Genomic DNA, 57,671 nt, shown 5'->3' with positions numbered 1-57,671 from the left:
CGGTGCACGACGCCGTCGGCGTGGCTGGCGGCGAGCGCGTCGGCCACCTGGGCGGTGAGGAGGGCGGCGGCGACCGGCGAGAAGGGCCCGTTCTCGCGGAGGTAGCGGTGCAGGTCGGGGCCGTCGACGAGGTCCATGACCAGCGCCAGCAGTTCGCCCTCGACGACCAGGTCGCGGACCCGGACGATGTTCGGGTGGGTGAGGCGGAGCAGGACGGAGCGCTCCCGCAGGAACCGCATCACGATGTCCGCGTCGCCGGCGAGCTCCTCTTTGAGGACCTTGATCGCGACGGTCTCGCCGGGCTGCCCGGCGACCGCCGCCTCCGCACCCGCGGTCTCCCTCTGGCGGGCGCGCCAGACGGTGCCTGTGGCGCCGCGTCCCAGCGGCTCCTCAAGGAGGTACTTGCTCCCTACCGGCCGCACGTCATGCGCTCCCTGCTGCTTGCTTGACTGGTCCGTCCACCGTCGACCACCGTGCTCGGGGTGTTCCGGCCCACTGTAGTGCCGTGGAACGTGGGACCGGGCTGTCGTCCTGCTGTGCTTTCCGTCCCGCGCGGACGCCGTTCCGGGCGTGGGGCGGGCACTCCTGTACGTGTCCGGAGGGAAGACGCTCACTTCGGACCGTTGGTTGCCGCCCGCTGGACGTGACCGATCTCAAGCGGGTTCCGGTCGGGCACTGGCCAGGAACTTTTGCGGGCAGAGCCGACCAATCAAGATCACTTGTTCGTGGGTGCCGGGCGTGTTGTCGGTGGCAAGTGCGAGGATGCCTCCAGTACTGGCCGACGTGCCCGTGCGCGGTGGGGGAGTCTGCGGTGGGGGACCGCAGCGCAGTCTCGTCCTCCTCGTCGCGGGTGCCCGCGCGGAAGGGACCCCGGACGGCGATGCAGATCCGGCTGACCGTCGTAGACCCGCTGGGCCCGCCCTCGGAGCCGCGGGGGCGAGCCGTCACCTGCGATGTGCTGGTCACCGCGCCCGCCGGGACGGCGCTGGCCGCGGTGCAGTCCGGACTGGCCTCGGCGGTCGCGGGAGGGGACGCTCCGCTCGTCCTGTACGCCGGTTCCGAGCGGCTCGACGCGCAGCGCTGCACGCTGGGCGAGCCGCCGCTGACCGACGGTGCCGTGCTGTCGCTGGGCGCTCCCGCCGAGCCCGGGCCCGACGAGACCGACGTCACGGCCCAGCTGCACGTGGTCGCGGGTCCCGACGCGGGCGGTGTCCACCTGCTGCACGACGGCCGGATCCACATCGGCCGTTCGGCCGACGCGGACGTCCCGCTGGACGACCCGGACGTCTCCCGCCTCCACTGCGCGGTGACGGTCTCGCCGGACGGCCGCGTCGCGGTCGCCGACCTCGGCTCCACGAACGGCACGACGCTGGACGGCACCCGTGTGGGCGAGCGTCCGGTGCGGTTCGGGGCCGGGGCGCTGCTGCGGGTCGGCGAGTCGGCGCTGCGGCTGGCCCCGTCCGCCGCGGCGGGTGCCGTCCCGACGGCTCCCGACGGCGAGGGGCACGTGCGGGTCAGCGCCGCCGGGGCGAGCGGCCTGCCCGGTGCCGCGGACCGGACGGAGGGGCCGGGGCGGACTGCCGCCGTGCCCCACGCGGGCGTGGGCGGCGGCGCCGAGACCCCCGCCACGGGCACCCGCACGGACGCGGGTACCGGCCGGTTCGCCCCCGCGGGAGACACCCACCACGGCTACGGCTCCGCGGAATGGGGATCGGCCGGCGGCCTCCCGGGCGCGCAGCAGCACGCGTCCGCCGCACCGCCCGTCGTCCCGGGTCAGGGGCGGGCACCCCGGACGGAGAGCAGGCGTCCGGACTCCCCCGGCGGGCCGGTGCCCGACTGGGACGGCGACACCCGCGGACGCGGCGAGGCGGCCCCGGGAGAGGCGACGGCCGCCGGTGCGGGCGGTCACGAGGACGGCGCACCGGACCCGGGCACGCGCAAGGGCACGCCCACGCGCGGCACCGACGTACCGCCCGGCATCCGCAGGCGCGGTCTCTCCGCCTGGGCACGCCGGCTGACCGGCGGCCGTGACGAGCCGCCGGAGGCCGGCCAGGAGGCGTACGGCGCCCAGGACGCCGAGCCGGCCGGCCCCCTCCCGGCCCCCGCGCAGCTGCCGGACACGTGGCCGGATCCCGCGACGCTGCTGCTCACGGCGCTCGGCCCGGGGCCGCGGCTGTGGGAGCGCGAGCCGGGACACCCGGAGATGCTCACGGTCCGGCTGGGGACGGCCGACCGCGCCGCACCGGGCGGCTCGGGCCTGCTGCCCGCGGTGCCCGTGACGGCCGGGCTGCGCGAGGTCGGCTCGCTGGGCCTGGCCGGCCCACGGGCGCGGCTGGCGGGGCTGGCCCGCGCGGTCGTCGCCCAGCTCGCCGCGCTGCACTCCCCCGACACTCTGGAGATAGTCCTGCTCAGTACGGACCGTGCGCGGACCGTGGAGGAACGTACCTCCGAGTGGTCCTGGCTCGGCTGGCTGCCGCATGTCCGCCCCACCCACGGCCAGGACTGCCGTCTCCTCCTCGCCTACGACCGCGACCAGGCGATCGCGCGCGCGGACGAACTGCTGCGCCGCCTGGAGGACCACCTGGCGGAGGCCGGGAGCGCGGCCCCGGGCGACGGCCGCGTCCGGGGCGCGGCGGCACCCGGCCCCGTCCGCGGAGGGGCCCGGCGTCCCTCCTGGGCCCAGGAGGACCCGGAAGAGGGCTTCCCGGGGCCGTACACGGTCCTCGTGGTGGACGGCGACCCGGGAGCCGCGGGGGTGCGGGACGCCGTGGTGCGGCTGGCGCGGGAGGGCGCGCAGGCCGGGATCCACGTGGTGTGCCTCGCCGAGACCGCGGCGGCGTCGCCGGCCTCACCGGTGACCAGGACGTACGAGGCGGCCTGCGGGGCGGCGCCCGGTTTCCGGGAGTGCGGTGCCGTCGCCCTGCTCAGCGGTGACGTGGCCACGGCCCTGCGGCTGATGCGGGTGGCCCCGGCCGGCCCGCCCGCGGAACTCCGCGCGGGCGCGCCCGACGGGTCCAGGACGGCACCCGCCCGGGACGGCCGCCCCGCCGACGGCGGGCACGAGCGCCCGTCCGCATCCGGCGGCAGCCGGTCCCGCCCGCAGGGCGCTCCGGGCCCGGACTTCGTCGGACACGGGACAGTGGCCGCGGTGGACGCGGTGTCGGCGGCGTGGGCCGAGCGGTTCGCACGGGCGCTGGCGCCGTTGCGCACGGACGGCACCGGGGACCGGCACGCGCGCGTGTCCGCTCCGCTGCCCCAGGCGGCCCGTCTGCTGGACGAGTTGGGGCTCGCGCGGGCCACGCCCGCCTCCCTGCTGGCGCGTTGGGCGGACGCGGCGGACGACACACAGGCGCTCGGCGGCCGCGCGCGTGCGGTGCTCGGAGCGGGACCGCGCGGACCGGTCTGCGTCGACCTCGCCGCCGAGGGCCCGCACCTGCTGATCGAGGGCCCCCCGGGCAGTGGCCGTACGGAACTGCTGCGGTCGATCGCCGCGTCGCTCGCCGCGGCGGAGCGGCCCGACCGGCTCGGCATCGTCCTGATGGACGGGCGGGACCACACGGGCGGCAAGAGCGGCGGGGGGCCCGCCGAAGGACTCGCCGCCTGTACGGACCTTCCGCACGTCTCCACCCACCTGACCGCCAACGACCCGGTGCGGATGCGGGAGTTCGCCCAGTCACTGGGCGCCGAGCTGAAGCGGCGGGCGGAGCTGCTCGGCCGGCAGGACTTCACCGAGTGGCACACGAACCGCGAGGTGTCCGGCCGCCTGGTCGCCCAGCGCTCGGCGGACGGCTCGTCCGGCACCGGGGATCTCGACAGTCCCACCACGTCGACGATCCGGCTGCGCCCGGCGGCGGCGCGCAGGCGTACGGAGCCGGGGCCGCCGCTGGCCCGGCTCGTGGTGGTGGTCGACGACCTGGACTCCCTGCTGTCGCCGGCGCTGGGTTCGCCGGGCAGGCCCTCGGCGGGGTCCGTCGTACGGGCGTTGGAGGCCGTGGCCCGGGAGGGCGAGCGGCTCGGGGTGCACCTCGTGGCGGCGACCGGGATGTGCGGGCGGGTGACGGACACGGAGCTGGCGCGTACGGCGGCGCTGCGCGTCACGCTGGACGTGCCCACGCCGGGGCCGGACGAACCGGCGCCGGGGCGGGGGCGGGTGTCCGGAGCGGACGGGAGGGTCACGCCCTTCCAGGGCGGGCGGGTGACGGGGCGGATTCCCCGTACGGCGACACTTCGGCCGACGGTGGTGCCGCTGGAGTGGCAGCGGATGGGGGATCCGCCGGCGCGGCGGCCCGTGCGGGAGCTGGGCAACGGTCCCACCGACCTCGCGCTGCTCGCCAGTGCGCTGGAGCGGGCGGCGCGCTCGGTCTCCGCGACGGAGGTCCCCTCGCTCCTGTGACGGGGTCCCCGGGACCACGCGCCCGGGGACGGGCGTTTCCTCCCCCTGCCCGTCCCTGGGGCTCCGTGTCGGCCCGCGTCCTCGTCCGCCCGTGTGACGGGGTTTCACGCCCGGTCGGCGTAGGGCGGATGTACCGGCGCGGCCCCGGCCCACCCGGGCACAGGGCGCCCCGGCAAGGCGCCCCGTCGGCCCCCGCACGTCACGACGCGGTCACGATCACTCGTCGGACACCGCAGGCGCTCTTGCCGCCCTCGAGCACCCGGGCGTACACCAGACCGCACGGGACAGGTTCCAGATGGACAGCGCTCAGACGTTCGACGAGGAACGAAGAACGGGGCACAGATGCACAGCACTGCTCAGTCACGCCAGGCACGCCGACCGGGCTCGGCCGCCGCACGCGCCGCGGCCGCGGCGCTCACGGCCGGCGCCCTCGCCCTCACGCTCACCGCGTGCGGTGGCGACGACGACGGCGACAGCGACGGCGGCAAGAAGAAGGAAAGCAGCGGAGCGACCGTCACGCTCCCCAAGCTGGACGGCGAGAGTCTGGAGGTCGCCGCCGTCTGGACCGGCCCCGAACAGGCCAACTTCAAGAAGGTGCTCGCCGAGTTCGAGAAGCGGACCGGCGCCAAGGTCACCTTCGTACCCGCGCAGGACCCGATCATCAACTTCCTGGGATCGAAGATCGCGGGCGGCGAGCCGCCGGACATCGCGATGCTCCCCCAGGTCGGCGCCATCAAGCAGGCCGTCGAGAAGAACTGGGCCAAGCCCGTCGGCAAGGAGGCCCAGGAGCAGCTGCGGAAGAACTACTCGCAGGGCTGGCAGGACCTCGGCAAGGTCGACGGCAAGCAGTACGGCGTCTACTACAAGGCGGCCAACAAGTCCCTGATCTGGTACAACGCGAAGGTCTTCGAGAACGCGGGCGCGAAGGAGCCCAAGACCTGGGACGAGCTCCTCAGCACCGCCCAGACCGTCTACGACTCGGGCGTCACGCCCGTGTCCGTCGGCGGCGCGGACGGCTGGACCCTCACGGACTGGTTCGAGAACATCTACCTCTCCCAGGCAGGCCCGGAGAAGTACGACCAGCTGGCCCAGCACAAGATCAAGTGGACGGACCCGTCCGTGAAGGACGCGCTCACCACGCTCGCCCAGCTGTGGGGCAAGAAGGACTACCTCGCGGGCGGTGCGAGCGGCGCGCTGCAGACGGAGTTCCCGGCGTCCGTGACACAGACGTTCACCGGCGGGGACCAGCCGAAGGCGGGCATGGTCTTCGAGGGCGACTTCGTCCAGGTCAACATCACGGAGACCAAGGCGAAGGTGGGCACGGACGCGAAGGTGTTCCCGTTCCCGGCGGTCGGTGACGACGCGCCGGTCGTCAGCGGCGGCGACGCGGCCGTCATCCTGAAGGACTCCAAGGCCGCCCAGGCACTCGCCACGTTCCTCGCCTCGCCCGACGCGGCGAGCATCCAGGCGAAGCTCGGCGGCTACCTGTCGCCGAACAAGAACGTCGACGCGTCCAAGTATCCGAACGCGGTGCAGCGCAAGATGGCGCAGGCCCTGGTCTCGGCCGGCGACGACTTCCGGTTCGACATGTCGGACCAGGCCCCGCAGGCCTTCGGCGGCACGCCCGGCAAGGGCGAGTGGAAGGAGCTCCAGGACTTCCTGAAGAACCCCAAGGACGTCGCGGGGACGCAGCAAAAGCTGGAGTCGGACGCCGCCAAGGCGTACAAGGACTGATCCGGGGATGACGTCGGTATCGGCGGGAGGGGCCGCTCCGGCCCCTCCCGCGGCTCACACCCGCAAGAGCGTGACCGGCACCCGCAAGGCCGTGGCAGCGCTGTTCCTGCTGCCCGCCCTGGTGCTGCTCGGCGCGCTCGTGGTCTACCCGATCGGGTACTCGCTGGTCCGGAGTTTCTTCGACCAGTCCGGCGACGGCTTCGCCGGCGTCGACAACTACCAGGCGCTGTTCACCGACGACGGCATCCGCACGGCCCTGAAGAACAACGTGCTGTGGGTGGTGTTCGCGCCGACGATCTCGACCGCCCTCGGTCTGGTCTTCGCGGTGCTCACCGAACGGGTGCGCTTCGGGACCGCGTTCAAGCTGGTCGTCTTCATGCCGATGGCGATCTCGATGCTCGCGGCGGGCATCATCTTCCGTCTTGTGTACGACCAGGACCCGGAGAAGGGTGTCGCCAACGCGGTCTGGGTGGGGGTGCACGACACCTTCGCGGAGTCGTCCGCGTTCCCGAAGGCCCACCCGGGCCGTGAATCGCCGCTCAAGCCGGACGGCGGCGGCTTCGTCACCCGCACGACGGTCAGCGCCGGGCAGCCCGTCACGCTGCCCCTGGTGGGGGTCGCCCCCGACCAGATGCCCGGCAGCGCGGAGAAGGCCGCACCGGCGAAGGCCGAGCCCGGCAAGGTCACCGGCACGGCCTGGCAGGACTTCACCCGCGGCAAGGGCGTCGGCGAGCTGGGCCGCGTCGACAGCTCGGAGCTCGGCTACGCGGGCATGCGGATCGAGGCCGTGAAGGACGGCGAGGTCGTCGACTCCACGAAGGTTGCGGGCGACGGCACGTTCACCCTGTCCGGCAAGGCGGACGGGGCGGTGCTGCGGCTCCCGGCGAGCAACTTCCGCGAGGCGTACAACGGCGTGGACTGGCTCGGTCCTTCGCTGGTCACCCCGGCCGTCATCGGCTCGTACGTATGGATGTGGGCGGGCTTCGCGATGGTGCTCATCGCGGCGGGGCTCGCGAGCGTGCCGCGCGAGCTGCTGGAGGCCGCGCGGGTGGACGGCGCGAGTGAGTGGCAGGTGTTCCGCAGGGTCACGGTGCCGCTGCTCGCCCCGGTCCTCGCGGTCGTCACGGTCACCCTGATGATCAACGTGCTGAAGGTGTTCGACCTGGTCTTCATCATTCCGCCGGGCTCGTCCCAGGACGACGCGAACGTGCTGGCCCTGGAGCTGTACCGCAAGGGCTTCTCGGAGGACCAGCCGGGCATCGCGAGCGCGATCGCCGTGTTCCTGCTGCTGCTGGTCATCCCGGTGATGCTGTTCAACGTCCGCAGGCTGCGGCGGGAGGTACGACGATGACCACGCAGGCCGACAGTCCTGTGAAGACGGCGCCCGTCGAGGCCGTCAGGCCGAAGCCCTCGCTCGGCTCCCGCCTCGCGAGCGGCGTCAGCGGGGGCGTGCTGCGGCTCTTCCTCATCCTGGTCGGCCTGTTCTGGCTGGTGCCGACCATCGGGCTGCTGCTGTCGTCGCTGCGCAGGCCCGAGGACATGAGCGCGAGCGGCTGGTGGAAGGTCTTCAGCGAACCCTCGCAGCTGACCGTGGACAGCTATCAGAAGCTGCTGGAGAACAGCGACATCACCAGTTCCCTGGTGAACACGGTGCTGATCACCGTCCCGGCGACGGTGCTGGTCGTGGTGATCGGCTCGCTCGCCGGATACGCCTTCGCCTGGATGGAGTTCCCGGGCCGCGACTGGTGGTTCCTGGGCGTGGTCAGCCTGCTGGTCGTGCCCGTGCAGGTGGCGCTCATCCCGATCGCCGAACTCTTCGGCAAGCTCGGTCTCTTCGGGACGATCCTCGGGGTGATCCTGTTCCACGTCGGCTTCGGGCTGCCCTTCGCGGTGTTCCTGCTGCGGAACTTCTTCGCGGAGATCCCGAGGGAACTCCTGGAGGCGGCCCGTCTCGACGGCGCGGGTGAACTGCGCCTGTTCCTGCGCGTCGTGATGCCGCTGGGCGGGCCCGCGATCGCCTCGCTGGGCATCTTCCAGTTCCTGTGGGTGTGGAACGACATGCTGGTCGCGCTGGTGTTCACCAAGTCCGGCACCCAGCCGATCACGGTGGCGCTGCAGACGCAGGTACGCCAGTTCGGCAACAACATCGACGTGCTGGCGCCGGGTGCCTTCATCTCGATGGTGGTCCCGATGGCCGTGTTCTTCGCGTTCCAGCGGCAGTTCGTGTCCGGTGTGATGGCGGGCGCCGTGAAGTAGGCGCACACGGTACGGCGGGCGCGTGCGGCAGGCGCCGCGCGGTAGGCAGTCGAGGGGCGGGCCCGACCGGTCCGCCCCTCGGCGTGTGCGCACCCCTCCCGCGGGAGCGCGCACCCGGCGTCCCGGGGGCGTGGACGCCCGCGCGTCCTCGCTCCCGCGTCCCCCGGATGCCGCATGTGGCGTAACCAGGTCACCCCTTCGGCCGTTCCCGGGCAGTATGCCCGCGCCGACCCATGGATGTCCCTTGCCCAGGTTCAGTGTCATCGTCCCCGCGTACAAGGTTCAGGCATACCTGCACGAGTGCCTCGAATCCGTGCTTGAGCAGTCCTACCCGGATCTCGAACTCATCGCGGTCGACGACTGCTCACCCGACGCCTGCGGCGCGATCATCGACGAGTTCGCGGCCCGCGACGCCCGCGTACGCCCGCTGCACCTGCCCGAGAACGTGGGCCTGGGCCGTGCCCGCAACGCGGGCCTCCAGTGCGCCACCGGGGACTACCTGATCTTCCTGGACAGCGACGACACCCTCACCCCCGGCGCCCTGCGGTCGATCGCGGACCGGCTGAAGGAGACCTCGGAGCCGGACGTCCTGGTCTACGACTACGCGCGCACGTACTGGTCGGGCGAGATCGTCCGCAACCAGCTGGCGGGCCAGCTCACCGAGGAGGGGCCCGCGCCCTTCCGGCTGGCGGACCGGCCGGGGCTGCTGAAGGTCCTGATGGTGGTCTGGAACAAGGCGTACCGGCGGGAGTTCGCCGAGCGCGAGGGCCTCACGTTCCCGCCGGGGCTCTACGAGGACACCCCCTGGACCTACCCGGCGCTGATGTCCGCGGCGACGATCGCCACCCTGGACCGGGTCTGCGTGCACTACCGGCAGCGGCGCCGGGGCAGCATCCTCGGCACGACCTGCCGGGGGCACTTCGACATCTTCGACCAGTACGACCGGGTCTTCGCGTATCTCGACGCCCGCCCGGAGCTGGCGCACTGGCGTCCGGTCCTGTTCCACCGGATGGTCGACCACATCGCGACGGTGTTCACCCGGCGCGGACGGCTGCCGCGCGGGTCCCGCGCCGAGTTCCTGCGCCGGGCCCGCGCCCATTACGCGCGGTACCGCACACCGGGGGCCGCGGTGTGCGGGCGCGTCCGGCTGCGGCACACGATGATCCGCCTCGGCAGCCACCGCATCTATCGGCTGCTGTCGCTGGCGTCCCGCCTCCGGCGACGGGCACGGCGGCTGGCCGCGCGGGTGGGGCACCGGACGCGGGAGGCGGCGCTCCAGGTCCACTACCGCGTCCAGCGCCGGCTGCCGCTGCGTGCCGACCGCGCCGTGTTCGCCAGTCACGGGGGCCGCGGGTACGGCTGCAACCCGGGCGCCCTGGAGTCCGCGTTCCGCACGCTCGCCCCGCAGATCCGCACCACGTGGATCGCGCACGCCGAGCACCACCACACCGTGCCGGCCGCGACCCGCCGGGTGCGGCCCGGCTCGGCCGCGTACTGGACGGCACTCGCCCGCTCCGCCTACCTGGTCGACAACGTCGGCTTCGACCGCCGTCTGGTCAGACGCCGCGGCCAGGTCGTGATCCAGACGCAACACGGCACCCCGCTCAAACGGATGGGACTCGACCTCCAGGACCGGCCGGCGGCCGCCCGCGGCACGGACTTCACCGCGCTGCTGCGCACGGCCGACACCTGGGACTACTGCCTCTCCGCCAACCGCCACTCCACCCTGGTCTGGGAGCGCGTCTTTCCCTGCGCCTACACGACGCTGGAGTACGGCCAGCCCCGCAACGACGTGTTCCAGCGGGCGACTTCCGCGGACGTGGCCCGGGTGCGGGAGTCCCTCGGCATTCCGGAGACGTCCGTCGCCGTGCTGTACGCGCCGACGTACCGCGACTACCGCCGCGGCCCGCTCCACACCCTCGATCTGGAACGCGTGCTGCGCCTGCTCGGCCCGCGCTTCGTGCTGCTGACCCGCGCGCACCCCTCCTACGGCGGCCCGCTCGCCCACGGTTCGGGGGGCCGCCTCATCGACGTCAGCGACCACCCGAGCGTCGAGTCCCTGTGTCTGGCCGCGGACGCGCTGGTCACCGACTACTCGTCCCTGATGTTCGACTACGCCAACCTGGACCGGCCGATCGTCGTGTACGCCGACGACTGGGAGGCGTACGAGGCGGCCCGCGGCACCTACTTCGACGTGCGGTCGTATCCGCCGGGCGCGGTCGCGCGCAGCGAGGACGAGCTGGTCGACATCTTCGCGAGCGGCCACTGGCGCGGTGCGTGCTCGGCCCGGCTGCGGGCCGCGTTCCGCGAGCGGTTCTGCCCGCACGACGACGGACGTGCCGCCGAGCGGGTGGTACGCCGGATCGTGCTGGGTGAGCGGGCCGGGCTGCCCGCGGTGGTGCCGCTCGCCGAGCGGCGCCCGGTGCCGTCGGCCGCGGCGGTACGTTCCGCCGCCGCGCTCACGACGGCACCGTCCGGACCGGCCGGTGCCACGCAGGTCCCGTCCTTGCCGTCCGTGCCGACGCCCGGGGCGGGGGTCGCCGCTCCCGTCGCCCCCGACAGCCTCTGAACCGGAGTACGCATGCCCCGCAGTTCGTCGCGGCCCACGCCGACCCGGCCCGCCACCTGGCGCCCCGCCGGCCGGCCGGGGCGATGACCCACCGGCTCCGCGTCCCTCGAGAGAAAGAGCAGCATGCCCCGCTTCAGCATCGTCGTCCCCACGCACGAAGTCGCCGGGCGCCTGTCCCAGGCGCTGGATTCGGTCCTCGCCCAGTCCTTCGGCGACTTCGAGCTGATCCCCGTCTGCGACGCGCCCCACTCCCCCGCTTACGCCGTCGCCACCGCGTACGCCGGGCGGGACCCCCGGGTCACCCCGGTCCACTCCCCGCCGTCCGCGGGGCTGGGTGCGGCCCGCAACACCGGGGCGGCGGCGGCCACCGGCACGTATCTGCTCTTCCTCGACGGCGACGACGAGCTGGCACCGGGCGCGCTGGCCGCCCTGGACGCGGGGCTGCGGGACGAGGAGGTGGACGTCCTCCGCTTCGAGCACGAGCGGGTCCACTGGTGGGACGTGGAGACGGCGACGCCCCCGCTGCCCCGGACGCCCGCGGGTGCCTTCGACCCCGACCGGGCGCCGGGACTCACCGGCGTCACGCTGCCCGCCTGGAGCGCGGCCTACCGCCGCGCCTTCCTTGCCGAGCACGGCCTCGCCTTCCCGGGTGGGCACTTCACGGACCTCGGCTGGGGCGGCCTGGTGACCCTCGCCGCCCGCCGGGTCGCGGTGCTGCGCACGGTCGTCGTACGGCATCTGCTGCGCCGGCAGGGCAGCCGGCTGAACGCGCCGGGCGAGCATCAGCTGGACCTCCTCGACCAGGTGGAGCTGGTACTCACCCGGGCCGCCGGGCAGGGGCTTTCGGCCGACCGGGCGAAGCCGCTGTTCGAGCAGCTCTTCACCGTGGTGCTGAAGACGGCCGCCCACCCCGAGCGGCTGCCCGCGCACCGGCGCCGGGCCTTCTTCCGCCGGGCGGGCCGGCTCTACCGACGCCACCGCCCGGCGGGATTCCGGCCGCCGACGGGCAGTCTCGGCGTGCAGCACCGGCTGCTGGCGGCCGGCGCGTACAGCGCGTTCCGGGCGCTGCGCGGCGCCAACCGGCTGGCAGCCGCGGCGAGCCGGGGGCTGCCCCGGCCGCGGATGCTGCGCACCCGTGCGCTGTACGCGCTGAACCTGCGGCGCTCCCTCGACGAGAACCTGGCCGTGTACTGCGCGTACTGGGGCCGCGGCTACGCCTGCAACCCGGCGGCGATCCACGCCAAGGCCGGCGAACTCGCCCCGCACATCCGCTCGGTGTTCCTGGTCGAGGCGGACGCGGTGGACGCGGTGCCGGAGGGGCTGGACCACGCGGTGATCGGCAGCCACCGCGCCTGGGAGGTGCTGGCCCGCGCCAAGTACCTGATCAACAACGCCAACTTCGCGGACGGCGTCGTCAAGCGTCCCGGCAGCGTGCATCTGCAGACCCAGCACGGCACCCCGCTGAAGAAGATGGGCGTCGACCAGTCGACGTATCCGGTGGTGGCCGCGGCGACCGGCAGCTTCGCCAAGCTGCTGGCCCGGGTGGACCGCTGGGACTACAACCTGTCCGCCAACCCGCACTCCACCCAGATGTGGGAGCGGGCCTTCCCCGGCTCGTACGAGACCCTCGAGTACGGCTATCCGCGCAACGACGTCTACTACACGGCGACCGCCGAGCACGTCGCCCGGGTCCGGCGCGCGCTCGGCGTCCCGGAGGGGAAGACGGCCCTGCTGTACGCGCCCACGCACCGCGACCACAGCACCGGCTTCGACGCCCGGCTGGACCTGGAGGCGTTCTGCGAGGCGGCCGGGGACGACTTCGTCGTGCTGCTGCGCGCCCACTACTTCTACGACGAGGGCCGTCCTCGAAGGAGCGGCGGGCGGATCATCGACGTGACCCGGCACCGCTCCTCCGAGGACGTCTGCCTGGCCGCGGACGCGCTGATCACGGACTACTCGTCGATCATGTTCGACTACGCCAACCTCGACCGCCCGATCGTCGTGTACGCCGACGACTGGGAGGTCTACCAGGAGACGCGGGGCAGCTACTTCGACCTGATGAAGAGCCCGCCGGGCCAGGTGGCCCGAAACCCGGGCGAGTTGACGCGCCTGTTCCTGGACGGCTCCTACGCGGACGCCGAGTCGGCCGCGCGGCGGGCCGCGTTCCGGGAGCGCTTCTGCCGGTTCGACGACGGGCGGGCCGCCGAGCGTGTCGTGCGGCGGGTGCTCCTCGGCGAACCGCCGGAGGCGATCCCGCCCGTGGTCCCGCTCACCCGGCGCACCCCGGCCCCCACCCTCGTAAGGAGCTGACGTGCCCCGCTTCAGCGTCATCGTCCCGGTCTTCAAGGTGCAGGGCTTTCTGCGCGAGTGCCTCGACTCGGTCCTGGAGCAGTCGTACCCGGACCTGGAGGTGATCGCCGTCGACGACTGCTCCCCGGACGGCTGCGGCGCGATCCTCGACGAGTACGCCGACCGTGATCCGCGGGTGACGGTGCTGCACCTGCCGCAGAACGTGGGGCTCGGCCGGGCCCGGAACGCCGGGATGCCGCACGCCACCGGGGACTTCCTGTTCTTCCTCGACAGCGACGACACGCTCACGCCGGGCGCGCTGCGCGCCATGGCCGACCGGCTCGACGAGACCGCCGACCCGGACGTGCTGGTCTTCGACTACGCGCGCACCTACTGGTGGGGCGGCACCCGCCGCAACGTGCTCGCGCGGGTGCTCGCCGAGGGCGGCGACGGCACCTTCACCGCCGCCGGACACCCGGAGATCCTCGAACTGCTGATGGTGGTGTGGAACAAGGTCTACCGCCGCGACTTCGTGGAGCGGCACGGCTTCCGGTTCCCGCCCGGCTACTACGAGGACACGCCGTGGACGTTCCCGGCGCTGCTCAGCGCGGAGCGGATCGCCACGCTGGACCGGATCTGCCTCGCCTACCGGCAGCGCCGCCAGGGCAACATCCTGTCCACGACCAGCCGCAAGCACTTCGACATCCACGAGCAGTACGAGCGGGTGTTCGCGTATGTCGACTCCCGCCCCGAACTGTCCGGCTGGCGCCCGTATCTGCACCGCAAGATGGGTGAGCACTGCCTGGACATCCTGGCCAAGCCGGACCGGCTGCCCGAGGCGGACAAGGGCGAGTTCTTCCGGCGTACGGCCGCCCTGTTCCGCACGTACGGCGGCGGCCCGGTGCCCCCCGAACTGCGCGTCCTGGAGCGCGGTTACACCCGCTACCGGGTCCGCCGGCAGGCCGCGCGCGCCGCGAAGGCGCTCGACGAGCGCGGGCAGCGGGTGCGCGCGGCGGCCGTCGGACGGATCCGGCACGGCTGGTCCGCCGTGCAGGAACTCCGGCCGCTGGACCCGGACCTGGCCGTCTACTCGGCGTTCTCGCACCGCGGGGTCCTCGGCGATCCGGCCGCCGTGCACCGCGCCGCCCGTGAACTCGCGCCGCACATCAGGGCGGTGTGGGTGGTGCGCGAGGACCAGGTGCCGCTGCTGCCGCCCGGCATCGACCACGTCACGCCCGACTCCCTGCGCTACCACCAGGTCACCGCACGGGCCACGTACTTCGTCAACAACGTCAACTGGCCCGGCACGCTGGCCAAGCGGCCCGGAAGCGTCCACCTCCACACCCATCAGGGCACCCCGCTGAAGTACATGGCGGCCGACCTGCTCGGCAAGCCGGGCGCCCGGCACGGCTTCGACGTGCCGCAGATGCTGCGCCGCGCCGACCGCTGGGACTACAGCCTGGTCGCCAACCGGCACTCGGAGCTGATCTGGGACCGCGCCTACCCGTGCCACTTCACCTCGCTGCGCACCGGCAGTCCCCGCAACGACGTCCTCGTCCGGGCACGGCCCGAGGAGGGCGCCGCCGTCCGCGCCCGGCTCGGCATCCCGGCCTGCCACACGGTGGTGCTGTACGCGCCGACGCGCCGCGACTACGTCCGGGGCGGGCACGTCGACCGCGTCGACCTGGCCCGGTTCGCGGACGACCTCGGCGCGGACCACACCCTGGTCGTACGGCTGCACCCGTCGCTCGCGGACGGGCCCGCGCGCGGTCTCGGCCTCGCCGAGCTGCACCGGCGCGGGGTGCTGGTCGACGGGACGGACGAGCCGCACGTCGAGGAGCTGATGCTCGCCTCCGACGTGCTGGTCACGGACTACTCGGCCCTGCTGTTCGACTACGCCAACCTGGACCGGCCGATCGTGGTCCACGCGGACGACTGGGGCGCCTACCGGGCGAGCCGGGGCACCTACTTCGACATCACGGCCGACCCGCCCGGCCATGTGTCGTCCTGCTACCGGGAGCTGGCGTGGCTGTTCGCGTCCGGGGCGTGGCGGGACGAGGAGTCGGCGCGGCTGCGGGCCGGGTTCCGGTCGCGGTTCTGCGAGTTCGACGACGGCCGGGCGGCCGAGCGGGTGGTCCGGACGCTGATGCTGGGCGAGCGGGACGCCCCGGCGCCGGTCCGGGTGCCCGCGCCCGCGGGGCACGACGTCCGGGTGTCCTCGTGACGTCCGACGCCCCGGCGGGCCCCGGCGGGCCGGCGCGTCCGCGGCTTGGCGACGGGCGGGCCCTTCGCGCCCGGCTCCGGGACCGGGCGGGGCCGCGGCACTGGGTGGTCCTGGTCGCGGTGGTCTTCGCGGTGCTCCAGCTCGCCAACACCACCGGCCGGGACACCCCCGACACCAAGAACTACCTCTCGTACGCCCTGGGCCTGCGCGGCGAGGACAGGCGCGAGGCGGCGGCGACGACCATCGACTACGTGTGCGCGGGGAAGGCGTCCATCGCGCGCCGCAACCAGAGCGTCGACGTGATCCGCTTCCACCTGCCGAGCCCCACCCGGCGGGTCACCGAGGAGTGCCGGCGCGAGCAGTGGCGGCAGGTCGACGGGCGGCTGCGGGCCGGACAGACGGCCGGCCACACGGTGCCGTTCATGCCCTCCCGGTTCATGCGGATCTTCGAGGCGCGCCCCGGATATCCGGTGCTGCTGGTGCCCTTCGTCACGGTGCTCGGCGTGACGTGGGGGCTGTGGGCGGCGGGCGTCCTCGTCACCGTCGTGGGTGGCGTCCTCGCCTTCCTGGTCCTGCGCACCGTGCGCGCCCCCGCCCGGGTGGCCCTGACCGGGCAGGTGCTCTTCCTCGTCCTGCCGTGCGGCACCACCGCCATGCGGCCCATGACCGAGGGCCTGCTCCTCGCGCTGACCCTGGCGGCGCTCTGGGGCTGTGCGCTGGCGTTGGACGGCCGGGTGCGGGCCGGCGCCGCCCTGGTGGGCGGCTCCCTGCTGCTGCTGTTCACGGTGAAGCACTCGCAGGCGCTGTTCCTCGGGGCCTGTCTGGCGGGCGCGTGCGCGGTGATCGGCGGACGGCGGGCCCGGCGGCGGGGGGCGCGGCCGGTGCTCAGGGGGGTGTGGGAGGTGCTCGGGCGGCCGTTGCGGACGGTCGCGGCGGTGGCGGGCTGTGCGGCCGTGGCGACCGTGCTGGCGGCGCGGGTGCTGCGCTACCCCTCGGAGTCGGAGAGCCTCCAGGACCTGCTCACCGGCCACTTCGGGCGCCCCGACCGGAGCCGGCCGTGGCGGGAGTTCCTCCACCTGGAGGTGAACTTCTGGGTGGAGTGGCTGCGCCGCCGGCTGTGGGACCCGCTGTTCCTTGCGGCGCTGGCCGCCGGTGCGTGGGGGGCGCTCAGGCAGCGCCCGGCCTTCGGCGTCCTCGTCCTCGCGGCCGCCTTCACCGGCGTCCTCAACCAGGCCGGGCACCCGGACATCAACATCTACGGGGACCGGCTGATCGTGCTGGCGTGGCTGCTGCCGGTGCTGGGGCTTCCGCTGCTGCTGGACCGGGTCGCACGGCCCCGGGCGACGCTCTCCGGCACGGTGCCCGGACCAGTGCGCAGGGACGCGTCCGTGTCAGGTTAGGGCAGGGCGCGCGTCGGCAGGCAGCCGGAAAGGGAAAGAGCGCATCCCCCGATGAGGTGACTCCCCGCTAGGGCGTTGACGCCAGCGGGAACGTACGTCAAATGCCCCGAATCGTTCCGCCCCGCTCGCTGCCCGCTCCGCCCCGCCCGACCCCTTCCGCCCGGTGAGCGCCGGCCTTCTCGTCCGGCGCGCCGTGCACGGCGCCACGGCGCTGCGCGGCGGCCCGTCCTGGCGCCCGACCCCGTACCAGGTCGTCGGCGGCCTGTTCTGGCTAGTGATGTCGCTCGCCTACTGGCGGGTCCCGATGTGCTGCGACTTCGGCCAGCACGCGGCGGTCGTGGAGCGGCTCAGGGCGCGGCTGCTGCACCCGCGGCACCCGATGGCCGACCTGCCGGGCGCGGGCAGCCCGTACTACTCGCCGTACGCCGTCGCGCAGGGGGCCTTCGCCCGGGTGACGGGGTTGCCGGGCTGGGAGGTCGTGCGGCTGTCCGCGCCGGTCAACCTGCTGGTGCTGCTGACCGGCATCGGGCGCTTCGTGCGGGTACTGGCGCCGCGCCGTCCCTGGGCGCCCGTGTCGGCCCTGCTCGCGATGGTGCTGCTGTGGGGCACCGAGCGGGCCTGGTGGAGCGGCTACCTCGGGCTGATGTCGATGACGGGCAACCTCGGCTACCCGTCGACGTTCGCCATCGGTTGCGCCTTCTGGGCGTGGGCGCTCACGGGGTCGCGCGCGGCCGGCCTCGGCGGACCGGTCCGGTACGTCGGGCCGAGCGGCCTCCGGAGCTTCTCCGGGTACGCCGGGGTCGGCGTCCTGTACGGCCTGATCCTGCTCGTCCACCCGATCACGTCGGTGGCGGCGGTGCTCGGCGCGGTGGCGTTCGTGGCGGCGTGGCAGCGCGGGTGGCGCGGGGCGGTCGTCGGCCGGTGGGCCGTGGCGGGCGGCGCGGCTCTGCTGGTCGCCGCGTGCTGGCCGTACTTCGACGTCTTCGCGCTGGCCGGCGACACCAGCGTGGACGCGATGCACCGGCGGCTGTACCTGGGGGTGCCCGACCAGTTCTGGCTGGCGCTGATCGGGGTGCCCGCGCTGTGGGTGCGGGGCCGGCGGGCGCGGGGCGGTGGGCGCTGGTGGCGGGCCGGCCGGGATCCACTGGTGCTGATGTTCGTCCTGGAGTGCCTGGTCGTGGCGTACGGCTGGGTCAGCGGGCACTACACGTACGGCAGGATCCTCGGGCTGACGCTGGTGCCGCCGCAGTTCGCCCTGGCGGTTGAGCTCGCGGCGCCGCGGCCCTGGCCGTTCTGGCGGCGCGCGCTCGGCGGGACGGCGGCCGTCGGGGCCTGCGTGGGGTTCCTCACCGTGCAGGCCGGGGCGGTCGTGCCGCGCTCGGTCGACCCGGTCGGCTTCGCGCAGCCGCCGCACTGGCCGACGTACGAGTGGGCGGCGCGGCACATCGGGCCCGGCGAGGTCGTCATCACCGACGGGTACTACGCCGTCCACTCCATCGCCGGGTACGGGCCGAACCTCGCGGCGCCCGCCTGGCCCGACGCCTCCCTCGACGAGGGGGCCCGGCTGCGGCGGCTGGCGGCGGTCCGCGCCTATCTCGACCCGGCGTCGACGCGCGCCGAACGCACCGCCGTCGTGCGGCGCTACCACGTGCGGTGGCTGCTGCTGACCCGCTGGAAGCGGGTGCCGCGGGAGGCGGTGGTGGTGGCGTGGAGCCGGACGACGGGCGAGGTGCTGGCGCGGGTCGCGTGAGCGCCCGGGACCGAGGCCCCGGGCGCTCACGGTGTCGCGGGCCGGTTACTCGACGACGATCTCGACCGGGATGTTGCCGCGGGTGGCGTTGGAGTAGGGGCAGACCTGGTGGGCCTGGTCGACGAGCTTGCGGCCCGTCGCGGCGTCCACGGAATCGGGCAGCTCCACGCGCAGCGTGACGGCCAGGCCGAAGCCCTCGCCCTGCTTGCCGATGCCGACCTCGCCGGTCACCGCGGCGTCCGAGACGTCGACCTTCGCCTGCCGGCCGACGAGGCCGAGGGCGCTGGCGAAGCAGGCGGCGTAACCGGCCGCGAAGAGCTGCTCCGGGTTGGTGCCCTCGCCGTTGCCGCCCATCTGCACCGGTATGGCCAGCTGGAGGTCCAGGCGGCCGTCGGAGCTGACGGCGCGGCCCTCACGGCCGTGGGTGGCGGTGGCGACAGCGGTGTAGAGCGTGTCCATGGAAGACCGTCCCTCTCACATCGTGGTGGTGACGGGCGGCCGGTCCGGCCGCCGCACAACCACTAGTAGAGCACGCAATTCAGTTGTGCACAACTAAATGATGGACAAGAGCTATCCTGGACGCATGACCGCCACGCCCGCCCCGGGTCCCCAGACATCGCCCGACGGGGATTTCCTCCGCCTCGAGCAGCAGATCTGCTTCTCCCTCAACGCCGCCTCACGCGCGTTCGGCGGGGTCTACCGCGTGCTCCTGAAGGACCTCGGGCTCACCTACCCCCAGTACCTGGTGATGCTGGTGCTGTGGGAGCACGGCGAGCTGCCCGTGAAGAAGGTGGGCGAGCATCTGCGCCTCGACTCCGGGACACTGTCCCCGCTGCTCAAGCGGCTGGAGGCGGCCGGTCTTGTACGGCGTGAGCGCAGCGCCCGCGACGAGCGGTCGGTGCACGTCCACCTCACCGGCGAGGGCACGGCCCTGCGCGAGCGCGCCCTGCTCGTGCCGCGCCGGATCGCCGCCGCGACCGGCTTCGAGCTCGGCGAGATCAACGAGCTGCGCTCCCGCCTGGACCGGCTGACGTCGGCGCTGGACGAGGCGGCGCTGACGGTACCGGCCCCCGGAGAGACGCCGGGCTGCTTCTAGGGACCTCCGCTCCGGCAGGGCGAGCGCGAGCGGCAGCAGGGCCGAGCTCGTGGTGTTCCTTCAGCATCCGTGCGTCTTGACCATGTATCAGACGGTATTCCCCATCCGTGCGGCTTACGATCCCGTCCTGATGAGCGCCTCGACGAAACTCCGCCGCCTGGTCCCGCTCGCCGTGGCCTGGTCGGCCGCCCGCGCCCTCATGCTGTGGATGCTGGCCCACGACCACCTCGCCCCGCTCGGCGGGGGCGGCGTCTCGCGCGAGGTGGAGAACCTGTACTTCCGGTGGTACGGCGTCCTGTCGCACGGCTCGTATCCCTCGGGCGACCACCTGTGGCAGTACCCGCCCGGCGCGGGCCCGGTACTGCTGTCGCCCGCGCTGCTGCCGGCGCTGACGTACCTTCAGGCGTTCGTGACCCTCACGCTCCTCACGGACGCGGTGATCACGGCGGCTCTCGCGCGCGCGGGCACCCGGCCGGGCCGCAGCACGGCCGGCGCGTGGCTGTGGACGGCGAGCCTGCCGCTGCTGCTGCACATCCCGCTGGCCCGCTACGACGTGCAGGTCACGGCGTTCGCCGTCATCTCCCTGTTGACGGTGTCGCGGTCCACGCGGGTGTGCGGCGCGTTCGCCGCCCTGGGCGCCCTGGTGAAGGTCTGGCCGGCCCTGGCACTCATCGGTCTCCCGCGGGGCCGCACGACCCGGGAGGCGTGGACGTCGGCCGTCGTCACGGCGGTCGCCCTGCTTGCCGTGCTCGCCACCCTGTTCGACCACCCCTTCGACTTCCTGCGCCAGCAGGGCGGCCGCGGGGTGCAGATCGAGTCGCTCGGCGGCACGGCCCTCGGCCTCGCACGCCACGCCGGCTGGCCGGGGCGGGTGCGGTACCAGTACGGCGCCATGGAGTTCGTCGGCCCTTACGTGCCGCTGGTGGCCGCCGCCTCGCTCGCGCTCACGGTGGCCGCCTTCGGCCTGCTGCTGCTGTGGCGGGTGCGGGCCCGGCGCTGGACGCCGTCGACGATGTACGACTCCGCGCTCAGTGCCGTCCTGCTGTTCACGGTCACCAGCCGGGTCATCAGCCCCCAGTACATGGTGTGGCTGCTCGGCCTGTCCGCCGTGTGCCTGACGGCCCGCCACACCACCCAGCGGCCCGTCGCCGCGCTGATCGTGGCGGCGACCGCCGTCAGCTCCGTCGCGTACCCCGGCCTGTACGGGGAGGTCGTCGACAGCACCTGGACGGGCTGCCTGCTGATGGTCGTACGCAACGGACTGCTGGCCGGCGCCGCGGGGCTGTCCTTCCGGCGCCTGTGGCGGTCCGGGCTCCCGGTACCGGACCGGGCGACGTCCGACACGCCCCTGCGGAACCTCCCGCAGGTTCAGCTCGTCTTCCGCACAAGACACTAAACAGCCCCAACCGGTACATTGCTCTCAACTCCTACCGTTCCGGTCGTGGACTGCCATGCACCCTCATCCCGCACAGGTCTGTGTCGTCGTCATCGGCTACGACGACGCCCCGCACGTGACGGACGCCGTGCGTTCGGCCCTCGCCCAGGGTCCGGCCGTCCGCGAGGTGATCGCCGTCGACGACTGCTCCACGGACGGCAGCGCGGAGCTCCTCGACTCCCTGGCCGCCGGTGAGCCGCGGCTGACGGTGCTGCGCCGCGCCGTCAACAGCGGCGGCTGCGGCACCCCCCGCAACGACGGGATCGACGCGGCGACGGCGCCTTACGTGATGTTCCTGGACAGCGACGACGTACTGCCGCCCGGCGCGGCCGACGCGCTGCTCACGGCGGCCGCCGAGCACGGCGCCGAGGTCGCGGCGGGCCTGTGCGTGCGGCGCGAGCTGCCGTCGGGCCGCGAGACCCGCTGGCAGCCCGAGCTGTACGCGAGACCGGCCGTGATCGCCCGCCCCGCGCGGCGGCCGCGTCTCGTCCACGACACGCTCTGCGTCAACAAGCTCTACCGCACCGCGTTCCTGCGCGAGCACGGCATCCGCTTCCCCGACGGCCGCTGCACCTACGAGGACTTCGTGTTCACCGCGCGCGTCCTGGCCGCCGCACCGCGCGTCGCGCTCGTCCCCGACCGGGTGTACGTGTGGCACGTCCGCAGGTCGGCCGCGCACCTGTCCATCTCGCTCGACCGCGCCGGCATCGACAACTGGCACGCGCGCACGGAGGCGAACCGCGCCGCGTACGAGATCCTCCTCGGCGCCGGCGAGAAGCGGCTCGCGCGGGCGGTGCGCGCCAAGTTCCTCGACCACGAACTGCGGATGTACGCGCGCGAACTGGAGCTGCGCGCCCCCGAGTACCGGCGCGCGTGGTGGGAGTGCACGCGCGCGTACCTCGCGGCCTTCGACGCGGCCGACTTCGCGCAGGCGCAGGCACCGGGCCGGGTGATCGCCCGGGTCGTCCGGGCCGCCGCCGAACCGCGCGACCTGGCCCGCGTGAAGGAGCTGGCGGCCCGCCCGGCACGGCTGTGCCCACCGTACGCGCGCGCCGCCGACGGCACACCCGTCTGGTCGGCGGACCTTCCCCAGGTGGAGCTGGACCACTTGCTGGAGCGGCCGGTGCGGCTGCTTCCCGCCGCCGTGGACGCGGAGCTGCGTCCCCGCGCGCGCGGCACTCGCCTGCGGCTGCGCCTGCACGAGCTGTACGGGCGGATGGCGGAGGCGGGTCCCTGCTCGGTGGACGTCGAGTTCGTGCGCCGGGAGGACGGGCGGGCGGGGCTGCGCCGCACGGCCGTCCTCGCGGCGGACCCCGGCGCCGGCACCTGGTCCGCCGAGACGGCTGTGGACCTGCCGGCACTGGGCTCGGGCACCTGGGACCTGCGCCTGCGGCTGCGGTTCGCCGACGGCACGAGCCGCGACACCACCGCCCACGCGGTCGCGGGGCCGGGGCTGCTGCGCCGCTCGGCCGTCCCGAGCGCCCGGCACGGCGTCCTGCTCGTCCGGCCGTACGCCACGCACTCGGGCGCGCTCGCGGTGCGACTCGCGCCCGGCCTGCGAGGCACGGCGGCGGTCGTCCGCCGCAGACTGGCGCGCCTGCTTCACTGATACGCGACCGACCACCGGCCGACCACCGGCCGGGCACTCACTCACCCGGGGCTCACTGACGAGGGGACGACCGACATGACCTGGCTGATCACCGGCGGCGCCGGTTACATCGGGGCGCACGTGGTGCGTGCGATGACCGAGGCGGGCGAACGGGCCGTGGTCTACGACGACTTGTCGACCGGCATCGCCGACCGGGTCCCCGCGGACGTCCCGCTGGTCGTGGGCTCGACCCTGGACGGGGAGCTGCTGGCCCGGACCTGCACGGAGCACCGGGTCACCGGAGTCGTCCATCTGGCGGCGAAGAAGCAGGTCGGCGAGTCGGTGGAGCTTCCGCTGCACTACTACCGCGAGAACGTCGAAGGGCTGCGGGTGCTGCTGGAGACGGTCACGGCCGCCGCCGTCCCCTCCTTCGTGTTCTCCTCCTCCGCCGCGGTGTACGGCATGCCCGGCGTCGACCTGGTCACGGAGGAGACCCCGTGCGCGCCGATGAGCCCGTACGGCGAGACGAAGCTGGCAGGCGAGTGGCTGGTCCGCGCGACCGGCCGGGCCACGGGCTTGTCCACGGCGTCGCTGCGCTACTTCAACGTGGCGGGAGCGGCGGCTCCCGAGCTGGCCGACGTCGGCGTCTTCAACCTCGTCCCCATGGTGTTCGAACGACTGACGGACGACGCGCCGCCGCGGATCTTCGGCGACGACTACCCGACCCCGGACGGGACGTGCGTGCGCGACTACATCCACGTGGTGGACCTCGCGGAGGCCCATGTGGCCGCGGCCCGGGCGCTGGAGGTGTCACCCGGCAGGGACCTGACCCTCAACATCGGCCGGGGCGAAGGCGTCTCGGTGCGCGAGATGGTCGACCGCATCAACGCGATCACCGGCTACGACACTCCCCCGACGGTCACCCCGCGCCGCCCCGGCGACCCGGCCCGGGTCGTCGCCTCCGCGGACCGCATCGCCACGGAGCTGGGCTGGAAGGCGAAGTACGACGTCCAGGACATGATCACCTCCGCTTGGGACGGCTGGGTCCGCCTGCACCCCGCCGCCGCCCGCAGCTGAGCCCCCGGCTCCTTTCGCGGTCGGGTGCTGCGGGCGGTGGCCCCGGCCGCACCGGTCCGCCGGCGGACCCGGACGTCACAAGGCCCGGACGTCACAAGGCCCGGACGTCACAAGGCCCGGAGCGCCGCCGCCGTGGCCCTCGCCAGGCCGGCCAGATGGTCCTTGGGCGGTTCCGGGTCGCGGACCACGACCGTGCGCCAGTAGAGCGGGCCTGACATGAGGTCGAGCGCGAGGTCCTCGTCGGCGTCCTCGCGGATCTCGCCGCGGGCGACGGCCGCCGCCACGATCCCGCTCGCGACGCCCTGCTGACCCTGGCGCAGCGCCTTCTGCATGGCTTCGGCGATGTCGGGATTGCGGGCCGCCTCGGCCTGGAGGTCGGGGATGATCTGGCCGGCGACGGGGTGGCGCAGCGCACGGGAGGTGACCTCGTACAGCAGGCGCAGGTCGCCTTCGAGGGTGCCCGTGTCGGGGGCGGGCAGGCCCTGGACCGCGACCGCCGAGACCAGGTCGAGCACGAGGTGGAGCTTGGAGCGCCAGCGCCGGTACACCGCCGTCTTGCCTACGCCCGCGCGACGGGCGATGCCCTCGATGGACATCCGGGCGTAGCCGACTGCGGCGAGTTCCTCGAAGACGGCGGAGCGGATGGCCTCGGTGACGTCCTCGCGGAGCACGGCGGCCCCGGCGGGGGGCCTGCGGCGCGGCGCCGTGTCCGTGCCAGGTCCGGTGGAGTCGGCGTTCGTCGTCATGCCGACCAGCATAGGACGCGACGACGAAACGGTTGCGTTCCGACGTCGAATCGCTCTACGCTCGCGTTGCGACGATACGGTCCCGTCCCGACGTGAACAGCCGGCGAAGCGCCGGTGACGGGGGCCTTCGCGTACCCCTCCCCGAGCGAAAGCAGCGGATGTGAGCCAGGTCCTCCACACACCGCCCCCCGCGACCGTGACCACCCCGGCGGCCGAGACCCCGGCGCAGCTCGCCGCGCGTCACGGCCTCACCGTCAGCGGCGCCCGCCCCACGCTGCCCGCGTACGTGCGCCGGCTGTGGGAGCGGCGGCACTTCATCACCGCCTTCGCCACCGCCAAGCTCACCGCCCAGTACAGCCAGGCGAAGCTCGGCCAGGTCTGGCAGGTGGCGACCCCGCTGCTGAACGCGGCGGTGTACTACTTCATCTTCGGCATCCTGATGGGCACCAAGCACGGCGTGCCGGACTTCGTCCCGTTCCTGGTGACCGGCGTCTTCGTGTGGACGTTCACGCAGAGCTCGATCATGGCGGGCACCCGCGCGATCTCCGGCAGCCTCGGGCTCGTGCGGGCCCTGCACTTCCCGCGGGCCGCCCTGCCGGTGTCGTACTGCCTGCAACAGCTCCAGCAGCTGCTGTTCTCGATGGCCGCCCTGCTGGTGATCCTGCTCGGCTTCGGGGTGCCGGTCCGAGCCTCCTGGCTGCTCGTCGTGCCGGCGCTCGCGCTGCAGTTCGTCTTCAACGCGGGCGTGGCGATGACCGTCGCCCGGATGGGCGCGAAGACGCCCGACATCGCGCAGCTGATGCCGTTCCTGCTGCGCACCTGGATGTACGTCTCCGGTGTCATGTGGAGCATCGACCGGATGCTGCACGACCGGGACGTCCCGCACGCGGTGCTGGTCGCCCTGCAGTGCAACCCGGCCGCCGTGTACATCGACCTCATGCGGTTCGCGCTGATCGACAGCTTCCACGGGAGCCAGCTCCCGGCCCACGTGTGGGCGCTGGCGGCGGGCTGGGCGCTGGTCGCCGGTGTCGGCGGCTTCATCTACTTCTGGAAGGCTGAGGAGACCTACGGCCGTGGCTGACATCGCGACGAAGGAAACCGAACTCCCGCACGAGGCCGGAGCCGCCGCGAGCGGCGCGGCCCCCGTCCCCACCGTCATCGCCGACGGCGTCGACATCGTCTACCGGGTCAACGGCACGGGCGCCGGCCGCGGCACCGCCACCGCCGCCCTCAACCGGATGCTGCGGCGCGGGAAGAGCGAGCAGGCGGCGGGCGTGCGCAGGGTGCACGCCGTCAGGAACGTCTCCTTCACGGCGTACCGCGGCGAGGCCATCGGTCTGATCGGCACCAACGGCTCCGGCAAGTCCACGCTGCTCAAGGCCGTCGCGGGCCTGCTCCCGGTGGAGAACGGCAGGATCTACACGGACGGCCAGCCGTCCCTCCTCGGCGTCAACGCGGCCCTGATGAACGACCTCACCGGCGAGCGCAACGTGTTCCTCGGCGGCCTCGCGATGGGCATGTCCAAGGAGCAGGTGCGGGAGCGGTACCAGCAGATCGTCGACTTCTCCGGCATCAACGAGAAGGGCGACTTCATCACCCTCCCGATGCGCACGTACTCCTCCGGCATGGCGGCACGGCTGCGCTTCTCCATCGCGGCCGCCAAGGACCACGACGTCCTGATGATCGACGAGGCGCTGGCGACGGGTGACCGTTCCTTCCAGAAGCGCTCCGAGGCGCGCATCCGCGAGCTGCGCAAGCACGCGGGCACGGTCTTCCTGGTCAGCCACAACAACAAGTCGATCCGCGACACCTGCGACCGCGTGCTCTGGCTGGAACGCGGCGAGCTGCGGATGGACGGGCCCACGGCGGAGGTGCTCGGGGAGTACGAGAAGTTCACCGCGAAGTAGCGGCCCGCGGGGCAGCAGCGCGGAAGCGCACGGTCAGGCGCGCCGCCACCCGGAGAAGAACTGGTCGACGACGCTGCGCGCGGCGGTCCCCCGGTCGTACTCGCCGAAGGCGGCGACGAACCGCTCCCGCGCGGCCGCGTACTTCACGATCTGCTCGTCCAGCGAACCGAGAGCGGCGTGCAGTTCGTCCTCGGTGCGCACGACGGGACCCGGCGCCCGCTCCAGCAGGTCGAAGTAGGTGCCGCGGCCCTCGTGCACGTACTCCTCGTAGTCGTGGACGAGGAAGAACATGGGCCGGTCGAGGAGGGCGTAGTCGAACATCACGGACGAGTAGTCGGTGATCAGGGCGTCGGCGAGCGCCAGCAGCGGCGTCATGTCGTGGTGCGCCGTGACGTCGACGACCCGGCCCCGCACGGACGGCGGGAGCACGACGTGGTTGAGGTAGTGCGAGCGGACGAGGAGGACGTACCGGTCGCCGAACGCGTCGGCGAAGCGCTCCGCGTCGAAGGGCAGCTCGAACCGCTGCCGCCCGCCACCGCGCCGGCGGAACGTCGGGGCGTAGAGCAGCACCGTCCGGTCGTTTGGGATGCCCAGCTCGGCGGCGAGCGGGCCGCGTTCACGCACCCCGCCGGACGCCTCCTCACGCTGTCTGGCGTGCACGAGCGCGTCGTTGCGCGGGTAGCCGACCCGCAGCAGCGTCTTCTCCTGGAGCCGGAAGGCGCGCGCGAGGGTGCGGACGTCGTGCTCGGAGCGGATCAGGAACCGGTCGAAGCGGTCCAGGGTGCGCTGCTGCGCCTCCTGCTCGGCACGGGACCTGAGCTTCCACTCGGCGTCGTCGAACCCCATCCGCTTGAGCGCCGAGCCGTGCCAGGTCTGGAGGTACGTGGTGCCCGGCCGTTTGGTGAGCTTCAGCGGGTAGCTCTGGTTGTCGATCCAGAACTCGGCCTGTGCGAGGGCCCGGAGGTAGGGCAGCGACCAGCGGCGCAGCAGGGTCGCGTCGGCGGGGAAACCGTCCGGGCGGCCCGCGTACGACCACACCGCCTCGAACCGCAGGCCCTGGCGGCGCATCTCCTCGTAGACGGCCCGGGGGCTGTCGCTGTACTGGCGGCCCAGGTGGCTCTCGAAGACGACGAGGCCCTTCCTGACGGGCAGGCGGCTGAACACCTCGTGGTAAATCCGGAGTTTGGTGTCGCCCGAGGCGAGCTTCTTGCGAAGGGATCTGGCTCTGCGGTACCCGGACTTGGCGAGCCGGCCGGCCGGTCCGTGCACGCCCCGCAGGACGAGTGCGGCGGCCTTCTTGTCCGGCACGAGCCGGAAGGCGAGGTGACCGCGGGCGGAGACCACCGGTTCGATGCGGTCGGCGACCAGCCGGGTGAGGCGGGGCCGCACGGGCAGCGCCCCGGAGCCCAGGTCCACGTCGGCCGCCGTGAGCCGGGTCGAGGTGCGCGCCCCGTCCACGTCGAGGTGGAGCCGGACGTCCCAGACGGCGTCCACGATGCCGAGGGGCCGGACGGCACCGAGGTCGGCCGTGGTCTCCCAGGCGAGGGAGCCGCCCTCGTGCCGGAGGGTCGTCACCGGGAAGCGGTGGGTGCGCAGGCGGACGCCCTTGCGGCGGGCGTAGAACTCCAGCTCCCCGGCGAGCCGGGCGCCGGGCGGGACGACGCCGAGGGGGTTGACGATCCGCCCGGCGAGCCGGAGGGTGCGGCCGGACCGCGCGTACCCGGTCAGCGCGTTGCGCAGGAACATCCGCTCGACGGGCCGGGCGTGGCAGCCGAGTTCGGTGACGTCCAGGACGTGCCGGCCGAAGTCGTCGTCGAGGTGCTCGGCGCACCAGTACACGCGCCCGTCGCGCTCCACGAGCGAGGAGGAGATCTTGTCGCGGTTGGTGAGCGTGTCCACGGCGGGCAGCAGATTGTCCCAGTCGCTCATCCGGAGGAGGTAGGCGCAGATGGCGTGGACGGGCTCGGTCCGGTCGAAGGCGGCGCGGTCGATGGACTCCAGGTACTCCCGGGCGATCGCGGCGAACTCCTGCCGGTAGGCGGCATCCCGGAAGGGCAGGTCACGCAGGTGCAGCACGAGGTCGTGCTTGAGGAACTTGACGTCCTTGTGGAACTTCAGCTCCAGCAGGCCGCTGTCCGCCAGGAGCCGGTCGACGCGGCGGTGGATCTCCATGCGGTGGGCGAAGTTGGCGATCTCGTGGCGCCGGTTGCTGATCGACTTCACACCGGTCGGGGCCGGCTTCTCCGTGACGTGCCAGTCGTAGACCCGGTCGGGGATCAGGGTGATGCGGCGGGCGGCCACGTACGCCTGGGCGGAGAAGAGCAGGTCCTCGTAGTGGATCCCGACCGGGAAGCTGAGCCCCTCGTCGAGCAGGAACCGCCGCCGGTAGCACTTGTTCGTCGAGAGGGTGTCGTAGACCAGCAGGTCGGGCAGCTCGGAGATCGACTCCAGGGTGCGGGTGCGCTCGTACAGCCAGGGGTACCACTTGCCCTCCTTGCCCGTGCGCGAGTCGACGTGCACGCGCACGCACAGGCCGCAGACGAGGTCGGCGCCGGTGGTCTCGGCCGCCTCCAGCAGGTTGCGGCAGGCGTTGCGCTCCAGCACGTCGTCGCTGTCGAGGAAGACGACGTGCTCGCCGCGGGCCTCCTCGATGCCGCGGTTGCGCGGGGCGCCGCAGCCGCCGCTGTTCTCCGGCAGCCGGAAGACGCGGATGCGCTCGGGGTCCCCGGCGGCCATCTCCTGCGCCACCTCGTACGAACCGTCCGTGCTCCGGTCGTCGACGATGACGATCTCGATGTCGCGCAGCGTCTGGTCCAGCACGGAACGTACGGCCGTGGGGAGTCTGGCCGCGTCGTTGTAGACGATCACGATCACGGACACGGCGGGCGCACGGAGCTGATCCCTGTTCACCCCATTGATCCTAAATAGTCCCGCCGACAATGGCCCGGCGAACTGGGCCGGTGGTGCGCCGCCCGGGCCGGGCACCGGGACCGGGGCAGCCAGAAGGGGGCGCCCCGGACCGGCCGGCCCGGGGCGCCCCCTTCGACGTGCGCAGGGACTACGTGCGCAGGGACTACGTGCGCGGGGACTACGTGTGCGTGCGCAGCAGCGTCCTCATCGTCCGCATCGCCACCGACAGGTTCGCCAGGTCGAAGGAGTCCGAGCCCCGGATCTCCTCCAGCGTCGTGCGGGCCCGGCCGAGGATCGCGGCGTTCTTCTCCTCCCACGCCTTGAAGCGCTGCTCGGGGGTCGACGTGCCGTTGCCGACGGCGAGGACGTCCGCGGTGAGCGCCGAGTGGGCCGCGTACAGGTCCTCGCGGATGGAGGCACGGGCCATGGACTGCCAGCGGTCCGCGCGCGGGAGCTCGATGATGCGGTCCATGAGCTGGGTGATGCTCAGCCGGTCGGCGAGGTCGTAGTACACCTCGGCGACGGCCATCGGGTCCTTGCCCGTACGGTCGGCCACCGCGACGATGTCCAGCGTCGGGAAGGCCGAGGAGAACCCGGCCACCCGCGAGGCGAGCCCGTCCGGGACACCGGCGCCCGACAGCTCGTCGTAGATCTGCTGATACCACTCGAGGTCCGCGCCGCGCACCAGCTTCGGCAGCTCGCCCCAGACCTGCTGGACGCCCTCGCTGAAGAAGGAGATCGTCTCGGCGAGCTGCAACGGCTGCGGACGGTTGTTCAGCAGCCAGCGCGTGCCCCGCTCGACGAGCCGGCGGGAGTGCAGGCGGATACGGGTCTGCACGTCCGCGTCCACCACGTTGTCGAGCGCCTCGACCGCGTCCCACACCGCGCTCGAATCGAAGATCGCACGCGCCGCGGTCTGCGCCCGGACGATCTCCTCCAGGGAGGCGCCCGTCTCCTCGCGCAACCGGTGCAGGAAGCTGGTGCCGCCGGTGTTGACGGTGTCGTTGACCAGCACCGTCGTGACGATCTCGCGGCGCAGCGCGTGCGCGTCGATCTGCTCACGGAACCGCTCGCGCAGCGCCGTCGGGAAGTACGCGTGCGCCAGCTTCTGCAGATACGGGTCGTCGGGCAGCGAGGTGGCGAGCAGCTCGTCGGACACGGTGATCTTCGTGTACGCGAGGAGGACGGCCGTCTCGGGACCGGTGAGCCCCTGCGCGCTGTTCAGGCGCTCGCGGATCTGCCGGTCGGTGGGCAGGAACTCCAGGGCCCGGTTCAGATGGCCCTCGCGCACCAGGTGGCGGATGAACCGCTGCTGGGCGTGGAGCATGCTGCCGGACTGGGCGAGCGCGTTGGAGATGGCCGTGTTCTGCGCGTAGTTGTTGCGCAGGACCAGGTGGCCGACCTCGTCGGTCATCTCGGCGAGCAGCTTGTTGCGCTGCTTGACGGTCAGGTCGCCGTTCGCCACCACCGCGTTGAGCAGGATTTTGATGTTCACCTCGTGGTCGGAGGTGTCCACGCCCGCGCTGTTGTCGATGGCGTCGGTGTTGATCCTGCCGCCGGACTGCGCGAACTCGATCCGGCCGAGCTGGGTCAGGCCGAGGTTGCCGCCCTCGCCGACGACCTTGACCCGCAGGTCGGCGCCGTCGACGCGGATGGCGTCGTTGGCCTTGTCGCCGACGTCGGCGTGCGACTCGGCGGAGGACTTCACGTACGTGCCGATGCCGCCGTTCCACAGCAGGTCGACCGGCGCCGTGAGGATCGCCTTCATCAGGTCGGCCGGGGTCATCTTGGTGATGCCGGCCTCGATGCCGAGGGCCTCGCGGATGTGCGCGTTGACCGGGATGGCCTTGGCGGTGCGCGGGAAGACGCCGCCGCCGGCCGAGATCAGCTCGCTGTTGTAGTCGGCCCAGCTGGAGCGCGGCAGCTCGAAGAGACGGCGGCGCTCCGCGTAGGACGTGGCGGCGTCCGGCTTGGGGTCAATGAAGATGTGCCGGTGGTCGAAGGCCGCGACGAGGCAGATGTGCTCGGAGAGCAGCATGCCGTTGCCGAACACGTCGCCCGACATGTCGCCGACGCCGACCGCCGTGAAGTCCTCGGTCTGGGTGTCGTGCCGCAGCTCACGGAAGTGCCGCTTCACGGACTCCCAGGCGCCGCGGGCGGTGATGCCCATCTTCTTGTGGTCGTACCCGGCGGAGCCACCGGAGGCGAAGGCGTCGCCCAGCCAGAAGTCGTACGCCTCGGCGACCTCGTTGGCGATGTCCGAGAAGGTGGCGGTGCCCTTGTCGGCGGCGACGACGAGGTAGGTGTCCTCACCGTCGTGCCGGACCACGTCGGCCGGGGGCACGACCTCGCCGCCGACCATGTTGTCGGTGATGTCGAGCAGCGCCGAGATGAAGGTCCGGTAGCTGCGGACGCCCTCGGCCATCCAGGCGTCGCGGTCCACGGCCGGGTCCGGCAGCTGCTTGGCGACGAAGCCGCCCTTGGCGCCGACGGGCACGATGACGGTGTTCTTCACCATCTGCGCCTTGACCAGGCCGAGGATCTCGGTACGGAAGTCCTCACGCCGGTCGGACCAGCGCAGACCGCCGCGCGCGACCTTGCCGAACCTGAGGTGCACACCCTCGACGCGCGGCGAGTACACCCAGATCTCGTACGCCGGACGCGGCGCCGGAAGGTCCGGGATGGCCTGCGGGTCGAACTTCATGGAGACGTACCCGTGCGGCTCGCCCTCCTCCGTCCGCTGGAAGAAGTTGGTGCGCAGGGTCGCCTTGATGAGGTTCAGGAAGGACCGCAGGATCCGGTCCTCGTCGAGCGAGGCGACCTGGTCGAGGGCGGCGTCCAGCTCCTCCATCAGCGCGTCGGTCAGCTCGACACCGGCCCGCTGCCGCTCCGGCGACATGCGCGCCTCGAAGAGGGAGACGAGCAGCCGGGTGGTGTGGACGTTGTTGCGGAGGGTGTCCTCCATGTAGTCCTGGCTGAACGTGGAGCCGGCCTGGCGCAGGTACTTGGCGTAGGCGCGGAGCACCATCGCCTGACGCCAGTTGAGCCCGGCGCTCAGCACGAGGGCGTTGAACCCGTCGTTCTCGGCCTGGCCGGTCCAGGTGGCGGCGAAGGCCTCCTGGAACCGCTCGCGGCCGTCGTCACCGAGGTAGTCCCCGCTGCCGCTCTGCGACTTGGGCAGGCGCAGTCCGAAGTCGTAGATCCACGCGTTCGTGCGGTCCGAGCAGCGCAGCTCGTAGGGGCGCTCGTCGGTGACCTCGACGCCCATGCGGTTCAGCGCCGGGAGCACGGCGGAGAGCGAGACCTGCTCGCCGGTGCGGTAGATCTTGAAGCGACGCTCGCCGGGGGCGGCGCCCACCGGTTCGTACAGGCTGAGCGCGAAGTCCTTGGGCTGGTCGCGCTGCTCACGGGCGAGCTGCTGGAGGTGGACCAGGTCGGCGACGGCGGCGCGCGGGGTGTGGTCGGCCTTGTAGCCCTCGGGGAAGGCGTTGCCGTACCGGCGCAGCAGTTCGGCGGCGCGCTCCTCGCCGCACTCGGCGGTCAGCGCCTCCGCGAAGCCGTCGGCCCAGGAGCGGGCGGCGTCGACGAGCCGCGCCTCGATGCGCTCCTTGTCGCTGTCGGACAGCTGGGGCAGCTCGGTGCCCTGCGGGACCCTGACCACGAAGTGCAGGCGGGAGAGGATCGACTCGGTGTTCCAGGCGGTGAAGTCGACGCTGATGCCGCCGAGTTCCTCCTTGAGGATGTCGATGATCCGCAGCCGGACGCCGGTGGTGTAGCGGTCGCGCGGCAGGTAGACGAGCGCGGAGTAGTAACGGCCGTACTCGTCCTGGCGCAGGTAGAGCCGCAGCCGGCGCCGCTCCTGGAGGTAGAGGACGCTGGTGGCGATGGCCCGCAGCTCGTCGACCGGGGTCTGGAACAGCTCGTCGCGCGGGTACGTCTCCAGGATCTGGAGCAGGTCGCGTCCGTCGTGGCTGTTGGGCGAGAAGCCGGCGCCCCTGAGAACCTCCTCGACCTTGCGGCGGATGACGGGCACCCGGCGGACGGACTCGGTGTACGCGGCGGAGGAGAAGAGGCCGAGGAAGCGCCGCTCACCGACGACGTTCCCGTTCGCGTCGAACTTCTTGACGCCGACGTAGTCGAGGTACGAGGGCCGGTGCACGGTGGCCCGGCTGTTGGCCTTGGTCAGCACGAGCAGCTTGTGCTCGCGGGCCTTGGCGCGGGCGTCGGCGGGCAGCCGCTCGAAGGACGGGCTGACGGGGTGGCTCTCGTCGTCGCCGTGCTGCGGGTCGGAGCGCAGGATGCCGAGGCCGGTGCCGGGCACGGCGGCCAGGGAGTCGTCGTCCCGCAGCTGGTACTCGCGGTAGCCGAGGAAGGTGAAGTGGTCGTCGGCGAGCCAGCGCAGCAGCTCCCGGGCCTCCTCCACCTCCTGGTCGCGCAGGTCGTCGGCGGTCGGTTCCCTGGGCAGCTCGTCGGCGATGCGCAGCGCCGAGTCGCGCATCTTCTCCCAGTCCTCGACCGACTCGCGCACGTCGGACAGGACGCGCAGCAGGTCGGCGGTGATCTGCTTCAGGTCGGCACGGTCGGTCTCGCGGTCGATCTCGACGTGGATCCAGGACTCGACGAACGCGTCGTGGGGGAGCTCGGCGCCCGGCCGTTCCGGCAGCACCTCGATCAGCCTGCCGGTCAGATCGCGCCGTACGACGAACTGCGGGTGGATGACGACGTGGATACCGCGTCCCTGCCGCGACAGCTCGTTGGTCACGGAGTCGACGAGGAAGGGCATGTCGTCGGTGACGACCTCGACGACCGAGTGGGTGCAGGTCCAGCCGTTCTCCTCCACGGTCGGCGTGTGGACCCGTACGTTGGCCGTGCCCTGCGGGCGGTTCTCCGCCAGCCGGTAGTGCGAGAAGGCGGCTCCGAAGATGTCGACCGGGTCGCGGTCGGTGAGGTCCTCCGGGGCGGTGTGCAGGTAGTAGCGCTGGAGGAACGCGAGCACGGTGTCCCGGTCGGGGGTGCCCTCGCCCGTCGTCCCGGTCGGTAGGTGCTCCCCGACCGGGCTGTTCTCAGCTACCCGGGCGGCCCGTTCGAGCAGCTCGGCCTTTGCTTCGTCCAGCTTGGTCTGCATTGTCCTCTGGCTCCTGTCGCGCGCCGTTGCGTGACGTTGAAGGAAGTTCGGTTTCTTCTTTGACGTGACGCCGAGACGCGGGGTGTCCGGTCTGTTCCGACGCTATGCCGCATGAAGACACGGGCGAGGGATTATCGTCCAATTCCGGCGCCCCCGCCGACTGTGACGCTGCTCTCGGCAGCGCCGGTACACCACGGGTACCGAGGGCACGGGAGGCGCTGGGCGCCATCGGCGTTCCGGCGGTCAGTGCCGCCGGGGCCCGCCCGACCCGCCCGCGAGGACCAGCGAGCGCCGCCCGGACACGGATGTCGTCCGTGCTCTCCGGGCGCAGGGCAGGGGCGACGACGCCCCCGCGAGATATCGCGCTGATCACGCCACCAGGCTATCGCCCCGCCCCGGGGCCTAGTCATGAGCCGTATGTGTACAAAAGCAGGGGTCGAACTTTGACACTCTGCACAGGGACGAAAGTCGTGGATGTGCGCATGCGGTCCCCGGGGAGGGGGCGGGTCCGGGCCTCGGGGTGCGGGTGCGGACCCCGCGAGGGGCGGGTGCGCTCCGTGGGAGGGGCGGGTGCGGACCCCGCGAGGGAGCACATGCGGTCCGAGGCAGGGAGCACATGCGGTCCGTGGGCGGGGACGGGTGCCCGCGCCGGTGCGGGGCCAGGCACGGGCGCGGGCACCCGTCGGGCCCGCGCACCGAGGGGTCGCCACGATGTCACCCCACGTCAAGCCGCCAGCCGCTGGGCCTCCTCGACCGCCTCCGCCAGCGTGTCCACCACCGGCACGCCCACCACTTCGAGGCTGGCCCGGCTGTGGGAACCGCCGGTGTAGAGGACCGCCTTCGCTCCGACGTGCAGGGCGGCGAACGCGTCGTCGGCGGCGTCCCCGATCACCACCGTGCGCGCGGGGTCCACCCCCGCGAGCGCCCCGATGTGCCGCACCATGTGTTCGGCCTTGCTCCCGCCGGACGGCCCGGTCCGCCCGTCGACCCGGAGGAAGTGCGGCTCGATGCCGAAGCCACGCACCAGCGGGACCAGCTCCTCGTGCCCGTACATGCTGAGGATGGACTGGCTGCGGCCCGTGGACCGCCAGCCCGCGAGCAGGTCCGGCACCCCTTCGGTGAGCGCGCACGCCGTCCGGTGCTGCGCGTAGTACCGGTGGAAGACCTCGTCCATGACCAGCCACTCGGCGTCGGTCGGCAGCCGGCCCATCAGCCGCTCGTAGAACTTCGGCACCGGTACGCAGTACAGCGACCGGTAGCGCTCGATGGTGATCGGCGGGATCCCCAGCTCGGCGAACGCGGCGTTCGTCGCTGCGATGATCGCGGCGTTGTCGTGGAACAGCGTCCCGTTCCAGTCCCACACGATGTGCGCTGCTTCGTGCTTCCCCATGGACCGAAAATACCCAACCCCGCCGACAGCCGACCGCGCGCGGTCCAACTCCGCCCGCGACCTCGTCAGTCGCCGAGTCCCACAAGGCCCGGGATCTCCTGTGTCGCGTACCAGAGCAGCTCGTGGTCCTCGGCGCCGTCGACGGTGAACCGGGCGTCGTCGTCCCCGAGATCCGCCGCGCCCAGCGCCTCGGCGGCGGCGACGACGTCCGCCTGCGCCTCGTCCGAGTCGACGTGCACCGCGGCCGCGTCGGCGAGCCGGACGGGTCCCGCGACCCGCACCTCGCCGAGCGCCGACGCGTCGAGCCCCCGGTCGGGGTCGGCCTGCGCGGCACCGTCGGCCACGTCGACCGCGACGACGACCCGTCGGCGGGGAGCTGCCGGGTCGACCGCGATCAAGCGCAGCGAGGCGAGCGCGGCCCGGTTCAGCGCCGCGTACTCCAGCTCCTCAATGTCGTCCGAGACGTACCACTCGCGCAACGCGGGCGTGACGGCGTACGCGACGAGCGGTCCCGCCCCCAGCTCTCCCGTCTTGTACGCCTCGGCGAGACCGGAGAGGGTCAGGGGGACGTAGACGCGCATGGCTGGCCGCTTTCGTAGTCGGAGGGCCCCCGGCGAGGGCGGTTTCCCGCACCTTCGGGAGGGCCTTCAGGATACGTGCGGGCGTCCCCTTTCGGGTTCCGGCCCGTACGCCGCCCGACGTCCACCCCGGTCCCGGATTTCACCCGGTGCACCCCTGCCGCGCCTTGCCCCGGCGCCCGGCCGCTCACACTGATAGGTGAACCCGCCTGCCCGCTCCGGCGCGCGCCACGGTCCTTGCCGTCGTCCCGTACCGCCCCGTACAAGATCCCCACCAGCAAGTTACCGCCCGGTATTCATCGGGCTCCGGCAGACGGGGACGGCACATGACCAGGAACGGGGACGGCGCATGAACAAGGTGATGACCAGGGCAGGGCGCAGTCCGGGCGGCCGCCCGCCGGTCCGCCACGACACGCGCCGGCCGGGCGGCACCCCGCCCCGTGCCCCGGGCGGCGGCGCACCGCGCTCCCAGCCCCGGGGCAACCGCCCGCCGTCCCCGGCCCCCGTCCGCACGGCCCCGACGCAGGCGGTCCCCACGCCGACGGCCCCGGCGTCGGCGGCCCCCACGGCAGCGGTCCCCTCCACGACGGCGCCGGCCTCCCCGGGGCACACCGGCTCCCCCGGAATGACGCCTGGCCCCGCTCCCCGGTCCCGCCCGACGGACGTCTTCGCCGAGCGCCTCCTCGCCGTGCTGAGCGGCGGGCGTCCCGTCCACTCCATGCTGCGCCACACCGCGGGCCGCGCCTACGACGAGCTGGCATGGCTGGCCGAGCACAACCCGCTGCGCACCCGCGGGGCGCGTCCCGTCGTCCGCGACATCGGGTACTACGTCCCGCGCGCCGGTGCCGTCGAGGTCTTCGCGCGGATCGGCGCGGGCGAGCGGCTGCGCGCCATGGCCTTCCGCCTGGAACGGGGCCCCGACCTGCGCTGGCGCTGCACGGCTGTGGAACTGGGCGGCCCCCGCATGCCCCGCCCGGACGACGACTGAGGGCCGCACGACGACTGAGGGCGGCCGCACCACGGCCGAACCGAGGGCCGCCGCACCACGGCCGAGGGCCGGGCACTCAAGGTGCCCGGCCCTCGAAGACCACTCCCGCCCGCCCGCGGCGACTCGACCGCCGTTTCACGCGGCGCCCGCGTGGGCGGCGCCCACCGCTCACAGTGGTGCGTGCCCGCGTCGCGGGGCACCCACCGCTCACAGTGGTGCGTGCCTGCGTCGCGCGGCGCCCGCTGCCGACGGCGGACTGCTGACGGCGCCTACTTCTTGCGGCGCCGCCCGCCCTTCTGCTGCTGCTTGCGGCGCTCGGCGCGCGTGAGGCCGTCCGCCTCGGAGCGCACCGGCTCGTCGTCGACGAAGTCGCCCTCGACGATGCCGCCCTCGCCGTCCACGGTGGGTGCGGAGAAGTGCAGCCGGTCCGGCCGCTGCGGCGCTTCGAGCCCCTTGGCGCGGATCTCGGGACGCGCGCCCGCGGGGACGGCGTCCTCCTTGCGCAGCGACGGCGCGGCATCCTGGACCGGGACCTCCTCGACCTGCTGCTCGACCTGGACCTCCAGGTTGAACAGGTAGCCGACGGACTCCTCCTTGATGCCGTCCATCATGGCGTTGAACATGTCGAAGCCCTCGCGCTGGTACTCGACCAGCGGGTCCTTCTGCGCCATGGCCCGCAGGCCGATGCCCTCCTGGAGGTAGTCCATCTCGTAGAGGTGCTCGCGCCACTTGCGGTCGAGGACCGAAAGCACGACCCGGCGCTCCAGCTCACGCATGATCTCGGAGCCGAGCTGCTCCTCGCGGGCCGCGTACTGCTCGTGGATGTCGTCCTTGATGGACTCGGAGATGAACTCGGCGGTGAGGCCGGCCCGGTCGCCTGCCGCGTCCTCCAGCTCGTCGACGGTGACCTTCACCGGGTAGAGCTGCCTGAAGGCACCCCACAGCCGGTCCAGGTCCCACTCCTCGGCGAAGCCCTCGGCGGTCTCGGCCGCGATGTACGCGTCGATCGTGTCGTCCATGAAGTGCTGGATCTGCTCCTGCAGGTCCTCGCCCTCCAGGACGCGGCGGCGCTCACCGTAGATGACCTCGCGCTGGCGGTTGAGGACCTCGTCGTACTTCAGGACGTTCTTGCGGGTCTCGAAGTTCTGCTGCTCGACCTGCGACTGGGCGGAGGCGATGGCGCGGGTGACCATCTTGTTCTCGATCGGCACGTCGTCGGGGACGTTCGCCATCGACATGACGCGCTCGACCATCTGGGCCTTGAACAGGCGCATCAGGTCGTCGCCGAGGGAGAGGTAGAAGCGGGACTCGCCGGGGTCTCCCTGACGGCCGGAACGACCGCGCAGCTGGTTGTCGATACGACGCGACTCGTGTCGCTCGGTGCCCAGCACGTACAGCCCGCCGAGATCCTTGACCTCCTCGAACTCCGCCTTCACGGCCTTCTCGGCCCGCTCCAGGGCGGCGGGCAGCGCGGCGGCCCACTCCTCGATGTGCTCCTCGGGGTCGAGGCCGCGCTGGCGCAGCTCGGCCTCGGCGAGGTCGTCGGGGTTGCCGCCGAGCTTGATGTCCGTACCGCGTCCGGCCATGTTCGTGGCGACGGTCACGGCGCCCTTGCGGCCGGCCTGGGCGATGATCGGCGCCTCACGGTCGTGCTGCTTGGCGTTCAGCACCTCGTGCTGGATGCCCCGCTTGCTGAGCTGCTGCGAGAGGTACTCGGACTTCTCGACCGACGTCGTACCGACGAGGATCGGCTGGCCCTTCTCGTGCTTCTCGGCGATGTCGTCGACGACCGCGTCGAACTTGGCCACCTCGGTGCGGTAGATCAGGTCGGACTGGTCCTTGCGGACCATCGGCCTGTTCGTCGGGATCGGGACGACACCGAGCTTGTAGATCTGGTGGAACTCGGCGGCCTCGGTCATCGCCGTACCGGTCATGCCGGAGAGCTTGCCGTAGAGGCGGAAGAAGTTCTGCAGGGTGATCGTGGCGAGGGTCTGGTTCTCGTCCTTGATGTCCACCCCTTCCTTCGCCTCGATCGCCTGGTGCATGCCCTCGTTGTAGCGGCGGCCGGCGAGGATACGGCCGGTGTGCTCGTCGACGATCATGACTTCGCCGTCGATGACGACGTAGTCCTTGTCCTTCTTGAAGAGCTCCTTGGCCTTGATGGCGTTGTTCAGGTAGCCCACCAGCGGGGTGTTCACCGACTCGTACAGGTTGTCGATGCCCAGCCAGTCCTCGACCTTGGAGACACCGGGCTCGTGGATCGCGACGGTGCGCTTCTTCTCGTCGACCTCGTAGTCGCCGGTCTCCTCGATGCCCTTGAGCGGGTTGCCCGGCTCGCCCCTCTTGAGGCGCGTGACCAACTTGGCGAAGTCGCCGTACCACTTGGTGGCCTGGTCGGCGGGGCCCGAGATGATCAGCGGGGTGCGCGCCTCGTCGACGAGGATGGAGTCGACCTCGTCGACGATGGCGAAGTTGTGGCCGCGCTGGACGAGCTCGTCCTGGGACCAGGCCATGTTGTCGCGCAGGTAGTCGAAACCGAACTCGTTGTTCGTGCCGTACGTGATGTCGCACGCGTACTGCTCGCGGCGCTGGGCCGGCGTCATGTTGGCGAGGATGCAGCCGACGTCCAGGCCCAGGAACTTGTGGACGCGGCCCATCATCTCGGAGTCGCGCTCGGCCAGGTAGTCGTTGACCGTGATGAGGTGGACGCCCTTCCCGGAAAGGGCGTTCAGGTACGCGGGCAGCGTGCCGACCAGGGTCTTGCCCTCACCGGTCTTCATCTCGGCGACATAGCCGAGGTGAAGCGCGGCACCACCCATCATCTGCACGTCGTAGTGACGCTGGCCGAGGACGCGCTTGGCGGCCTCGCGGACGGTGGCGAACGCCTCGGGAAGCAGGTCGTCGAGGCTCTCGCCGTCGGCGTACCGCTGCTTGTACTCATCGGTGAGGGCCCGCAGCTCGGCGTCGGAGAGGTTGACGAAGTCCTCTTCGATGGAGTTGACCTGGTCCGCGATGCGGTGCAGCTTGCGCAGGATCTTGCCTTCGCCTGCACGCATGATCTTCGAGAGGACGGACACGGGGGTTGGTCTCCTTGCCGGTCGGGCCTGGGACGGTCGGTTTTCCCTTGATGCAACTGAGCAACGGCCATCGTATGCGAGGACCCCGCCACGCCGGGAGGTCTGCTCTCGTGACAGCTACCAGGACAACGGACGAGGGCCGCGGATGGTGCCGCGTCAAGTCACGAAATGAACCAGACGTGGCCGCACGCTCACGCACAGTCCGCACCTTCCGGTCCCGTGCCGACCGGGCGCCCCCGGCGCCGCGCCCGGCCGCCCCCGGCCCCCCCCCCGGCCGGGCCCCAGCCGGGCCTCGGAGCCCATCTCCCCGGCACACATTCGGCCAGCCGCCGCCGAAAGGAATGGCGCCCCCGCACGCGCCCGAGCAGAATCGGCCGATGGAACCCGTCACGCTGACCACCCACCGTCTTCTTCTGCGCGCAGTGGGCCCGCACGACACCGACCCCGTGTACGCGGCCGTGCAGGACGCCGACATCCAGCGCTGGACGACGATCCCCTCGCCGTATCTCCGTGAGCACGCCGAGGCGTTCGTCGCACAGATCTCCCCGGACGGGTGGACGCACGGTTCGATGTTCACCTTCGGCGTCTTCCTCCCCGCCGGCGACCTCGCCGGCATGCTCAGCCTCACGATGCGCTCGCCGGGAGTGGCCGAGGTCGGCTTCTGGACCGCCAAGGAGCACCGGGGCAACGGGTACATCACCGAGGCCGTCCTCGCCGCGTCCCGCTGGGCCTTCACCAAGGGGGCGGTCGACCGCGTGGAGTGGCGCGCCGAGGTCGGCAACGCCGGCTCCCGCGCGGTGGCCGAACGGGCCGGCTTCACCATGGAGGGCACCCTCCGGTCGGCCATCAGCAACAAGGGCGTACGCCGCGACTGCTGGGTGGCGTCCCTGCTCCCCTCCGACCTCGGCCTGCCCTCCACGGCGCCGTACCTGCCCGGCCCGTCGTAACCACCGCGACCGGCGCGGCAGGTCCTCCCGGCGCCCGGCCGAATGTCAGTGGCACCGCCTACCGTGTGGGGCATGACGAGTCTTCCGCGTCCCGCCGCCGCACTCTCCGCCGACGAGGCCCGCCGGATCGCCCTGCGCGCCCAGGGTTTCCTCGGCGCCCCCGACCGCAGGGGCGGCGTGCGGGGCGTCCTGCGGCACCTGGGCGCGGTCCAGCTCGACACGATCTCGGTCCTGGCCCGCTCCCACGAACTCGTCCCGTACGCCCGCCTGGGAGCCGTCGGCCGCAGGACCGTGGACGCGGCCTACTGGACAGACACGCACGCCTTCGAGTACTGGTCCCACGCGGCCTGCATCCTGCCCATCGAGGAGTGGCCGCACTTCGCCTTCCGCCGCCGCGCCTACCGCGCCCGCCCGCACTGGAACCACGCGCTCCCGGACGGCACCTACGACCAGGTCATCAAGCAGCTGCGTACCGAAGGGCCGCTCACGGCGACCGAGTTGGGCGGCGCGAAGAAGACCAGCGAGTGGTGGGACTGGTCGGGCACGAAGGTCGCCGTGGAGCGCGCGCTGATGCACGGCGAGGTGGTGTGCACCGAGCGCCGCGGCTGGAAGCGGGTGTACGACCTCGCCGAGCGTGCCGTCCCCGAGGCCCTGCTCCACGACGAGCTGGACGACGCCGAGTGCCTGCGCCGCCTCGTCCGCCTGGCCGGGCGCTCCCTGGGCGTCGGCACGCGCGCGGACATCGCCGACTACCACCGCCTGAAGGGCGAGCAGGTCGACGCGGTGATAGCGGATTCGGGCCTGGTGCCGGTGACGGTGGAGGGCTGGGGCAAGCCGGCCTGGGCGGATCCGGCGGCCCTGGAGACGACCCCGCGGGGTCGGCACCGTACGACACTGCTGTCCCCGTTCGACTCCCTCATCTGGGAGCGGGCCCGCACGGAGCGGATCTTCGGCTTCACCCACCGCCTGGAGGCGTACGTCCCCAAGCCCAAGCGGGTGTACGGCTATTTCGCGATGCCGGTGCTGGCAGGTGGCCGTCTCGTCGGCCGCGTGGACCCCGCCCGCGAGGGCGGCACCCTCGTCGCCAAGCACGTGACACTGGACGGTCCGAAGGCCGTGCCGGCCGTCGCGCAGGCTCTGGTGGAGGCCGCGAGCTGGGTGGACTGCACGGACGTGCGCGTGGAGCGGGTCGACGCGCCGGAGCTGCGCGCTCCGCTCACGGCGGAGCTGGCACGGGCAGTCGCCTGAGCACCCCGCCCGGGCTCGGCACGGGCGGTCACCTGAGCACGCGGCCCGGGCTCGGCACCTCTGGGCCGGAAGGCTCTCGGCTCAGCGGATTTCGAGGATCTTCTCGCGCATCGCGTACACGACCGCTTCCATCCTGGAGTGCAGCTGAAGCTTCTCCAGGATGTTGCGCACGTGGTTCTTCACGGTGTTCTCGGAGATGAACAACTGCTTGGCGATGTCCCGGTTGTTCATGCCGGTGGCAACCAGCTTGAGGACCTCGAGCTCGCGGTCCGTGAGCCGGGGGGCGGGCACCAGGCGCCGCTCGTCCGTCCGCTGGATCATCGACTTGAACTCGGTGAGCAGCTTCGACGCCATGGACGGGCTGATCTGCGACTGTCCGTCGGCGACCGCGCGAATGGCGGTCGCCACCTCGTCCGTGGAGATCTCCTTGAGGAGATAGCCGGTGGCCCCGGCCTTGATCGCGTCGTAGAGGTCGGCCTCCTCGTCGCTGATCGTCAGCATGATGATCTTCGCGCTGGGGGCCACCTCCTTGATGGAGGTGCACGCCTCGATGCCGCCGCGCTTGGGCATCCGGACGTCCATCAGCACGATGTCGGGCAGCAGGTCGGCGGCCTTGTCGACCGCCTCGGCCCCGTCACCGGCCTCGCCGACGACCTGGATGTCCTCCTCGGCCGCGAGCACGATCTCCAGACCGCGGCGGAAAAGGGCGTGATCGTCCACGACGAGAACCCGGATGGGCTCCTTGCGCGAAGGACCCGCGTCCGGGCCCATGCCGACGACGCCGTCGTCGGCGCCCCCGTCACGCATCGGTCCGAAGCTGTCCGGCATCGTTCCTCCCCCTGAAGGCCGTGGCCTGCATTCCTGTGCCATCGCCAACCCAAGGCTACGGCCCACGGGTTGAGCCGGTGCGGCCATGATTCCATGCCCGGACGGCACTGCGGTGACAGAGCGGGGCGTAAGTGGTCGCACACCGGTGCCCCTGGGGGCGCACGCGCTCACCAGGGGCACCGGTCGGCCCGTCACCGCAAGGGGTCAGCCGCCGAGCACACCACCCGGCGCGGCCGACTCGGCCTGGGCGACCATCGGGTCCGTGTTCAGGTGGATGACGCCGTAGTCGTACGCGTGCCGCCGGTAGACGACACTCGGCTCCTTCGTCTCGGAGTCGACGAACAAGTAGAAGTCGTGTCCGACCAGCTCCATCTCGTAGAGCGCCTGATCGAGCGTCATCGGGGCGGCCACATGGGTCTTCTCGCGGACGACGAGGGGGCCTTCGCCCACGACCTCGAGCGAGCCGATCTTCTTGGTGGGCACGGCGTCCGACGGCTCGTCATGGACGATGCTGCCGTCGACGTTCAGCGTCGCCGCGTCCGGCACCGCGTCGGCGACCTCGGCCGCCGGGATCCGGCCGGCGCCACGGCGCGTGTGGCGCTTGTCGTGCTCCTTGCGCAGCCGGGCCTCCAGCTTGTCCGCCGCCAGGTCGAGAGCCGCATACGGATCGCTTGCCGCTGCCTCCGCCCGAATGACCGGACCGCGCGAGCGGAGTGTGATCTCCACTCGGTCACATCGGTCTGCCTGTCGAGGATTGGGCTCCTTGGACACCTCCACGTCGAGGCTGATCACCTTGCCGTCGAGCTTCTGGATCTTCTCCAGCTTCAGCTTCTCGGCCACGTGCTTGCGGAACCGCTCGGGCACCTCGGTCTTGCGGCCCTTGACGACGATGTCCACGCAGAACTCCGTTCCCGGATCGCTCCGCACGTCGGCGGAGCATCTCCCTCTTGCACCAGACTCCGGTAAGTCCCGGAACCTCGGACTCGGTGACTGTCACCTCCTCCTCCCCCGCGGACAAGATCTCCACCCCACCGGTGCGGGTGATTGAGGAGAAACCCGCGACACGGCATTCGGATCCGCGAGGTGCGGCCTGCGCCTTTGCCTCACAACCGAACATATCTCGCCCGGACGGATGTCGTCACCCTCTACTGCGGTACACCTCCGTTCAGGTGAAGTACCCGTCTCATTACCTGCAACGATGCAACTTCCTGCTCAGTTCCGGTTGATTCCGAAAGCGTCCGGTGAGGCCGCGACCACCGCTGCACGGATCCCGCTTCGGCCGAGATCCGTGCCCGCCGCGCCCGGCCGGGTCCTGGTTCGATTTTCCCTCTCATCGGCCGTCACCGCCCTTTCGTCGATCATCCGCACTTCCGCTCGTGCCCATGTTCGCGAGACGTACGCACGTGTGTCCGCAGGCTGTGCCGCGCACGCCTCCCGGACCGCCCGCGCCGCCTCCGCCAGCGAGGCGCCGGTGGTCATCAGGTCGTCGACCAGGACCACCCGCCCGGCACCGGCCAGCAGTCGGCGTCCCGCGGCGGCCACCTCCAGGGCACCCGCGAGATTGTCCAGCCGCTGCCGGGAGTTGAGTCCCGACTGGTCGGCGACCGGGCGGCGCTGGCGCAGGACGCCGAGCACCCGGGCCGCCGTCCCGCCGCGCCGCAGCTCCCCCGCCGCCGCGAGCGCGATCCGCCGCGCGGGATCGTGCCCCCGGGCCCGCACCGCCCTGCGCGCGGACGGCACGGGAACGAGCAGCACGGGCTCTGGGACAGCCCCGGCGCACCCGGGGGGCACCGGTGCCCGCCGGCCCGCCGGAAGGCCGCCCGGCCCGCTCACAGGCCCGGCAGCACCCACCTCATGCGTGCGCTCCCCCAGCCCCGCCCGCACGGCTCCCGCCAGAGCCGCCCCCAGCGGGCCCGCGAGAGCCAGCGCGCCCCGTTCCTTGTGGGCGAGGAGCACCGCCCGCACCTCGTCCTCGTAGGGAGCCGCCGCGTGCACCACGGGCAGCCCCGCCGGCTCCGGCACCGGTCGCACCCGGCACGGCACGGTGTCGCAGAGAACCGCACGGCACTCGGGACAGAGCACCGTACGAAGTCGTCCGCAGCCTCCGCACTCGGCCGGCAGCACCAGGTCGGTGAGGTCCTGCCACCACCCCCGCATGGCCACCACTGTGCCAACGCCCGGGCCGGCCTGCCACCCCTGTGGACAACTCCCTGTGGACAACGTCCCACGTCCGTCCACAGGCGTCACCCGTGCGGTGCCCGCCCACGGGAACAAGGCGCTTGAGGCCGGGCCCCGACCGCCCGCACCGCGCCCCGGAGAAAGCCTCCCGGCTACCCGGGATAGATGGGCGCCGTCCCCTCCTTGACCACCTTCTGCCACTGCGAGGCCGCCGACAGGCGCACGATCCCGTCCACCGAGTACGCCACCAGCGGCAGCCGCTCGTCCTCGGACGCGGCGATCTCCTTCACGCCGGTGAGCGCCGACGGGGGCGTACGCAGCGGAGTGGAACCGTCGACCCGGACGTACTGCATCTGCTGCACACCGCCCGACTCGCGGCCGACCACGACCAGTTGGCTGTCCGCGGCCCACGACATGGCCGTGACCTCCTCCAGCTGCGGGCTCGCGGAGCGCAGTTCGAGGATGGAGACACCGGGCCGCCCACCGCTCCCGCTCTCGCGCTCGATCCGCCCGATCTGCAGGGACGTCCTGCCGTCCTTCTCCACGATCAGGGCGATCCGCACCCCGTCGGCGGCCACCCGCACCGCCTTGATACGGCCGTCGAGCTGCGGCGTCCTGACCGTGACCGGGTCGCCCGCGCCCTTCTCCAGCAGCAGCAGCCGGGAGTCCTCCGGGTCGCGGTCGGCCACCCACAGGTCACCCGAACCGTCCCAGCTGGGCCTCGTCAGCCGCTCGTCCTCGGTCTTGCCCCGGCTGCGCAGCACTGCCTGGCCGAGCGAGCTGCCCGACACCAGCGACCCCACGTAGAGCGAACGCCCGTCGAGGGAGACCCCGGCCGCGCTGTCCTCGCCGCGCGAGACCGCGGCGGTACGCAGCGCCTTGCCGCCCTCGCCCAGCGCCCCGGGCACCGGCTCGGGATCCTTGCCGCTGCCGGTGGCCAGCAGCCGCACCAGCCGCTGCTTCTCGTCGATGAAGTACTGGTACTCCGGCGGCTTTCCCGCGCCGTGCGAGGCGACGGTCCCCGACCTGTCCTCGCCGAGCACGCACAGCTGCGAGCCGTCGGAGCGCTCGAGCTTCACCTCCTCCACCCCGGTGGGTGTCAGATCCTTGAGCGTGAAGAGGAGTTGGGCCGCCATCTTGGTGCACTGGGACTGCCCGACGTGGTCCGCCTTCGCGTTCAGCGGCACCGTGAGCCTGTTCTGGTCGTCGGGTGCAAGCGAACCGACGCCGCTCCTGAGAGCCGTGCGCGAGGGGAAGCTCGACCTCACCACCGGATCAAGCCAGCGTGTGGGCCCCCTCAGGAGTGCCCGGACCGTCTCGGTCATCGGGTCGACCTCCTTGCGCACGTAGATCGGGTCGGCGACGGCACCCGGCCGCCCGCCCGAGCCGGTGGGCACGGTCGAGGCGAAGTAGTACTTGTTCACGGACAGGTAGTTGCGCTGGAAGTCGGACTTGCCCATCAGCACGCCCTGCGGCAGCCCGTCGATGCGCCACTGCCTGTCCTTCTGCTGCGTGAGGTACACCGACTTCTTGTACGCGCCGCCGTCGGGCGCGTACGCGTGCTGCGCGTCCACGGTGGCGACCTTGAGACCGGACAGCGTGTAGACGTAGTCGTCGCCGCTCTCCCGGTCCCCGTGCTGCGGCACGGTGTTCGGCCCGTCCGCGAGCACGGTCGTGGACTCGTACGGCTTCCACTTCCGCCGGGCGCCCTCGGTCAGGTACTTCCGCGCGGTCTCGTACTGCGGGTCGTCACTGGTCAGCGCCTCCAGGAAGCCCTGCACGATCTCCTCGGGCCGGGCGTCCTCCCGCGGCGGCATCGCGAACACCCGCACCTGCGCGTCCTGGCGCGGCGTGGACTCCACGTCGCGCAGATCCCCGCCGTCCGGCATCGAGGCGCACCCCGCGAGCAGTACGGCACCACAGCCGACGTACACGCCGAGGCGCACCGGGCGCCGGCGGCCTCCCCCCTCAGCGCCCACGAAATGCCTTCCCTTCCTTGACCTCGTCCGTCCTGCCGCCCCCGTCGGACGGCCGCTGCGCGCCGTCCCCGGGCGCCGCCGCGGGCGGCGGACCATCCTGCCGCCGGGCGTGCTGGGCGGGCCGCGGCACCACGCGTGCCCCGCTGCCGGGCAGCGCCGTAGGGTCGGCCGTGGGGGGCGCGCCGGCCGGCCGGGCCGCCATGGAAGCCCGCGCCGCCGCGTGCTCGCCGGACGGCTGGACGGGGACCGTGGCGAGCTTGCCACCGCCGGCGTGCGGCAGACCGGCGTCGTGGAGTCCCCGGTTGCGCCGGGAGTCCTTGGGTTCCAGGGGTATCGGCGATCCCCTCAGCGGTTCGTCCGCCGTCCGCGGCAGCGTCAGCCGGAACTGCGAACCGCCGCCCGGCTCGCCCCACGCCTGGAGCCAGCCGCCGTGCAGCCGCGCGTCCTCCAGGGCGATGGACAGGCCGAGCCCGGTACCGCCGGTGGTCCGCGCGCGTGCCGGGTCGGCCCGCCAGAAACGGCTGAAGACGCGGGTCGCCTCACCGGGCTTGAGGCCCACGCCGTAGTCACGGACCGCGATGGCGACCGCCCCGCCCGCCGCGGCGAGCCTGACCACCACGTCCTTGCCGTCGCCGTGCTCAACGGCGTTGACGACGAGATTGCGCAGCACCCGCTCCACGCGCCGGGCGTCCGCCTCGGCGACCACGGGCTGCTGGTCGCCGACGACGCGTATGCGCGTGCCCTTCCGCTCGGCGAGCGGCTCGGCGCCGCTGATGACTCTGCGGACGACTTCCCGCAGGTCTATCGGCTCGGCCTCCAGGGCCGCCGCCCCCGCGTCGAAGCGGCTGATCTCCAGCAGATCCGCCAGGAGCGTCTCGAAGCGGTCCAGCTGGTCGGCGAGCAGCTCGGCCGACCTGGCGGTCATCGGATCGAAGTCCACACGCGCGTCGTGGATGACGTCGGCCGCCATCCGCACGGTCGTCAGCGGCGTACGCAGCTCGTGCGACACGTCGGACACGAACCGCCGCTGCATCCGGGACAGGTCCTCCAGCTGCTGGATCTTCAGCTGCAGGCTCTGCGCCATCTTGTTGAACGCCTCGCCGAGCCGGGCGATGTCGTCCTCGCCGGTGACCTTCATCCGCTCCTGCAGGCGGCCGGCGGAGAGCCGCTCGGCGATGCCGGCCGCCATCCGTACCGGCGTGACCACCTGGCGCACCACGAGCCAGGCGATGGCCCCGAGCAGCACCACGACGAACAGCCCGGCCGTCGCGAGCGTCCCCTTGACCAGGCTCAGCGACTTCTCCTCCTGCGTCAGCGGGAAGAGGTAGTACAGCTGGTACGGGTTGCCCTTGGGGTCGTTGACCTGCTTGCCGATGACCAGCGCGGGCTGGGACTCCTTCTCGTCCGTGTAGACGACACGGGTGTAGCTCTGGGCGGCGGCCATGCTGGTGTCGACGCGGCGCCGCAGGTCCTCGGGCACACTGGCCGCCGGGTCGACGTTGCCGGAGGAACGCGGGCCGCGCCCGCCGCTCTCGTCGCCGACCGGCGCGGACGTGCTGAGGGTCACCACGTCGAAGGCGCCCTGCCCGCCGCTGGACAGCGACTCGACCAGGTCGCTCATCCACTGGGGGCTGACGCTCTGCGGCGATCGGCCCTCCGTGTCCGAACCGCCGTCGCCGCTCGAAGCCGCGGCCGTGTCCGCCTTCTGCTTGGCCACGGCGAACCCGCCGGTGGCCTGACTCTGCGAGGCCCTCACCTTGGCGTCCAGCAGGCCGTTGCGCACCTGCCCGATGACGACGAAGCCGAGCAGCAGCACCACGCCGAGAGACATCAGCAGGGTCGTCACGACGATCTTGAGCTGGATGTTGCGCCGCCACAGCCGCATGACGGGCAGCAGCGGGCGGCGCACCCAGCGCGTGAACAGCCGCAGGACCGGGCTGCCCTGGACTCCGCCCTGGAGCAGCCCGCCCGGGACGAAGCGTTTCCAGCGGGAGCCCGTCATCGTCCGACCGACAGGCCGCTCCGCGCGAGCCCCCGGCTGCCCGGGCGCCGAAGCGGCACTGTCCCTGGACATGTCAGCTCGGTCCGGCCTTGTAACCGACACCACGTACGGTCACCACGATCTCCGGCCGCTCCGGGTCCTTCTCGACCTTGGAGCGAAGCCGCTGGACATGGACATTGACCAGGCGGGTGTCCGCGGCGTGCCGGTAGCCCCACACCTGCTCCAGGAGCACCTCACGCGTGAACACCTGCCACGGCTTGCGGGCCAGCGCCACCAGCAGATCGAACTCCAGCGGTGTCAGCGCGATGGACTGCCCCTCCCGCTTCACAGAGTGACCGGCCACGTCGATGACCAGATCACCGATGGTGAGCTGCTCGGGCGCCGGCTCCTCGGACCGCCGCAGCCGCGCCCTGATCCGCGCCACCAGCTCCTTCGGCTTGAACGGCTTCACGATGTAGTCGTCGGCGCCCGACTCGAGGCCCACCACGACGTCGACGGTGTCGCTCTTCGCCGTGAGCATCACGATCGGCACCCCGGACTCCGCCCTGATCAGGCGGCACACCTCGATACCGTCCCGTCCGGGCAGCATCAGGTCCAGGAGCACCAGATCGGGCTTGGTCTCACGGAAAGCGGCCAGCGCCTTGTCGCCGTCGGCTACGAAAGACGGCTCAAAACCTTCACCACGCAACACAATGCCGAGCATCTCGGCCAGTGCGGTGTCGTCATCGACGACAAGGACTCGTCCCTTCATAAACGACATCATCCCATTAGCTAATCGTTACTTGGCGTGACCTGGCACACAGCTCGGCTAGCGCCTCCGCCGTGACGGGCGACACGGCGCCCTCTTCGGTGACGATCGCCGTCACCAACTCGGGTGGCGTCACATCGAATGCCGGGTTGTACGCCTGGGTGCCCAGGGGTGCCACCGGTATCCCGCCTCCCGCTCCCACTCCCGCCACCGGCACCTGAGGTGCTGTGATCTCCGTCACTTCATGACCGCCCCGCTGCTCGACCTCGATGGAAGCGCCGTTCGGGGTGCCCGGATCCACCGTCGTCACCGGCGCCACCACGATGAACGGCACGTGGTGGTAGCGGGCCAGCACGGCGAGCGGATAGCTCCCCACCTTGTTCGCCACCGAACCGTCGGCGGCGATCCGGTCGGCACCGACGAGCACCGCGTCCACCTCTCCCGAGGCGAACAGGGAGCCCGCCGCACTGTCCGTGAGCAAGGTGTACGCCATTGCGTTGCGCGCCGCCTCGTACGCGGTCAGCCTCGCACCCTGCAGCAAAGGCCGCGTCTCGTCCACCCACAGCCGCCGCAGCCGCCCCGCCCGGTGTGCCGCGAGGGCCACCGCGAACGCCGTGCCCTCCCCGCCGGACACCAGCGCTCCGGTGTTGCAGTGGGTCAAAATCCGGTGGCCGCCGCCCGGCAGCAGCTCATCCAGCAGTGCCAGGCCGTGCTCCGCCATACGTGCGCTGGCCTGGGCGTCCTCCCGGTGGAGGGCCCGTGCCGCGGTGAGCGCCGCCGCGGCGGCCTGCCCCTGGCCGCCACCGCCGGCGAGCGCGGCGCGGTATGCGGCCAGGGCCCTGTTCACCCCGGCGGCGAGGTTCACGGCGGTCGGCCGGGCGCCGGCCAGTTCCACGGCGGCGTCCTCCACCTCGAAGCCGCGCACGGCGGCGAGCGCGACCCCGTACGCCCCGGCGATGCCCAGCAGCGGCGCACCGCGCACCGCGAGCGTGCGGATCGCCTCCACCAGCGCGGGGGCGTCCGTGCACACCAGCTCGACCTCCTCGGCCGGCAGCCGCGTCTGGTCGAGGAGAACCAGTACGGGGCCTTCAGGTGGTTCCTCCCAGCGGATCGCCGGTATCTCCGTGGGCCGGTTGTCTTCGCGGACCTGCGCGTACTGATCAGCCATCCGCTCAGTCTGCCCCGTACCGGGCGGACAATTGAAGGTGTGCAGCCCGGACGACCCCCGGCCCCCGGACACGCACGCCGTGGCACGATGGCTGCCAACCTGCCGCCGCGCCCGCGGACGGGCACCGTGAAGGAGCGACGATGAACGACACTCCGGGCTGGGCCTCGCCCGGATCCGCCCCCTCCGACGGGCAGGAGCCGGACCGCACCGGCCCTGCACAGCCCACGGACCCGCACGGCACGGACCGGACCGACCCCCCGTCGAAGTGGTCCAAGGAGCAGCCCCCGCCCGGCCGGTGGACCGCTCCGGCCCCCCAGGCGCCGCCGCAGGCCCCGCCGCCTCCGCCGCAGCCCGGCCAGGGCTGGGGCGCGCCGCCCCCCACAGGCCCCGGCGGCCCCGGCTACGGCGCCCCCGGGCCCGGCGTCGGCTACGGCGGACCCGGCTACGGCGCCCCCGGCGGATACGCCGGACCCGGCGGCTGGGGAGGCAACTGGGGCGGCCCGCCGCCCGCGGCCAAGCCCGGCGTGATCCCGCTGCGCCCGCTCGGCGTCGGCGAGATCCTCGACGGCGCGGTCTCCACCATGCGCACGTACTGGCGCACGGTCCTCGGGATCTCGCTGACCGTCGCCGTCGTCACGCAGGTGATCGTCGTCCTGCTCCGGGGCCTGGTCCTGGACGACAGGGCCGGCTCCGACGTCCTCGACGACCCCAGCGCCACGGCGGGAGAGCTCAGCCGTGCCTTCGGGGACCTGATGCTGAGCTCCGGAGCCGTCGCTCTGGTCAGCATGATCGGCACCGTCTTCGCCACGGCCCTGCTCACGAGCGTGACCAGCCGCGCCGTACTCGGCAAGCCGGTGACCACGGCGGAGGCCTGGCGCGACGCCCGTCCCCGGCTGCCCAGACTCTTCGGACTGGTCTTCCTGCTGATGCTGACCGGGGCCGCGATCCTCGCCGTGGGCGTGCTGCCCGGCATCCTGGTCGCCGTCGCCGGATCGGCCGCGGGCGGTGCGGCGCTGGGCGTCATCGGCGGCCTCGGCGCGAGCGTCGTCGCGATCTGGGTACTGGTCCGCTTCTCGCTCGCCTCGCCCGCCCTGATGCTGGAGAAGCAGGGCGTCAGGAAGTCGCTGAACCGCTCCGTGAAGCTGGTGCGCGGCTCCTGGTGGCGCATCTTCGGCATCCAACTGCTCGCCACCGTCATCGCCAACGTCGTGGCGTCGATCATCGTGATTCCGTTCGCCCTCGTCGCCGCCGCGCTGAGCGGCGACGGCATCGGCGGCTTCGTCAACGGCACCGGGGACCTCGGCTGGACGTTCCTCGTCGTCAGCGGCGTCGGCGCGGTGATCGGATCCATGCTCACCCTCCCGATCAACGCCGGTGTGACGGTGCTGCTCTACATCGACCAGCGCATCCGCCGCGAGGCCCTCGACCTCGACCTGGCCCGCGCGGCCGGTGTCCAGGGCTACGGCGCGGGCACCACCGGCGCCATGCCGGGGAGCTGATGCGGTGAGCCTGGCGGGGGGATTCCTCACGGCGGGACCGGCGCTGCCCCGCGCCGCCGGAACGGCCCTGCGGTGGCTGTCGCACACCGGCGACACCGCCGTGCTCACGCTGCCGCGCGCCGGGGCCGGGGGCCTGCTGTCCCTGGCCCGCTCCGGCGGCGAACCGCCGGTGACCACCGAGCGCGACCCCGCGCGGGAGGCCGCCCGGCGCGAGCTGTCCAAGCGGATGTACCACGAGAACGACCCGAGCCTCCTCCAGCGCGCGCTGGACGCCTTCTGGGAGTGGCTGGGCAAGCTGCTCGGCGCCACCTCCGACGCCGCCCCCGGGGGAGCGCTCGGCCTTGTCGTCATCGTGCTCGCGGTGCTGGCCGTGCTCGGCGCGCTGTGGTGGCGCCTCGGCACCCCGCGTCGCGCCCCCGCCTCGTCCGCCACGCTGTTCGACGACCGCCCCCGCAGCGCCGCCGAACACCGCGCGGCCGCCGGGGCACACGCCGCCCAGGGCCACTGGAACCAGGCCGTCCAGGAACGCATGCGCGCCGTCGTCCGCTCCCTGGAGGAACGCGCCCTGCTCGACCCCCGCCCCGGCCGCACCGCCGACGAGGCCGCCGCGGAGGCGGGCCGCACCCTGCCCTCGCACACGGACCGGCTGCGCACCGCCGCCCGGGACTTCGACGACGTCACATACGGCGGACGCGCAGCCGCCGAAGCGACGTACCGCCGGCTCGCGGACCTCGACAGCGACCTGGAACGCACCAGGCCCGTACTCGCGGACAGCGCGGCCCACCGCGCCGGCCCGGGGGCCGCCCGATGACCACCGAGGCCACGCTCCCGTCCACCTCGGCCTCGCCCACCGCCCGTCAGGTGTGGACCCGCTCGCGCGGTGTCCTGCTCGCCCTCGTGACGCTCCTGGTGGCGGCCGTCGTGATCGCAGCCGTCCGCTCCGACGCCCGGCACGGCCGTCTCGACCCGCGCTCCGCCGACCCCAGCGGCAGCCGTGCCGTCGCCGAACTCCTCGCCGACCGCGGGGTGTCCACCCGCGTGGTCACGACCACCGACGCGGCCCGCGACGCCGCCGGCCCCGACACCACCCTGCTGGTGGCCGCCCCCGACCTGCTGACCTCCCGTCAGCGGACCCTGCTGCACACGGCGTCCGAGCACTCCGGCGGCCGCACGATCCTGCTCGCCCCCGGGTCGCCCTCCCTCGGCTCCCTCACCCCCGGAGTCACCGCCGACCCCGCGACCAGCTTCGACTCGACGCTCTCCCCCCACTGCGACCTGCCCGCCGCCCGCCGCGCGGGCACCGCGGACACCGGCGGCATCCGCTACCGCACCGACCTCGAAGCCGACTCCTGCTACCCCAGCGACGGCCTGCCCACCCTGCTGCGCGTCCCGGCGGCCTCCGGAGACGGCGACACCGTCCTGCTCGGCGCCCCCGACATCCTCCACAACGACCGCCTCGACGAGCAGGGCAACGCCTCCCTCGCCCTGCAACTGCTCGGTTCCCGCCCCCATGTGGTGTGGTACCTCCCCTCCCTCTCGGACACCTCCGCCGACGACGAGGGCGAGCAGGGTTTCCTCGACCTGCTCCCCTCGGGCTGGCTCTGGGGCACACTGCAGCTCTTCGTCGCGGCGTGCCTGGCCGCCCTGTGGCGAGCGCGCCGCCTCGGCCCCCTCGTCCCCGAGCGGCTTCCCGTCGCGGTCCGCGCCTCCGAGGCCGTCGAAGGCCGCGCCCGCCTCTACCGCAAGGCCAACGCCCGTGACCGCGCGGCAGTCGCTCTGCGCTCCACCACCCGCACCCGCCTCGCCCCCCTCATCGGCGTCTCCCCGGCCCAGGCGCACGCGCCCGAGGCCCTGCTCCCCGCCCTGTCCGCCCACCTCCTGCACGACGGACAGGCCCTGCACTCCCTGCTCTTCGGCCCGCCGCCCGGCGACGACGCGGCCCTCATCGCACTCGCCGACCAACTCGACGCCCTCGAAAGAGAGGTACGCCGTTCATGATGGACCCGACCACTGACAACGCCGGGTACACCGGGGACGCGGGCGCCGCCCGTTCCTCCCTGGAAGCCCTGCGCGCCGAGATCGCCAAAGCCGTGGTCGGCCAGGACCCCGCCGTGACCGGTCTCGTCGTCGCCCTCCTCTGCCGCGGACACGTACTCCTCGAAGGAGTCCCAGGAGTCGCCAAGACGCTGCTCGTCCGCGCCCTGGCATCGGCACTCGAACTCGACACCAAGCGCGTCCAGTTCACTCCCGACCTGATGCCGAGCGACATCACCGGCTCCCTCGTCTTCGACGCCCGCACCGCCGAGTTCTCCTTCCAGCCCGGCCCGGTCTTCACGAATCTCCTCCTCGCGGACGAGATCAACCGCACCCCGCCCAAGACCCAGTCGTCCCTCCTCGAAGCGATGGAGGAACGCCAGGTCACCGTGGACGGCACCCCGCGCCCGCTCCCGGAACCGTTCCTGGTCGCCGCGACCCAGAACCCGGTCGAGTACGAGGGCACGTACCCTCTCCCCGAAGCCCAGCTGGACCGCTTCCTCCTCAAGCTGACGATCCCGCTGCCCTCCCGCGAGGACGAGATCAACGTCCTGACCCGGCACTCCGAGGGCTTCAACCCGCGCGACCTGCGCGCCGCCGGCATACGGCCCGTGGCGGGACCGGCCGACCTGGAGGCCGCCCGCGACGCCGTCGCGAAGACAGCCGTCTCCCCCGAGATCACCGGCTACGTGGTGGACATCTGCCGTGCCACCCGCGAATCGCCGTCCCTCACCCTCGGCGTGTCCCCGCGAGGCGCGACGGCCCTCCTCGCCACGGCCCGCGCCTGGGCATGGCTGACGGGCCGCGACTACGTCATCCCCGACGACGTCAAGGCACTGGCCCTGCCCACCCTGCGCCACCGGATCCAGCTCCGGCCCGAGGCCGAGATGGAAGGCGTGACGGCCGACTCCGTCATCAACGCGATCCTGGCCCACGTCCCCGTCCCCCGCTGATGGCTCTCACCGGACGTGCCGCGCTGCTCGCGGCTCTCGGCTCGCTGCCCGTCGGCATCTGGGAACCCGGCTGGACGGGCATCCTCGCCGTGAACGCCCCCCTGGCCCTGGCGTGCGCCTGCGACTTCGCCCTGGCCGCGCCGGTACGTCGGCTGAGCCTGGCGCGCTCCGGTGACACCTCGGTACGCCTCGGTGAGAGCGCCGACGTCACCCTGACGGTCACCAACCCGTCCGGCCGTCCCCTGCGCGCCCACCTGCGGGACGCCTGGCCGCCCAGCAGCTGGAATCCCGGCACGGAAGTGGCCGCGTCCCGTCACCGCCTGACCGTCCCCGCGGGGGAACGTCGGCGCGTCACCACCCGGCTGCGCCCCACCCGGCGCGGCGACCGCCAGGCGGACCGCGTCACGGTCCGCTCGTTCGGTCCCCTCGGTCTCTTCTCCCGCCAGGGCAGCCACCGGGTTCCCTGGACGGTACGCGTCCTGCCCCCTTTCACGAGCAGGAAGCACCTGCCCTCCAGGCTGGCCCGCCTCCGCGAACTCGACGGTCGCACGAGCGTGCTGACGCGCGGTGAGGGCACGGAGTTCGACAGCCTCCGCGAGTACGTCCCCGGGGACGACACCCGCTCCATCGACTGGCGCGCCACGGCCCGGCAGACCACGGTCGCCGTCCGCACCTGGCGCCCCGAGCGTGACCGGCACATCCTGCTCGTCCTCGACACGGGCCGCACCTCGGCCGGCCGCGTCGGCGACGTCCCGAGGCTCGACGCCTCCATGGACGCGGCCCTCCTGCTGGCCGCCCTCGCCTCCCGGGCCGGCGACCGCGTGGACCTCCTGGCGTACGACCGCCGGGTACGTGCCCTGGTCCAGGGCCGCTCGGCAGGCGACGTCCTGCCTTCCCTGGTCAACGCGATGGCGACCGTGGAACCGGAACTCGTCGAGACCGATGCCCGCGGCCTGACCGCCATGGCACTCCGTACGGCTCCCCGCCGCTCCCTGATCGTCCTGCTGACGAGCCTCGACGCGGCCCCCGTCGAGGAGGGCCTGCTCCCTGTACTGTCCCGCCTCACCCGGCGTCATACGCTGCTGGTGGCCTCCGTGGCCGATCCACACGTCGCGCGCATGGCGACCGCCAGGGGCACGACGGAAGCCGTGTACGAGGCAGCAGCCGCGGCACAGGCCCGAACGGAACGCCATCGCACGGCCGAACAGCTGCGTCGTCACGGCGTCACGGTCGTCGACGCCACTCCGGACGAACTGGCACCTGCTCTCGCCGACGCATACCTCGCCCTGAAAGCCGCCGGCCGCTTGTAGCCCACACAAAAAAAGGGGGCCTCTCCGAAAGAGGCCCCCGGTTATACAGAGGAACTAGAAACGAGAAACGCAGAAAACCCCCGTACCGGTATCCCGGTACGGGGGTTTTCTCCAAAAGTTGTTCGGCGGCGTCCTACTCTCCCACAGGGTCCCCCCTGCAGTACCATCGGCGCTGTAAGGCTTAGCTTCCGGGTTCGGAATGTAACCGGGCGTTTCCCTCACGCTATGACCACCGAAACACTATG

38 protein-coding genes and 1 rRNA gene (1 of these 39 running past the window's edge) are annotated in these 57,671 nt (G+C 72.6%); 23 read left to right on the top strand and 16 right to left on the bottom strand.

All coding sequences use genetic code 11. The features are described from left to right. Nucleotides 1-422, bottom strand: the 5' portion of a protein-coding gene (locus AC0ZLC_RS08300; protein WP_476751249.1) for a serine/threonine-protein kinase. The gene continues 1,294 nt to the left of window position 1, outside the view; only the first 422 of its 1,716 coding nucleotides appear in the window; the start codon lies at nucleotides 420-422; the stop codon falls past the left edge of the window. 458 nt (nucleotides 423-880) lie between these two features. Here AC0ZLC_RS08300 and AC0ZLC_RS08295 point away from each other — a divergent pair, with 458 nt between their 5' ends. From AC0ZLC_RS08295 to AC0ZLC_RS08255, 9 genes are all read left to right on the top strand, one after another. Further along, nucleotides 881-4,393, top strand: coding sequence for an FHA domain-containing protein (locus AC0ZLC_RS08295; protein WP_476751248.1), 3,513 nt, complete (start codon nucleotides 881-883; stop codon nucleotides 4,391-4,393). Between the two features lie 342 nt (nucleotides 4,394-4,735). Continuing rightward, nucleotides 4,736-6,127: an ABC transporter substrate-binding protein gene (locus AC0ZLC_RS08290; protein ID WP_476751247.1), complete on the top strand. Its 1,392-nt coding sequence runs from the start codon at nucleotides 4,736-4,738 to the stop codon at nucleotides 6,125-6,127. 70 nt (nucleotides 6,128-6,197) lie between these two features. After that, complete coding sequence (locus AC0ZLC_RS08285) at nucleotides 6,198-7,478, top strand: carbohydrate ABC transporter permease (protein WP_476751246.1); 1,281 nt, start codon at nucleotides 6,198-6,200, stop codon at nucleotides 7,476-7,478. Then, the gene (locus tag AC0ZLC_RS08280) at nucleotides 7,475-8,383 is read left to right on the top strand and encodes a carbohydrate ABC transporter permease (RefSeq protein WP_476751245.1); all 909 of its coding nucleotides are present in this window, start codon (nucleotides 7,475-7,477) and stop codon (nucleotides 8,381-8,383) included. The genes AC0ZLC_RS08285 and AC0ZLC_RS08280 overlap by 4 nt, the downstream gene beginning before the upstream one ends. Before the next feature lie 244 nt (nucleotides 8,384-8,627). Next, nucleotides 8,628-10,952, top strand: coding sequence for a bifunctional glycosyltransferase/CDP-glycerol:glycerophosphate glycerophosphotransferase (locus tag AC0ZLC_RS08275; protein ID WP_476751244.1), 2,325 nt, complete (start codon nucleotides 8,628-8,630; stop codon nucleotides 10,950-10,952). A gap of 123 nt (nucleotides 10,953-11,075) precedes the next feature. Beyond that, entirely contained in the window at nucleotides 11,076-13,262 is a 2,187-nt protein-coding gene (locus AC0ZLC_RS08270) for a bifunctional glycosyltransferase/CDP-glycerol:glycerophosphate glycerophosphotransferase (RefSeq protein WP_476751243.1), read from the top strand. A 1-nt stretch (nucleotide 13,263) separates the two neighbouring features. After that, nucleotides 13,264-15,465, top strand: a complete 2,202-nt coding sequence (locus AC0ZLC_RS08265) for a bifunctional glycosyltransferase/CDP-glycerol:glycerophosphate glycerophosphotransferase (RefSeq protein ID WP_476751242.1) — start codon at nucleotides 13,264-13,266, stop codon at nucleotides 15,463-15,465. A gap of 104 nt (nucleotides 15,466-15,569) precedes the next feature. Beyond that, a complete protein-coding gene (locus AC0ZLC_RS08260) occupies nucleotides 15,570-16,865 on the top strand; it encodes a hypothetical protein (protein WP_476751579.1) in 1,296 nt (431 codons plus the stop codon). Between the two features lie 163 nt (nucleotides 16,866-17,028). Then, nucleotides 17,029-18,615 (top strand): hypothetical protein, encoded by a 1,587-nt coding sequence (locus tag AC0ZLC_RS08255; RefSeq protein WP_476751241.1) that lies wholly within the window; start codon nucleotides 17,029-17,031, stop codon nucleotides 18,613-18,615. 45 nt (nucleotides 18,616-18,660) lie between these two features. Here AC0ZLC_RS08255 and AC0ZLC_RS08250 read toward each other — a convergent pair whose 3' ends face one another. After that, the gene (locus AC0ZLC_RS08250) at nucleotides 18,661-19,074 is read right to left on the bottom strand and encodes an organic hydroperoxide resistance protein (RefSeq protein ID WP_476751240.1); all 414 of its coding nucleotides are present in this window, start codon (nucleotides 19,072-19,074) and stop codon (nucleotides 18,661-18,663) included. A gap of 124 nt (nucleotides 19,075-19,198) precedes the next feature. Between AC0ZLC_RS08250 and AC0ZLC_RS08245 the strand changes: the two genes are divergently transcribed. The 4 genes from AC0ZLC_RS08245 to galE all read left to right on the top strand — a co-directional run bounded on the left by AC0ZLC_RS08245 (nucleotide 19,199) and on the right by galE (nucleotide 23,811). Continuing rightward, the gene (locus AC0ZLC_RS08245) at nucleotides 19,199-19,711 is read left to right on the top strand and encodes a MarR family winged helix-turn-helix transcriptional regulator (protein WP_476751239.1); all 513 of its coding nucleotides are present in this window, start codon (nucleotides 19,199-19,201) and stop codon (nucleotides 19,709-19,711) included. Between the two features lie 130 nt (nucleotides 19,712-19,841). Next, the gene (locus AC0ZLC_RS08240) at nucleotides 19,842-21,107 is read left to right on the top strand and encodes a glycosyltransferase 87 family protein (RefSeq protein ID WP_476751238.1); all 1,266 of its coding nucleotides are present in this window, start codon (nucleotides 19,842-19,844) and stop codon (nucleotides 21,105-21,107) included. A 55-nt stretch (nucleotides 21,108-21,162) separates the two neighbouring features. Continuing rightward, nucleotides 21,163-22,755 carry a glycosyltransferase family 2 protein gene (locus AC0ZLC_RS08235; RefSeq protein ID WP_476751237.1) on the top strand — a complete coding sequence of 531 codons (1,593 nt, stop codon included), beginning with the start codon at nucleotides 21,163-21,165 and terminating at the stop codon, nucleotides 22,753-22,755. 75 nt (nucleotides 22,756-22,830) lie between these two features. After that, a complete protein-coding gene (gene galE / locus AC0ZLC_RS08230) occupies nucleotides 22,831-23,811 on the top strand; it encodes a UDP-glucose 4-epimerase GalE (protein WP_476751236.1) in 981 nt (326 codons plus the stop codon). 107 nt (nucleotides 23,812-23,918) lie between these two features. On the opposite strand, the gene AC0ZLC_RS08225 is transcribed toward galE, so the two are convergent. Further along, nucleotides 23,919-24,557 carry a TetR/AcrR family transcriptional regulator gene (locus AC0ZLC_RS08225; protein ID WP_476751235.1) on the bottom strand — a complete coding sequence of 213 codons (639 nt, stop codon included), beginning with the start codon at nucleotides 24,555-24,557 and terminating at the stop codon, nucleotides 23,919-23,921. Between the two features lie 160 nt (nucleotides 24,558-24,717). Between AC0ZLC_RS08225 and AC0ZLC_RS08220 the strand changes: the two genes are divergently transcribed. Then, nucleotides 24,718-25,638, top strand: a complete 921-nt coding sequence (locus tag AC0ZLC_RS08220; protein ID WP_476751234.1) for an ABC transporter permease — start codon at nucleotides 24,718-24,720, stop codon at nucleotides 25,636-25,638. Nucleotide 25,639: 1 nt separating this feature from the next. After that, nucleotides 25,640-26,464 carry an ABC transporter ATP-binding protein gene (locus AC0ZLC_RS08215; RefSeq protein WP_476751578.1) on the top strand — a complete coding sequence of 275 codons (825 nt, stop codon included), beginning with the start codon at nucleotides 25,640-25,642 and terminating at the stop codon, nucleotides 26,462-26,464. Nucleotides 26,465-26,497: 33 nt separating this feature from the next. Here the strand turns inward: AC0ZLC_RS08215 and AC0ZLC_RS08210 are convergent, their stop codons facing one another. The 4 genes from AC0ZLC_RS08210 to AC0ZLC_RS08195 all read right to left on the bottom strand — a co-directional run bounded on the left by AC0ZLC_RS08210 (nucleotide 26,498) and on the right by AC0ZLC_RS08195 (nucleotide 36,470). Then, entirely contained in the window at nucleotides 26,498-29,374 is a 2,877-nt protein-coding gene (locus tag AC0ZLC_RS08210; protein WP_476751233.1) for a bifunctional glycosyltransferase/CDP-glycerol:glycerophosphate glycerophosphotransferase, read from the bottom strand. A gap of 178 nt (nucleotides 29,375-29,552) precedes the next feature. Further along, nucleotides 29,553-34,499, bottom strand: coding sequence for an NAD-glutamate dehydrogenase (locus tag AC0ZLC_RS08205; RefSeq protein ID WP_476751232.1), 4,947 nt, complete (start codon nucleotides 34,497-34,499; stop codon nucleotides 29,553-29,555). 724 nt (nucleotides 34,500-35,223) lie between these two features. Further along, the gene (locus AC0ZLC_RS08200) at nucleotides 35,224-35,889 is read right to left on the bottom strand and encodes an HAD family hydrolase (RefSeq protein ID WP_476751231.1); all 666 of its coding nucleotides are present in this window, start codon (nucleotides 35,887-35,889) and stop codon (nucleotides 35,224-35,226) included. 65 nt (nucleotides 35,890-35,954) lie between these two features. Continuing rightward, a complete protein-coding gene (locus AC0ZLC_RS08195) occupies nucleotides 35,955-36,470 on the bottom strand; it encodes a DUF6912 family protein (RefSeq protein ID WP_476751230.1) in 516 nt (171 codons plus the stop codon). A 346-nt stretch (nucleotides 36,471-36,816) separates the two neighbouring features. Between AC0ZLC_RS08195 and AC0ZLC_RS08190 the strand changes: the two genes are divergently transcribed. After that, nucleotides 36,817-37,455: an Rv3235 family protein gene (locus AC0ZLC_RS08190; RefSeq protein WP_476751229.1), complete on the top strand. Its 639-nt coding sequence runs from the start codon at nucleotides 36,817-36,819 to the stop codon at nucleotides 37,453-37,455. 269 nt (nucleotides 37,456-37,724) lie between these two features. Here the strand turns inward: AC0ZLC_RS08190 and secA are convergent, their stop codons facing one another. After that, nucleotides 37,725-40,532 carry a preprotein translocase subunit SecA gene (secA, locus tag AC0ZLC_RS08185; protein ID WP_476751228.1) on the bottom strand — a complete coding sequence of 936 codons (2,808 nt, stop codon included), beginning with the start codon at nucleotides 40,530-40,532 and terminating at the stop codon, nucleotides 37,725-37,727. 377 nt (nucleotides 40,533-40,909) lie between these two features. Here secA and AC0ZLC_RS08180 point away from each other — a divergent pair, with 377 nt between their 5' ends. Further along, entirely contained in the window at nucleotides 40,910-41,479 is a 570-nt protein-coding gene (locus AC0ZLC_RS08180; RefSeq protein ID WP_476751227.1) for a GNAT family N-acetyltransferase, read from the top strand. A 72-nt stretch (nucleotides 41,480-41,551) separates the two neighbouring features. Further along, entirely contained in the window at nucleotides 41,552-42,727 is a 1,176-nt protein-coding gene (locus AC0ZLC_RS08175; protein ID WP_476751226.1) for a winged helix-turn-helix domain-containing protein, read from the top strand. Between the two features lie 81 nt (nucleotides 42,728-42,808). Here the strand turns inward: AC0ZLC_RS08175 and AC0ZLC_RS08170 are convergent, their stop codons facing one another. The 7 genes from AC0ZLC_RS08170 to mtnA form a co-directional block, all read right to left on the bottom strand. After that, a complete protein-coding gene (locus AC0ZLC_RS08170) occupies nucleotides 42,809-43,555 on the bottom strand; it encodes a response regulator (protein WP_476751225.1) in 747 nt (248 codons plus the stop codon). A 204-nt stretch (nucleotides 43,556-43,759) separates the two neighbouring features. Then, nucleotides 43,760-44,452, bottom strand: coding sequence for a ribosome hibernation-promoting factor, HPF/YfiA family (gene hpf / locus AC0ZLC_RS08165; RefSeq protein WP_476751224.1), 693 nt, complete (start codon nucleotides 44,450-44,452; stop codon nucleotides 43,760-43,762). A gap of 315 nt (nucleotides 44,453-44,767) precedes the next feature. Further along, nucleotides 44,768-45,712, bottom strand: a complete 945-nt coding sequence (locus tag AC0ZLC_RS08160) for a ComF family protein (protein ID WP_476751223.1) — start codon at nucleotides 45,710-45,712, stop codon at nucleotides 44,768-44,770. Nucleotides 45,713-45,885: 173 nt separating this feature from the next. Further along, nucleotides 45,886-47,712 (bottom strand): LpqB family beta-propeller domain-containing protein, encoded by a 1,827-nt coding sequence (locus AC0ZLC_RS08155; protein WP_476751222.1) that lies wholly within the window; start codon nucleotides 47,710-47,712, stop codon nucleotides 45,886-45,888. Next, entirely contained in the window at nucleotides 47,702-49,786 is a 2,085-nt protein-coding gene (mtrB, locus tag AC0ZLC_RS08150) for an MtrAB system histidine kinase MtrB (RefSeq protein ID WP_476751221.1), read from the bottom strand. The genes AC0ZLC_RS08155 and mtrB overlap by 11 nt, the downstream gene beginning before the upstream one ends. 1 nt (nucleotide 49,787) lies before the next feature. Next, on the bottom strand, nucleotides 49,788-50,477 hold the full coding sequence (mtrA, locus tag AC0ZLC_RS08145; protein ID WP_220784158.1) for a two-component system response regulator MtrA: 690 nt from the start codon (nucleotides 50,475-50,477) through the stop codon (nucleotides 49,788-49,790). A gap of 4 nt (nucleotides 50,478-50,481) precedes the next feature. Then, nucleotides 50,482-51,630, bottom strand: a complete 1,149-nt coding sequence (mtnA, locus tag AC0ZLC_RS08140; protein ID WP_476751220.1) for an S-methyl-5-thioribose-1-phosphate isomerase — start codon at nucleotides 51,628-51,630, stop codon at nucleotides 50,482-50,484. A gap of 140 nt (nucleotides 51,631-51,770) precedes the next feature. Between mtnA and AC0ZLC_RS08135 the strand changes: the two genes are divergently transcribed. Genes AC0ZLC_RS08135 through AC0ZLC_RS08115 form a run of 5 tightly spaced genes read left to right on the top strand, consistent with a single transcriptional unit; the run spans nucleotide 51,771 to nucleotide 57,426 of the window. After that, a complete protein-coding gene (locus AC0ZLC_RS08135) occupies nucleotides 51,771-53,129 on the top strand; it encodes a DUF7847 domain-containing protein (protein ID WP_476751219.1) in 1,359 nt (452 codons plus the stop codon). Between the two features lie 4 nt (nucleotides 53,130-53,133). Further along, complete coding sequence (locus tag AC0ZLC_RS08130; protein WP_476751218.1) at nucleotides 53,134-53,940, top strand: DUF4129 domain-containing protein; 807 nt, start codon at nucleotides 53,134-53,136, stop codon at nucleotides 53,938-53,940. Then, nucleotides 53,937-55,127: a DUF4350 domain-containing protein gene (locus tag AC0ZLC_RS08125; RefSeq protein ID WP_476751217.1), complete on the top strand. Its 1,191-nt coding sequence runs from the start codon at nucleotides 53,937-53,939 to the stop codon at nucleotides 55,125-55,127. The genes AC0ZLC_RS08130 and AC0ZLC_RS08125 overlap by 4 nt, the downstream gene beginning before the upstream one ends. After that, the gene (locus AC0ZLC_RS08120) at nucleotides 55,127-56,116 is read left to right on the top strand and encodes an AAA family ATPase (RefSeq protein WP_476751216.1); all 990 of its coding nucleotides are present in this window, start codon (nucleotides 55,127-55,129) and stop codon (nucleotides 56,114-56,116) included. Before AC0ZLC_RS08125 ends, AC0ZLC_RS08120 begins: the two co-directional genes overlap by 1 nt. Next, the gene (locus tag AC0ZLC_RS08115) at nucleotides 56,116-57,426 is read left to right on the top strand and encodes a DUF58 domain-containing protein (protein WP_476751215.1); all 1,311 of its coding nucleotides are present in this window, start codon (nucleotides 56,116-56,118) and stop codon (nucleotides 57,424-57,426) included. The genes AC0ZLC_RS08120 and AC0ZLC_RS08115 overlap by 1 nt, the downstream gene beginning before the upstream one ends. A 120-nt stretch (nucleotides 57,427-57,546) precedes the next feature. Here AC0ZLC_RS08115 and rrf read toward each other — a convergent pair. After that, a 5S ribosomal RNA gene (gene rrf / locus AC0ZLC_RS08110) occupies nucleotides 57,547-57,663 on the bottom strand. Nucleotides 57,664-57,671: the final 8 nt, after the last annotated feature.

The organism is Streptomyces sp. GLSS-08, from assembly GCF_056387915.1.
Note: the sequence above shows the minus strand (reverse complement) of the source record. Positions and strands in the feature narration are given on the sequence as shown.

Excerpts from the sequence above, each read along its gene's own strand:
- AC0ZLC_RS08295 (WP_476751248.1), top strand. The coding sequence starts at position 881 with ATGCAGATCCGGCTGACCGTCGTAGACCCGCTGGGCCCGCCCTCGGAG.
- AC0ZLC_RS08290 (WP_476751247.1), top strand. The coding sequence starts at position 4,736 with ATGCACAGCACTGCTCAGTCACGCCAGGCACGCCGACCGGGCTCGGCC.
- AC0ZLC_RS08280 (WP_476751245.1), top strand. The coding sequence starts at position 7,475 with ATGACCACGCAGGCCGACAGTCCTGTGAAGACGGCGCCCGTCGAGGCC.
- AC0ZLC_RS08270 (WP_476751243.1), top strand. The coding sequence starts at position 11,076 with ATGCCCCGCTTCAGCATCGTCGTCCCCACGCACGAAGTCGCCGGGCGC.
- AC0ZLC_RS08250 (WP_476751240.1), bottom strand. The coding sequence starts at position 19,074 with ATGGACACGCTCTACACCGCTGTCGCCACCGCCACCCACGGCCGTGAG.
- AC0ZLC_RS08245 (WP_476751239.1), top strand. The coding sequence starts at position 19,199 with ATGACCGCCACGCCCGCCCCGGGTCCCCAGACATCGCCCGACGGGGAT.
- AC0ZLC_RS08240 (WP_476751238.1), top strand. The coding sequence starts at position 19,842 with ATGAGCGCCTCGACGAAACTCCGCCGCCTGGTCCCGCTCGCCGTGGCC.
- AC0ZLC_RS08235 (WP_476751237.1), top strand. The coding sequence starts at position 21,163 with ATGCACCCTCATCCCGCACAGGTCTGTGTCGTCGTCATCGGCTACGAC.
- galE (WP_476751236.1), top strand. The coding sequence starts at position 22,831 with ATGACCTGGCTGATCACCGGCGGCGCCGGTTACATCGGGGCGCACGTG.
- AC0ZLC_RS08225 (WP_476751235.1), bottom strand. The coding sequence starts at position 24,557 with ATGACGACGAACGCCGACTCCACCGGACCTGGCACGGACACGGCGCCG.
- AC0ZLC_RS08205 (WP_476751232.1), bottom strand. The coding sequence starts at position 34,499 with ATGCAGACCAAGCTGGACGAAGCAAAGGCCGAGCTGCTCGAACGGGCC.
- AC0ZLC_RS08200 (WP_476751231.1), bottom strand. The coding sequence starts at position 35,889 with ATGGGGAAGCACGAAGCAGCGCACATCGTGTGGGACTGGAACGGGACG.
- AC0ZLC_RS08195 (WP_476751230.1), bottom strand. The coding sequence starts at position 36,470 with ATGCGCGTCTACGTCCCCCTGACCCTCTCCGGTCTCGCCGAGGCGTAC.
- AC0ZLC_RS08190 (WP_476751229.1), top strand. The coding sequence starts at position 36,817 with ATGAACAAGGTGATGACCAGGGCAGGGCGCAGTCCGGGCGGCCGCCCG.
- AC0ZLC_RS08180 (WP_476751227.1), top strand. The coding sequence starts at position 40,910 with ATGGAACCCGTCACGCTGACCACCCACCGTCTTCTTCTGCGCGCAGTG.
- AC0ZLC_RS08175 (WP_476751226.1), top strand. The coding sequence starts at position 41,552 with ATGACGAGTCTTCCGCGTCCCGCCGCCGCACTCTCCGCCGACGAGGCC.
- AC0ZLC_RS08170 (WP_476751225.1), bottom strand. The coding sequence starts at position 43,555 with ATGCCGGACAGCTTCGGACCGATGCGTGACGGGGGCGCCGACGACGGC.
- AC0ZLC_RS08160 (WP_476751223.1), bottom strand. The coding sequence starts at position 45,712 with ATGCGGGGGTGGTGGCAGGACCTCACCGACCTGGTGCTGCCGGCCGAG.
- mtrB (WP_476751221.1), bottom strand. The coding sequence starts at position 49,786 with ATGTCCAGGGACAGTGCCGCTTCGGCGCCCGGGCAGCCGGGGGCTCGC.
- mtrA (WP_220784158.1), bottom strand. The coding sequence starts at position 50,477 with ATGATGTCGTTTATGAAGGGACGAGTCCTTGTCGTCGATGACGACACC.
- mtnA (WP_476751220.1), bottom strand. The coding sequence starts at position 51,630 with ATGGCTGATCAGTACGCGCAGGTCCGCGAAGACAACCGGCCCACGGAG.
- AC0ZLC_RS08135 (WP_476751219.1), top strand. The coding sequence starts at position 51,771 with ATGAACGACACTCCGGGCTGGGCCTCGCCCGGATCCGCCCCCTCCGAC.
- AC0ZLC_RS08125 (WP_476751217.1), top strand. The coding sequence starts at position 53,937 with ATGACCACCGAGGCCACGCTCCCGTCCACCTCGGCCTCGCCCACCGCC.
- AC0ZLC_RS08120 (WP_476751216.1), top strand. The coding sequence starts at position 55,127 with ATGGACCCGACCACTGACAACGCCGGGTACACCGGGGACGCGGGCGCC.
- AC0ZLC_RS08115 (WP_476751215.1), top strand. The coding sequence starts at position 56,116 with ATGGCTCTCACCGGACGTGCCGCGCTGCTCGCGGCTCTCGGCTCGCTG.